A 48,948-nucleotide genomic window follows, 5' to 3' on the forward strand; every position below is an offset into this window, starting at 1 on the left:
GAGCCGGCCGGCACGGCGAGGCCGACGCCCTCCTGGCCGCCTTCGTCCGCGCCCGCACGCCCGCGGACGCGGCCCGGCTGGCACGCCACGCCCCGGACTGGTTCGCGCCCCGCCTGCTGGCCGCCGCCCGCGCGGTGTCCGACGTACGCCACCGCGAGCTCCGGCATGCGCTGCGCATGGTCAGGGCCTGACCGCAACCGACCACCGGAGGCGGGAACTTGATCGATTGGGCCAACCGTGCGCGGTGGTCTTGCCCCGCGGTGTGACGGGGCTTACGGTCACGTACCTACGCATTCCGTCTACGTGCGTAGAGGCCCGGCGTCCCGTCGCAAGGAGCAGCTCATGGCCCACATCGTCCGCGCCGCGCTGGTCCAGGCCACCTGGACCGGCGACACCGAATCGATGATCGCCAAACACGAGGAGCACGCCCGCAGAGCCGCTGCCCAGGGGGCGCAGATCATCGGGTTCCAGGAGGTGTTCAACGCCCCCTACTTCTGCCAGGTCCAGGAGCCCGAGCACTACCGCTGGGCCGAGCCCGTCCCCGACGGCCCGACCGTGCGCCGGATGCAGGACCTCGCCCGCGAGACCGGCATGGTGATCGTCGTACCGGTCTTCGAGATCGAGAGCCAGGGCTTCTACTACAACACCGCCGCCGTGATCGACGCCGACGGCAGCTACCTCGGCAAGTACCGCAAGCACCACATCCCCCAGGTCAAGGGCTTCTGGGAGAAGTACTACTTCCGCCCGGGCAACGCCGGCTGGCCCGTCTTCGACACCGCCGTCGGCAAGGTCGGCGTCTACATCTGCTACGACCGCCACTTCCCGGAGGGCTGGCGCCAGTTGGGCCTGGCCGGCGCCCAGCTCGTCTACAACCCCTCCGCCACCCACCGCGGCCTGTCCGCGCACCTGTGGCAGCTGGAGCAGCCCGCCGCCGCCGTCGCCAACGAGTACTTCGTCGCCGCCATCAACCGCGTCGGCCAGGAGGAGTACGGCGACAACGACTTCTACGGCACCAGCTACTTCGTGGACCCGCGCGGCCGGTTCGTCGGCGACGTCGCCAGCGACAAGGAGGAGGAGCTCCTCGTCCGCGACCTCGACCTCGACCTGATCGAAGAGGTCCGCACCCAGTGGGCCTTCTACCGCGACCGCCGCCCCGACGCCTACGGAGGACTCGTCCAGCCGTGACCGACCCCACCCCGCTGCTCAGCCGCCACCGCCAGGTCCTGCCCGACTGGCTGGCCCTGTACTACGCACACCCGATCGAGCTCACCCACGGCGAGGGCCGGCACGTCTGGGACGCCGACGGCAACCGCTACCTCGACTTCTTCGGCGGCATCCTCACCACCATGACCGCCCACGCCCTGCCCGAGGTCACCAAGGCCGTCGCCGAGCAGGCCGGGCGGCTCATCCACTCCTCCACGCTCTACCTCAACCGGCCGATGGTCGAACTGGCCGAGCGGATCACGGCCCTGTCCGGCATCCCCGACGCCCGGGTCTTCTTCACCACCTCCGGCACCGAGGCCAACGACACCGCGCTGCTGCTGGCGACCGCGTACCGCCGCTCCAACCAGATCCTGGCGATGCGCAACAGCTACCACGGCCGCTCCTTCTCCACCGTCGGCATCACCGGCAACCGCGCCTGGTCCGCGACCAGCCTGTCGCCGCTCCAGACGTACTACGTCCACGGCGCCGTCCGCAGCCGCGGCCCCTTCGCGCACCTGGACGACGCCGCGTTCACCGCGGCCGCCGTCGCCGACCTCGAGGACGTCCTCGGCCAGGCCCGCGGCGGCGCGGCCGCGCTCATCGCCGAACCGATCCAGGGCGTCGGCGGCTTCACCTCCCCGCCCGACGGCCTCTACGCCGCCTTCCGCGAGGTCCTCGACCGGCACGGCATCCTCTGGATCAGCGACGAGGTGCAGACCGGCTGGGGCCGTACCGGCGACCACTTCTGGGGCTGGCAGGCGCACGCCCGGAACGGCCCGCCCGACCTGCTCACCTTCGCCAAGGGCATCGGCAACGGCATGTCGGTGGGCGGCGTCGTGGCCCGCGCCGAGATCATGAACTGCATCGACACCAACTCCATCTCCACCTTCGGCGGCTCCCCGGTCACCATGGCCGCGGCCAACGCCAACCTCGCCCACCTCCTCGACCACGACCTCCAGGGCAACGCCCGCCGCGTCGGCGGCCTGCTGCTGGAACGGCTGCGCGCGGTCTGCGCCGGGGTGCCCGCCGTCCGCGAGGTCCGCGGACGCGGCCTGATGGCGGCGATCGAACTGACCCGGCCCGGCACGGACCGCGCCGACCCGGAAGCGGCCTCCGCCGTGCTGGAGGCGGCCCGCGCGGGCGGCCTGCTGATCGGCAAGGGCGGCGGCCACGACACCGCCGTGCTGCGCATCGCCCCGCCGCTGTCCCTCACCGTCGGCGAGGCGGAGGAGGGCGCCCGGATCCTGGCCGAGGCCCTGCGCACCATCACCTGACCCCAGGGGGAGCCGCACCATGACCTTCCGCACCCTGATCCGCGGCGGCCTCGTCGTCACCGCCGCCGACGAGCTGCACGCGGACGTCCTCGTCGAGGACGGCCGCGTCGCCGCCCTGGCGGCGCACGGCTCGGCCGCGGCCGAGTCCTGGACGGCCGACCGTACGCTCGACGCCACCGGGAAGTACGTGATCCCCGGCGGCGTCGACGCCCACACGCACATGGAGCTGCCGTTCGGCGGCACCTCCGCCTCCGACACCTTCGAGACCGGCACCCGGGCCGCGGCCTGGGGCGGCACCACCACCATCGTGGACTTCGCCGTCCAGAGCGTCGGCCGCACCCTGCGCGAGGGCCTGGACGCCTGGTACGCGAAGGCCGACGGGAAGTGCGCGATCGACTACGCCTTCCACATGATCGTGTCGGACGTGAACGAGCACACCCTGAAGGAGATGGACGCCCTCGTGGAGGAAGGCGTCAGCTCGTTCAAGTTGTTCATGGCGTATCCGGGCGTCTTCTACTCGGACGACGGCCGGATCCTGCGCGCCATGCAGCGGGCGTCCGGCAACGGCGGCCTGATCATGATGCACGCGGAGAACGGCATCGCGATCGACGTGCTCATCGAACAGGCCCTCGCCCGCGGCGAGACCGACCCGCGCCACCACGGCGAGGTGCGGCACGTCCTGCTGGAGGCGGAGGCCACCCACCGCGCCGTCCAGCTCGCCCGGGTCGCCGGCGCCCCGCTGTACGTCGTCCACGTCTCGGCCGAGGAGGCGGTCGCCGAGCTGGCCGCCGCCCGCGACAAGGGCCTGCCGGTCTTCGGCGAGACCTGCCCGCAGTACCTGTTCCTGTCCACCGACAACCTGGCGGAGCCGGACTTCCAGGGCGCCAAGTACGTCTGCTCCACCCCGCTGCGCCCGCGCGAGCACCAGGCGGCCCTGTGGCGTGGACTGCGGACCAACGACCTCCAGGTGGTCTCCACCGACCACTGCCCGTTCTGCTTCAAGGGCCAGAAGGAGCTCGGCCGCGGCGACTTCTCCAAGATCCCCAACGGGCTGCCGGGCGTGGAGAACCGTATGGACCTGCTCCACCAGGCCGTCGTGGACGGGCACATCAGCCGCCGCCGCTGGATCGAGATCGCCTGCGCGACCCCGGCCCGGATGTTCGGCCTCTACCCGCGCAAGGGGACCGTCGCGCCGGGTTCCGACGCCGACATCGTCCTCTACGACCCGCACGCGGAGCAGGTCCTGTCCGCCGCCACGCACCACATGAACGTCGACTACTCGGCGTACGAGGGCAAGCGGATCACCGGACGCGTCGACACCGTCCTCTCCCGCGGTGAACTCGTCCTCGACGCACGGCAGTACACCGGCCGGGCCGGACACGGTGCCTTCGTCCACCGCTCCACCTGCCAGTACCTGTAAGCGACCGCAAGGAGCAGCCAGCCATGGACTTCGGCCTCGTCCTGCAAACCGACCCGCCCGCCTCCCAGGTCGTCAGCCTGATGAAACGCGCGGAGCGCAACGGCTTCCGCTACGGCTGGACCTTCGACTCGGCCGTGCTGTGGCAGGAACCCTTCGTCATCTACAGCCAGATCCTCGCCCATACGCAGAAGCTCCACATCGGCCCGATGGTCACCAACCCGGGCACCCGGACCTGGGAGGTCACCGCCTCCACCTTCGCCACCCTCAACGACATGTTCGGCAACCGCACCGTCTGCGGCATCGGCCGCGGCGACTCGGCGATGCGGGTGGCCGGCCGGGCCCCCAACACGCTGGCCCGCCTCGGCGAGGCCATCGGCGTCATCCGCGACCTCGCGGAGGGCCGGGAGGCGCTCGTCGACGGCAATCCCGTCCGCATCCCGTGGATCAAGGACGGGAAGTTGCCGGTCTGGATGGCCGCGTACGGACCCAAGGCGCTGGCCTTGGCCGGGCAGAAGGCCGACGGGTTCATCCTCCAGCTCGCCGACCCGTTCCTCACCCAATGGATGGTCAAGGCGGTCCGGGACGCGGCCGCGGCGGCCGGCCGCGACCCGGACGCGATCACCATCTGCGTGGCCGCCCCCGCCTACGTGACGGCCGACGGCTCACCCGAAGCCCTCGCCCACGCCCGCGACCAGTGCCGCTGGTTCGGCGGGATGGTCGGCAACCACGTCGCCGACCTGGTCTCCCGGTACGGGGAGCACTCGGGCATGGTCCCGGACGAACTCACCGAGTACATCAAGGCCCGCCAGGGCTACGACTACAGCCACCACGGCCGTGCCGGGAACCCGTCCACCGACTTCGTCCCGGACGAGATCGTCGACCGCTTCTGCCTGCTGGGCCCGGTCGAGGCCCACGTCGAGAAGCTGCGCGCCCTGCGCGACCTCGGCGTCCACCAGTTCGCCGTCTACGACATGCACGACGCGCGGGAGGCAGTGATCGACGCCTACGGCCAGCACGTCGTCCCGGCACTCCGCGACTGACGCACGACGCCGCGGCGACGCCGGTCCAGTGGGCAGAGGGCCGCCTCCGGCCCGGTGGCCGGGTCACGGCGGAGGGCTTGCTCGTGCGACCCGGCGGCCCGGGCGGTTCCGTGCGGGGTCGGCTTCGTGATCACCGGCTCCGGGGCTGGCGGTCGACCTCCGGGTGCCACTCGCGGCGCAGGAGGCCGAAGACCCAGGAGTCGGAGACGTCGCCGTTGACGACGCAGTCCTCGCGGAGGGTGCCTTCGCGGACGAAGCCGAGCTTCTCCAGGACCCGGGCGGACGCCACGTTGCGCGTGTCGGTCTCGGCCTGGACGCGGTTCAGGTCCAGGGTGTCGAACGCCCACCGCAGGACGGCGTGCGCTGTCTCCGTGGCGTAGCCGTGGCCCCACGCGGCGGCGTCGAAGACGTAGCCCAGGGACGCGCTGCGGAAGTCCGGGTTCCAGCTGAACAGGCTGCACCAGCCGATGAACGCGCCGTCGGAGACGCGGTCGACGGCCACCCGCGCTCCCGTGCCTTCCTCCTCGATCGTCCGGCAGGTCGCGATGAAGCGCTGGGCGCGGGCCGGTTCGGTCCACGGCGGGGAGTCCCAATAGCGCAGCACGTGGGCGCTGCTGTGCAGCGCGTACAGCGATGCCGCGTCGGCGTCGGTGAACGGCCGCAGCCGCAGGCGGGCGGTGTGCAGCTCGGGGGTGCGCAAGGTCATGCGGAGCATCCTGCCGCGTCAGGCTCGCTCCCGACCATCCGTTTATCGGGACGGTTGGGGGCGCGTACGTCCGCGGTGACGCCGGACGCGGCGGATGGGCGAAACCCTGCAGCAGGGGCTCCAGCTGGGGGGATGGCCGGCACGGTACTGCGGACGGGTCAGAGCCGGTCGGTCAGGGGGAGCGGGGCGGCACCCGGTTCGTACGGCGCGACTGCGCCTGTCACGTCACCGCAGGCGATGCCCCGCGGTTCGCGGACGGTCCGGCCACCCTCGGCGGGCTGACCCGGGGGGTTGCTGGTCGAGGACGTTGCGGAGGTGGAAGAGGGCGGGCAGGTCCGCCTCCTGCACGAACGCCTTCAGAAGGTCGCTGATGTGCTGGTCGTTTCCGTCGCTGACGGCACGGGCGATGGCGTGGGCGAGGGCCTCGGCGTTGTGCGGCATACCGCCACCCTTACCGGCGGCCTGGTCGCTCACACCCGTGATCACCAGGCGGCGGTGCTCGCAGCACTGCCTTCGCTGCCGAGGGCCGGCCCTGGAGCCTTCGGCCGGTAGCGCGGGGTGGGAGATCAGGCGGTGGTGATGTGGGTGAGGGCGGTATGGAGGCGGCGGACGGCGTCCTCGGCGTCTTCCCGCGCCCATGTGCCGTCCCGTGCCCCGGTGCCGGCGTGCTCGCAGGGGGCCGTGTGCTGCCGACCACGGGCCCGTGCAAGGGCGCCGGACCGCCGGACCGCCGGACCCCGTGAGCGCCGGGTCAGGACGAGGCGTCCGGCCAGCGGAGCAGCCGTGCCCCGATGACCGCGGTCTGGAGGGTGTAGCGGTGCTGGGGGTCGCCCGGGTCGGTCCGGGTGAGGGAGCGGATGCGTTCCAGCCGGTACGTCAGCGCGCGCACGCTGAGCGAGAGGCGCCGGGCGGCTTCGACGGCCACGCAGCCGCTGTCGAAGTAGGCGGAGAGCGTGTCGATCAACGGTTGTGCTCCGCCGCGGGCTTCCCTCAGCGGGCCGAGGGTGGTTTCCACGAGATCGGCCATCGCCTGCCGGTCCCGTGCCAGGACCGGGTAGACGAGCAGGTCGGCGGCGTGCAGGACGGGCCCTTCCAGGTCCATCCGGTCGGCGAGGTCCAGCGCGTTGAGGGCCTCTTCGTAGGAGTGGACGACACCGCCGGGTCCGGGGTGGGTGCGGCCTACGGCGACCCGGCCGCCGTCGGTCGCCGCGTGCGCCCGCTCGGCGAAGAACGCCAGGACGTCGGGCTGGTCGCCCGGGGCGACGCAGATCAGGCGGCCGTCCTTGGTGGCCAGCAGGGTGTGCCGGTTGCCGAAGCGGGCGTGGACGGCCGCTTCGATGCCCCGGGCGACCGGATAGCCGTCCCCGTACGGCTCGGGGCCGATGGCGACGGCCACGGCGTGGGCCCCGGACAGGCGCAGGCCGAAGCGCTCGGCGCGCTCGGCGAGGCGGCCGAGATCGCTGCCCCCGTAGAGGAGGTCGTCGATGAACTCGCGCCGTGCAGCCTCCTCCTGGCGTACTGCCAGTTGGGGTGCCCGTTCGAAGCCCTCGGCGAAGGCGTCCACGGCCTGCTCGACAACGGCGAGCAGGCTGACGCGCTGGGGAGTGGCCAGCGCTTCCTGGACTCTGCGTGCCTCGGCCAGGTGGGCGCGTACGAGGGCGCGCAGACCCAGGCTCGCTTCAGCCGCCCGTTCGCCCTCGGCTCGGCGGGCATCCAGTTCCGCCCGGGTGAGGCGGCGGCCGGTGCCGCAGGCATCGAGCAGCATCTGCGCGTACCCCGCCAGATACTCGTCCGCCACGGTACCTTCCGCCATGATTCCTCCCCGATCCCGACGCGTCCCTGACACGTTCTTGACGCCGGACAAGGGTGGCATCCGGCAAGCACGCTGCCGGCACCGGCACCGGAGCGGCGTGGAGACTGCCTGCCACCGGCAGTGCCGAGACCGGCAGCCCGACTACCCCGAGGGCCCGTACCCACCCTCGCGCCTTGGGCACGTACCGGCCCCGTCCCTTGCCCGAGCGCCGTCACCGCACGTCACAGCCTCTCTGGCGGCATCCCGCGCCTCCCGATAGGGTGTAAAGAACGCGTCAACGCGCTCATCGCAGCACCGGGCGGACGCGGGGTGTGCCGGGAAGTCTGGTCGGCGTCCTTGGGGCCGTGTGCCCACTCGCAGCCGACGCCCCGGAGGTGTCCCTCGTGAACGCTGCCCCGCCCCCACAGCGCTCTCCCTTCCTCGGCCTGCTGCCCTGGCCCGAGCGCCGCGTCATCGCCGAGGCCCTGCGCACCGAGACCCTCGGCGGCCTCGTCCTCCTGGCCGCCGCCGTCGTCGCCCTCGTCTGGGCGAACAGCCCGATCAGCGACGCGTACGAACAGATACGCGACTTCCACTTCGGCATACCCGCCCTGGGGCTCGACCTCTCGGTCGGCCACTGGACGGCCGACGGCCTGCTCGCCGTCTTCTTCCTCGTCGCGGGCATCGAACTCAAACGGGAACTCGTCGTCGGCGAGCTCCGCACCCCGGCCACGGCCGCGCTGCCGGTCGTGGCCGCCCTGTGCGGCATGGCGGTCCCCGCCGCCCTGTACGCCCTGACCGCGGGCCTCGGCGGCGGCAGCCTCGACGGCTGGGCCGTGCCCATGGCCACCGACATCGCCTTCGCCCTCGCCGTCCTCGCCGTGATCAGCACCCACCTGCCGGCGGCGCTGCGCGCCTTCCTGCTCACCCTCGCCGTCGTCGACGACCTCGGCGCGATCCTGATCATCGCGATCTTCTTCACCGGCGACCTGAACTTCTGGGCCCTCGGCGGCGCTGCCGCCGGCCTCGCCGTCTTCTACGCCCTCCAGCGGTTCCGGGTGCGCGGTTGGTGGTGGTACGTCCCGCTCGGCCTCGCCGTCTGGGCCCTGATGTACAACAGCGGCGTCCACGCCACCGTCGCCGGAGTCGCCATGGGCCTGATCCTGCGCACCACCGCCGACAAGGGCGAGGACGCCTCCCCCGGAGCCCGCACCTCCCACCTCCTCCACCCCTTCTCCGCAGGCGTCGCCGTCCCCCTCTTCGCCCTCTTCGCCGCGGGCGTCTCCGTCTCCGGCGGCGCCCTGGCCGAGGTGTTCACCCGGCCCGAGCCCCTCGGCGTCGTCGTCGGACTGGTCGCCGGAAAGGTCCTCGGCGTGTTCGGGGGGACCTACCTCGCCGCCCGCTACACCCGTGCCCGCCTCAACCCCGATCTGGCCTGGGCCGACGTCTTCGGCCTCGCCGTCCTCGCCGGGATCGGCTTCACCGTCGCCCTCCTCATCGGCGAACTCGCCTTCCGCACTGCGGCAGCCGGTGAGCACGTCAAGGCCGCTGTCCTGGTCGGCTCCCTCCTCGCCGCGATGCTCGCCGCCGTTCTGCTCCGGCGCCGCAACGGGATCTACCGGCGCCTGTACGAGGAGGAGACGCTCGACGCCGACGCCGACGGCATCCCCGACATCTACCAGCGCACCGCCGAGCCCGGTGCCGGCCGATGAGACGGCGGGAAGGGAACAAGAGTGGGCGCGACGCTCCTGGTACTGGCGATCGTCATCGCAGCCCTGGTGATCAGGACGGCGGTCGCTGAACTGCGCGATCCCGGGGCCGGGCGCCGGCAATGGCGCTTCCTGCGAGATCCGCGCGCACTGGCGGCCGGTGCGGGCGTGACGCTCGTCCTCGCCCTGGCCGGCTGGCGATCCGGGGGTGCGCCGGCCTTGCCGTGGGCCGTACTGGCGGGGGTTCTGGTCGCCTTCACCCTCGGGGGACGCGTACCACCGGACTGACGTGCGCGCGGCCGCCGTTGCGGGGCGCAACCGACGGGCGGCGGCATCAAGAGGGCGTAAAGATTGCCGACGGCAGGCAATGTGCGCCTGCGCGCCCTCCTGGCAGCCTGGTGTTGTCCGGCGGGAACGGTGGTCAGGCGGGGGAGGTGCCCATGGGCTTGTTTCTGGGTCTCGGCATGGGAGGAATCGTGCTGCTCGCCGTCTCGCTGGTGTTCGACGGGGTGCTCGAAGGATTCTTCGACGGTGCCCTGGACGGACTGTTCGACGGGTGGCTGTCGCTTCCGGTGGTCGCGGGCTTCGTTTCGATGCTCGGTTTCACGGGGGCGATCGTGCTCGGGTCCACCGGACTCGGGCCGGGATCGGCAGCCGCCGCCGGGGCCGTGGCCGGAGCGGGCGCGGGCTGGGCGACGTACCGCTTCGGCCGCGCCCTGCTCCGGCAGGGCGCCGGGAGCGCCCCGCACCAGGCGGACCTCGTGGGTTCCTCGGGGCGGGTGGTCACGGCCATCCCGGTCGGTGGCTTCGGGGAAGTGCTGCTGTCGCTGGGCGGGCAGCCGGTGAAGTACGCCGCGACCGCCGACGCCCCGCTGGAGCGGGGTTGCGAGGTCTGGGTGACGGCCACGCCCTCCACGACGTCGGTCACCGTACGCGCCGTCGAACGCTGAGCAGTACCGGCGCGTCCTTGCGCCTCGTTCTCGTCCTTCATGTCCACCACTGATCTGCCCCGTTCCGGAGGCAGGGGGAGCCCTCATGAGTCCTGTCGTCATCGCGGTCGTGGGAGTCGTCGCGCTCCTCGTCCTGCTCGCCCTCGTCGTCGTCACCCGGTACAAAGTCGCAGGTCCCAGCGAGGCGTTCATCATCACCGGGCGGCGCGGGAAGCAGGCCACCGATCCGAACACCGGGCAGGTCTTCACCGACAACAGCGGCCAGAAGGTCGTGGTCGGCGGCGGTGTCTTCGTCGTGCCGTTCGTCCAGCAGCGGTACACGCTCGACCTGTCCAGTCGTCACATTCCCGTCGCCGTTCGCGGCGCGGTCACCCTGCGCGGCATCAAGGCCCACCTCGAAGGCGTCGCGATCGTCAAGGTCGGCGGGACCGAAGACGCCATCCGGGCCGCGGCCCAGCGGTTCCTCCAGCAGCAGGACGGGATCGTCGGCTTCACCCAGGAAGTCCTCTCCGGCGCGCTGCGCGCGATCGTGGGCCGGATGTCGGTGGAGGACGTCATCCGGGACCGGGCCGCGTTCGCCGGCCAGGTCGCCGAGGAGGCCGAGGCCAGCCTGTCCGGGCAGGGTCTGGTGCTGGACGCCTTCCAGATCCAGGACATCAGCACCGAGGGCTCGTACCTGGAGGACCTCGGCCGGCCGGAGGCCGCCCGCGCCAAGCAGGAAGCCGACATCGCCGAGGCCAACGCCCGGCAGGCCGCCGAGCAGGCGAGGCTGAAGGCCGAGGAGGAGATCGCTCTCGCACAGCGCACCCTCTACCTGCGGCAGGCCGAGATCAAGGCCGAGACCGATGCGGCCGCCGCGCAGGCGAACGCCGCCGGCCCGCTGGCCGAGGCCGACCGGCAGCAGCAGATCCTCACGGAGCAGGAGAAGGTCGCCGAACGCCAGGCGGCCCTGACCGACCGCCAGCTCGACACCCAGGTCCGCAAGCCCGCCGACGCCCGCCGCTACGAAGCCGAACAGCAGGCCGAAGCACAGCGGATCGCGCGCGTGAAGCAGGCGGAGGCCGAGAGGGCGGCCGCCATCGCGGCCGCCGAGGCGGAGGCGGAGCGGGCGCGCCTGACGGGTGAGGGCGAGAAGCAGCGCCGCTCCGCCCTCGCGGAGGCCGAGGCCGTCGAGGGCGCCAAGCGAGGCGAGGCCGAGCGCGCCCGCCGCGCTGCCATCGCCGACGCCGTCCGACTGGAAGGCGACGCGGAGGCAGCCGCGATCGCGGCGCGGGGCACCGCCGAGGCCGGGGCGATGCAGAAGAAGGCCGAGGCCTACGAGCGCTACGGTGACGCGGCGATGGTGCAGATGCTGGTCGAGGCCCTGCCGCAGGTCGTCGCGAAGGCGGCCGAGCCCCTGTCCGCCATCGACAAGTTGACGGTCGTCTCCACCGACGGCGCCTCCAAGCTGTCCCGCACGGTCGCCGACAACGTCGCCCAGGGCATGGAACTCCTCGGCTCCACCACCGGCGTCGACCTCGCCCAGCTCCTGAAGGGTCTGACCGCACCCGAGCCGGGTCCGAAGACCTCGGAGGCCGGGATCAACGGCAGGATCGCCGTCACGGAATAGCCGGGACTGGTGCCGGGTCCTTCCGGAGGGCGGCGTACGGGGCGAAGGCGCCGGGCCCGACCGGCGAGAGGGCGGGGCGGACCGGTCCGGTGAGGATCATCCCTGTGGTGAACGGCCGAGGCTCCCGGCGGCGGCCGGGGGCCGGGGTCGGGGCCGGGGGTCGGGGCCGGGGGCCGGGGGCCGGCGGGCCGGGACCGCCTCTTCATCCGCTGTCCACCGATACAGGTGGGCATTGTCGGACCGGCGTGATGTGATGGACGCATGATCGAAGAGTTCTTGACCCGTGACCTGTCCGCCGTCGAGGAAGCCGTCCGCAAGGCCGCCGCGGCCGAGATCGTGCCGAGGTTCCGTCAGCTCTCCGAGCACGAGGTCGGCGAGAAGAGCGGCCCCCACGACCTGGTGACCATCGCCGACCGCCGTGCCGAGGAGCACCTGACGGCCGAGCTGACCCGGCTGCTGCCCGGCTCCGTCGTGGTCGGCGAGGAGGCCGTGCACGCCGACCCGACCGTCTACGGCGCCCTGCGCGAGGACGCCCCCGTGTGGATCGTCGATCCCGTCGACGGCACCCGCCAGTTCGTCGCCGGCGAACCCGGGTTCTGCACCCTGGTCGCCCTCGCCCGGCGCGGCGAGATCCTCGCCTCGTGGACGTACGCGCCCGCCCTGGAGCTGCTGGCCACCGCCGTCCGCGGCCAGGGCGCGTACCTCAACGGCCAGGCTCTGCACTGCGGTTCGCCGGAGCCGGGCGCCGAGCTGCGGGTCGCCATGGCCCACCCGCTGTACACCAGCGACCACGACAAGGAGGTCCTGCGCCGGCTCGACGTGCCCGGCGTGAGCGCCCGCCCGTGCGGTTCGGCCGGACTGGAGTACCTCAAGGTGGCCCGCGGCGAGGTGGACGCGCTCGCCTTCACCTGGCCCTCCGCCTGGGACCACGCCGCCGGCCTGCTGCTGGTGGCGGAGGCGGGCGGCGCCCAGAGCACCGTCGCCGGCGAGCCGTTCCGCGTGGACCGGGACAACGCCCTGCCGTTCGCGGTCGGCCGCGACGAGCCCACCGCCCTGCGCATCCGCGACCTGCTGCGCGGTGACGCGTAACGGCGTACGCCGCCCGGTCGGTCCGGCCGGGCGTCCTATCCTGAGGGTCCGTGGCGGTGCGGGCGCCACCGCCGCCGGACCGGCAGACGAAGGAGTCGCAACGTGCCGTCGATTCTCGATGCGGTCGTGGTGGGGGCGGGGCCCAACGGGCTGACGGCCGCCGTCGAACTGGCCCGGCGCGGCCTCTCCGTCGCCGTGTTCGAGGCCGCCGACACCGTCGGCGGGGGAGCGCGGACCGAGGAGCTCACCCTCCCCGGCTTCCGGCACGACCCCTGCTCGGCGGTGCACCCGCTGGGCGCGGGCTCGCCCGTGTTCGCCACCATGCCGCTGGACCGGTACGGCCTGGAGTGGCTGCACGCCCCGCTGCCCATGGCCCACCCGTTCGACGACGGCACCGCCGCCGTCCTCGCCCGCTCCATCGGCGAGACCGCCGCCTCTCTCGGACCGCGCGACGCGGGCACCTACCGGCGGCTGGTCCAGCCGTTCCACGGCACCTGGGACACCCTGGTCCGCGACTTCATGTCGCTGCCGCGCACCGCGCTGCCCCGCGACCCCGTCACCCTCGCCCGGTTCGGCCTGACCGGACTGCCGCCCGCCACCTGGCTGATGCGGCGCTTCCAGGACGAGCGGGCGCGCGGGCTGTTCGCCGGGCTCGCCGCGCACGTCGTCGCCCCGCTCGGCGGGATCGCCACCTCGGCCGTCGGCCTCGTCTTCGCCCTCGCCGCGCACGCCGTCGGCTGGCCGCTGCCGCGCGGCGGCTCCCAGTCGATCTCCGACGCGCTCGCGGCGTACCTGCGCGACCTCGGCGGAGCCGTCCACACCGGATTCGAGGTCAAGCGGCTGGACGACCTGCCGCCGGCCCGCGCGTACGTCTTCGACACCTCGCCGCGGGCCCTGGCGCGGATCGCCCGGCTGGGACGGGCGTACGACGGCTACCGCTACGGCCCCGGCGTGTTCAAGATCGACTACGCGCTGTCCGGCCCCGTCCCGTGGACCGCGCCGGAGGCCCGCCGCGCGGGCACGGTCCAGATCGGTCCGCGCGCCCGGGACATCGACGCCGCCCTCCAGCTCGCCCACGGCGGCCGGGCGCCGCGCAGCCCGTTCCTGATCACCGCCCAGCCCAGCCTGGTCGACCCCACCCGCGCCCCCGAGGGACGCCACGTCTTCTGGGCGTACGGCCACGTGCCGGCCGGCTGGGACGGCGACCTGACCGAGGCCGTCGAGCGCCAGCTGGAGCGCTTCGCGCCGGGCTTCCGCGACCTCGTCCTGGCCCGCGCCACCGCCGGCCCGCCGCAGCTGGCCGCCCGCAACCCCAACTACGTCGGCGGGGACATCGCCTGCGGCGCCGCCTCCGGCCTGCAACTGCTGCTGCGCCCGAAACCGACCCTGTCCCCGTACACCACGGCGCACCCGGCCGTGTTCCTGTGCTCCTCGGCGACCCCGCCGGGCCCCGGGGTGCACGGCATGTCCGGGCACAACGCGGCCAAGGCCGTGTGGCGCCGCCTGCGAAAGGCCTCCTGATGGTCCGCGTCACACTCGTCCAGGGCGACATCACCGAGGTGTCCGTCGACGCCGTGGTCAACGCGGCGAACTCCTCCCTGCTCGGCGGAGGTGGTGTGGACGGAGCCATCCACCGCCGCGGCGGCCCGGAGATCCTGGCGGCCTGCCGCGCCCTGCGCGCCTCCCACTACGGCAAGGGCCTGCCCACCGGCCGCGCCGTCGCCACCCCGGCCGGCCGGCTCCCGGCGCGGTGGGTGATCCACACGGTGGGCCCGGTCTGGTCCCGCGAGGAGGACCGCTCGGACCTCCTGGCCTCCTGCTACCGCGAGTCGCTCCGCGTCGCCGACGAACTGGGCGCCCGCACGGTCGCCTTCCCCGCCATCTCCACCGGCATCTACGGCTGGCCCCTGGCCGACGGCGCCCGCATCGCGATCGAGACGGTCCGCGACACCCCGACCGGGGTGGAGGAGGTCCGCTTCGTGCTGTTCGACGAGCGGGCGCATGCGGCGTTCGAGGCTGCTCTGGGCTGACTCGGGCTGTGCTGCGGCCGACCGTGCCGCCGTAGGCGTGGCCTGGTGTGGCCTGGCTTGGCCTGAACCGGCCTGGCCGACCTGACCGGGCCGGGCCGGGCCTGGCCTGGCGGCGGCGGGGCGCGCAGCTGTGAACGCCCGGGGCCAGGTGCCGGTGGCGGGCGGGGCGGGTTTTCCACAGGGGGGAGTGGTGTGGGCTCCTGGTGTCGGCGGGGGTCGCTAGGCTTCAGGAATGACTCTCTCGGACGCACCTCTCGCACCTCACGCCCCCGCCGAGGCCTCCGCCCAGGCCTCCGCCGAGGCCTCCGGCAGCGACGCCGTGCGGGTGCTCCGCAGAGTCTTCGGCTACGACTCCTTCCGCGGCGAGCAGCAGCAGATCATCGAGCACGTCGTGCGCGGCGGGGACGCGCTGGTCCTCATGCCGACCGGTGGCGGCAAGTCGTTGTGCTACCAGATCCCGGCGCTCGTCCGGGACGGCACGGGCGTGGTGGTCTCGCCGCTGATCGCGCTGATGCAGGACCAGGTGGACGCGCTCACCGCGCTCGGGGTGCGGGCCGGCTTCCTGAACTCCACCCAGGACCCCTACCAGCGCCAGGCCGTCGAGCAGGCCTTCCTCGACGGGGCCCTGGACCTGCTCTACCTGGCCCCCGAGCGGCTGCGTACCGAGGGCACGCAGCGGCTGCTCGACCGGGGCACGGTCTCGCTGTTCGCCATCGACGAGGCGCACTGCGTGTCCCAGTGGGGCCACGACTTCCGGCCGGACTACCTGGCCCTGTCGATGCTGCACGAGCGCTGGCCCGACGTGCCGCGGATCGCCCTGACCGCCACCGCCACCGAGGCCACCCACGGCGAGATCGCGGCCCGGCTGGGGCTCCAGGACGCCCGGCACTTCGTCGCCAGCTTCGACCGGCCCAACATCCAGTACCGGATCGTCCCCAAGAACAACGCGCTCAAGCAGCTGCTGGAGCTGATCCGCACCGAGCACGACGGCGACGCCGGTGTCGTCTACTGCCTGTCCCGGTCCTCCGTGGAGAAGACGGCCGCCTTCCTGGTGGAGCAGGGCATCGACGCCGTGCCGTACCACGCGGGCATGGACGCCGCGTCGCGCGCCGCCAACCAGGCGCGGTTCCTGCGCGAGGACGGGGTCGTGGTGGTGGCCACCATCGCCTTCGGCATGGGCATCGACAAGCCGGACGTCCGCTTCGTCGCCCACCTCGACCTGCCCAAGTCGGTCGAGGGCTACTACCAGGAGACCGGCCGCGCCGGGCGCGACGGCGAACCGGCCACGGCCTGGCTGGCGTACGGCCTCCAGGACGTGGTGCAGCAGCGCAAGATGATCGAGGGCTCCGAGGGCGACGAGGCCTACCGCCGCTCGCTCTCCCAGCACCTGGACGCGATGCTCGCCCTGTGCGAGACGGTCGACTGCCGCCGGGTGCGGCTGCTGGCGTACTTCGGGCAGGCCGGCGAGCCGTGCGGCAACTGCGACACCTGTCTGGCCCCGGCCGAGTCCTGGGACGGCACGGTCGCCGCCCAGAAGCTGCTGTCCACGGTGTGGCGGCTGGCCCGCGAGCGGCGGCAGAAGTTCGGCGCGGGCCAGATCATCGACATCCTGCAGGGCAAGAAGACGGCCAAGGTCATCCAGTTCGACCACGACGCCCTGTCGGTGTTCGGGGTCGGGGCGGACCTGAGCACCGCCGAGTGGCGCGGCGTGGTCCGGCAGCTGCTGGCCCTGGGGCTGCTGGCGGTCGAGGGCGACTACGGCACGCTGGTGCTGACCGAGGCCAGCGGCGAGGTCCTCGGCGGCCGGCGGAGCGTCCCGATGCGCAAGGAGGCGGCTCCGGTGGCCGCGGCCGGCTCCGGCAAGCGCGCCGGGGGGCGGTCCGGCAAGGGCGCGCGGGTCCCGGTGGACCTGCCCGCCGAGGCGCTGCCGCTGTTCGAGGCGCTGCGCGCCTGGCGGGCGGCGACGGCGAAGGAGCAGGGCGTGCCGGCGTACGTCGTCTTCCACGACGCCACGCTCCGGGAGGTCGCGGTACGCCGGCCCGGCACCCTGGCGGAGCTGGGCACGATCAGCGGGGTCGGCGAGGGCAAGCTCGCCAAGTACGGCGAGGGCGTCCTGAAGGCCCTGGCCGAGTTCGGCCCGGCCGACCCCGGCCAGCACCCCGCCCCGGCCGGCCCCGCCGCCGCCCCGGCCTCCGCGCCCGCGCCCGCCGGCGTGCCGGCACAGCGCACGGAGGAGGCCCCGCCCGAGGACGAGGAACCCCCCTTCGACCTCGACGCCCCCGAGGACACCCCCTGGGACGACTGGCACTGAACCTCGCCCCGCCTTGTTGCCGGGGCGGGGGCCGGGGCTAGGGCCGGGGCCGGGGTCTGGGCTGGGGTCTGGGCCGGGGTCTGGGCTGGGCGGGGGCCTGGGCCGGGGCCGGGGGCTGGGCCGGGGACCACGCTTGCCTGCGGCGGCGGTTTCCAGGGCCCGGGCCTGGCTGTGGCTTCCGTCTGCCTGCTGCCTGCTGCCCGCTGCCCCGGCCCTGGGCTCCGGGGCTCCGGGGCTCCGGGGCTCCTGGCCCCCCGGCGTTCCGACCTCGGGCCCCTGCGATCCCGGTCTCCCGGGCCTCGCTGCATGCCTCGGTTTTGCGGGGCCCTGGGCCCGCCCTCGATCCGTCCCCGGGCCTCGGTCCGTTCCCGGGTCTTGGTTCGTTCCCGGACCTCGGTCCGTTCCCGGGCCGTTCCCTGGCCCCGGGCCGTTCCCTGGCCCGGCCCGTTCCCTGGCCCCGGGCCGTTCCCTGGCCCCGGGCCGTTCCCTGGCCCCGGCCCGTCTCCGGGCCTCGGCCCGTCCCCGGCCCCGGCCCGCCCCCGGCCCCCGGCCCGTCCCCGGGCCCCGGCCCCGACCCGCCCCCCGACGCCGGGGCGGGGCCCCTACCCCCGCCCCGGCGTCGGGCGTGGGTAGGTTCGGGACTGTTTGACGCTGCCGTACGCGAAGCTCGATTCGATCGAGGCGATGCCCGGGATGGCGTGGATCCGGTGGCGGACCAGGGCCTCGTACGCTGCGAGGTCCTCGATCACCACCCGCAGCAGGTAGTCGCTGCTGCCCGCCATCAGGTAGCAGTCCTGGATGTGCTCGATGACCGAGACGTGCTCCTCGAAGAGCCGGACCGCCTCCGCGGTGTGCCGCTCCAGGCGGATCCGTACGAACACCGTGATCGGCAGCCCGTAGGCGACCTGGTCGACCACCGCCGTGTAGCCGCGGATCAGGCCCGCCTCCTCCAGCCTGCGCACCCGGCGCAGACAGGGGGAGGGGGACAGCCGCACCCGGTCGGCGAGGTCCTGGTTCGACAGCCGTCCGTCGGCCTGCAACTCCCGGATGATCTGCAGATCCACTGCGTCCATGGGCCCTCCTCGGCAGATCTTTGGCAGATCCTGCCCCAAACGTATGTCCGAGAGGCAGAACTAGCAATCGGCTGCCCCGGCCGAAGCCCTACCGTTGCCGCGACGGCACCACGGGCGGGTCCGCATCGTCGCGGCGCGTCCCGCTCGTCGACTTCTGCGCCTACGCGCAGCCCCGCGCCCACGCGCATCCGCGCCCCACGCGCACCCGCGCCCCACGCGCACACACGGACACGACGGTCGGAAGGCGGGACCACCTCCTTGGTCGCGACGAACACCCCGCAGGCGGAAGCGCCTCCCCGGGCCCTCCCGGCGCGCGCCGCCGGCCTGCGCCGCCTGCTGCCCTCCCCGCACGCCCAGGGCATGCTCGCCCTGGTGGTCACCGTGACCATCTGGGCCGCCTTCGCGCTCAGCGCCCGCGCGCTGAGCGCCTCCTCCCTGCTCCCCGCCGACGCCGCCCTGCTCCGCTTCGGCGTCCCCGTCCTCGTCCTGCTGCCCGCCCTGTGGCGGCGCCGCCGCCGGCTGGCCGCCGTCCGCCCCGGGCCCGCCCTGAAGATCGTCTGCGGCGCAGGCGTGCCGTTCTTCCTCGCCGCGATGCACGGCGGCGCCCTGACCTCGGCGGCGTTCGTCGGTTCGATCGTCCCCGGGATGGTCCCGCTGTTCGTCGCCGCGCTCATGACCGCCCGCGGCCACCGCGCCCCGCGCGGCACCCAGGCGGCCGGACTCGCCCTCATCGCCGTCGGCGTCGTCGCGCTGGTCTGGCGCTACGTCGTCCCGGTCGACACCGGCGTGCTCGCCGGCGCCGGCACGCTCCTGGTGGCCAGCGGCCTGTGGGCGCTGTACACGGTGGGCCTGCGGGAGATCGACCTCGACCCCGTCGGCTCGATCGGCCTGCTGTGCCTGCCGTCGTTCGCCGTGGTCGCGCTGCTGGTCCTCACCGGGGTGCTCCCGACCGGCCTGGCCGGGGCCACCGGCGGCGACCTCGCGCTGTTCCTGGTGGTACAGGGCCTGGGGGTCGGCCTGTGCGCCGGTCTGCTCTACGCCTTCGCCATCCGCCGCCTCGGCCCCGAGCGCAGCGCCACCTTCGGCAGCCTCTCGCCCGTCGCCGTGGTCCTGCTCGCCGTGCCCCTGCTCCACGAGACGCCCACCCTCGCGGTGGCGGTCGGCGTCCCCCTCATCACCGCCGGCGTCGTCCTCGCCAACCGCCGCCCCGGCCGCCCGGACCGCCCCGGCCGCGCCGACCGCCGACCCGACCGCCCCGGCCGCCCGGACCGCGCCGACCGCCCCGACCGTTCCGGCCGCCGCCCCGACACCCGCCCCGACCGCCGCCCCCGACCGAAGGTTCCCGCAGATGCTTGAGCTGCTCCCGCCGCCCCCCACCGACCCGCTGTGGGACCTGACCGAGGCGTACGGCGCCGACGAGCGGCCCGAACGGCTCAACCTGGTCCTCGGCGTCTACCGTGACGACACCGGCCGCACGCCGGTCATGTCCGCCGTCCGGGAGGCCGAGATACGCCTCGCGCACCGCTCCGACTCCAAGGAGTACCGCGGCCTGTCGGGCAACACCGCCTTCAACCGGGCCATGCTGGAGCTGGTCCTGGGCCCGCAGGGCCCCGTCGAGCGGGCCGCCGCCGTGCAGACCGTCGCCGGCACCGGCGCCCTGCGGCTGCTGGCCGACCTGATCTGCCGCACCCGCCCCGGCACCACGGTCTGGATCAGCGACCCGGCCTACGTCAACCACCGGCCGATCCTGGAGGCCGCCGGCCTCACGGTGCGCACCTACGGCCGCCGCGACGCCGAACACGGCTTCGACACCGCCGCGATGCTGGAGGACCTGCGCGCCGCGGGCGCCGGTGACGTGGTCCTGCTCCAGGGCTGCGCCCACAACCCCACCGGCGTCGACCCCCTGCCCGCCCAGTGGCAGGAGCTGGCCGCGATGGCGGCCGCCGCCGGCTGGGTGCCGTTCGTGGACCTCGCCTACCACGGGCTCGGCGACGGACTGGAGGCCGACCTGTGGGCCACCCGGCTGCTCGCCGAACGCCTGCCCGAGGTGCTGATCGCCGTCAGCTGCTCCAAGAACTTCGGCCTCTACAGCGACCGTACGGGCTGCGTGATCGTCCTCGGCGCCGCCCGCGCCGCGGTCCGCCACGCCGAGACGGCCCTGCAGAACGCCGCCCGCACCCTGTACTCCATGCCGCCCGAGCACGGCGCCGCCCTGGTGACCACCGTCCTCCAGGACGCGGACCTGAGCCGGTCCTGGCGGGCCGAACTGGAGACGATGCGTGGCCGGATCGCGGCCAACCGCGCGGACCTGTGCGCGCATCTGGACGCCCTGGGCCACGGCGGTGCCGCCCGCGCGCTGGCCCGGCAGAAGGGCATGTTCTCCATGCTGCCCCTGTCCGCCGGCCAGATGCTCCGGCTGCGCCACGACCACGCCGTCTACGGCACCACCGCCGGACGGATCAACATCGCGGGCATCGCCGGGCACCAGGTGCCCCGCCTGGCACAGGCCGTCGCGGCGGTCCTCGGCACGTCCTGACGCGGGCCGGCGCCGGGCCGCGTACCACCCCCGGCGCCACTCCGGCCGGATTTCGCCCTAGCTCCCCGCGGGGGTGCGGTGATCGAATCGAGGGCATGCCGCACCCGGACCCGCACGTCACCGCCCGTCACCGCGGGACCGACCGTACGCCGGGCGGACCAGGCTCCTGTCAGGGGCACGTGCCACGGCCCCGCCCACCCGTGCGGTGGTCGGCTCAGATGCTCCTCCACTCCGGCGGCGCCGCAGGGGATGATGGTCACGTGGCCGGCTCCGGGGTCACCGGGGTCAAGAGCCGTGAGACGTAGGCGTGTCGGGGCGGTCGTCGGGGGCCGCCGGAGGACTGAGCATGAAGTTACCCGGCTCTGGGACACCGATGTCGGAGGCCAGGCGGCGCAGGCGCCGCCTGAAGGAGGTGCACCGCACCTGTCAGGCCCTGCTCGCGGAGTGGGGCATGGAGCACGGCTGCGGGATCGAAGACCTGCACCGCTACCTCAGTGAGCGGCGCGAGCGCCCGATCCACCTGATCCCGGCCGCCATCCCCGACCGTCACCTGTTCGGCCTCTGGCTCGACATGGACGAATGCGACCTCGTGGTGTTCGAGAAGTCGGCCACCGCGTCCCACAAGGAACACATCATCGCCCACGAACTCGCCCACATCGCCTTCCAGCACCGCGGCTCGGTCCGGCTGGACGACGCCGCGCCCGGCGGGTCGTTCGCCGACCTCGACCCGGCGGCCGCCCGCAGCGTGCTGCTGCGCTCCCGCTACAGCGACGAGGAGGAGCAGGAGGCCGAGACGCTCGCCTCGCTGATCCTCGCCCGCGCCGCGAAGCGGTGGACCGAACCGGCCTGGGGCGTCCCCGCCGAGGCCGCCGACATCGTCGCGCGCATCGAGTACGGCCTCGGCAGACCGGAGCACGAGTGAGCGTGGTCTACGCCGTCCTGGCCTGGGTGTGCACGTTCGTCGGCCTCGCCGCGTTCGCCTACCGGTTACCCGAGGCGCTGCGCCGCCGCGGGGACGTCGCCCTGTGGGCGCTGTGCACGTACTTCCTGTGCTCCGGGATCAGCTTCCTGGTCGACCTGGACCTGCTGCGGCTGCACATCTCCGCCTTCTTCGGGCTGCCCAACATCACCTCCCTGATCACCCAGGTCGCCGTCGTCGTGCTGACCGCCGCCCAGCAGGTGGTCCTCGTCTACTGGTCCGCCCCGCCGGCCGAGGCCCGCCGGATGGCCGTCCGGCGCGTCACGTTCTTCACCGCAGCCCTCGCCGTGCTCGTCGCGGCCTCGTTCGTCGTCGGCCCGGTGTCCAAGGCCGAGACCGCGACCTCGACCATCCTGCTCAGCATCCAGGACGGCCACTACGCCCTCTACATGTCCTTCTACCTGCTGATCTGCGCGGTGGGGCAGTTCGAGACGGTCCGGCTGTCGCTGCGTTTCACCCGCGTGGCCAACCGCCAGTGGCTGGCCGTCGGCATGCGCACCGTCACCGTCGGCGCGAGCCTGATCCTCGTCTACTGCGTCACCCGGGGCATCCAGATCGCCGGTACCCGGCTGGGCTTCGACGGCGCCGGCCTCGACCCGGTGCAGTGGACCTGCGGCAGCGTCGGCGCGCTGCTCCAGGTCACCGGCTGGACCATCCCCGCCTGGGGCATCCGCATCACCCGTGCCCGCGGCTGGCTCCACAGCTACCGGGCCTGCCTGCGGCTGCGCCCGCTGTGGCGGGCGCTGCACCGGGCGACCCCGGACATCGCGCTGGACCCGCCCCGGTCCTGGCCGCGCGAGCTGCTGCCGCCGCGGGACCCGCACTACCGGCTGTACCGGCGCGTCATCGAGATCCGCGACGGCCAGCTGATGCTGCGCAGCTGCCTGTCCCTGGAGGACTTCGTCCGCGTGGCCCGCTCCCTCGGCCTGCCCGAGGACCCGACCACACCGCTCGGCGAGGCCCTCCAGGTCCGCGCCGCCCTCGACCGTGATCCGGACGGGGACGAACGCACCGACGCCGACGCCGACGCCGACCACCCGGCCGATGCCGATGCCGATGTCCGTGCCGGTGCCGGGGGCGCCTCCTCCGGTCTCCCCGCGCGCCCGCCGCACGAGGACTTCCGCCAGGAGGTGGCCTGGCTGACCGCCGTGGCCGCGGCGTTCACCGCCCTGGAGCGCACCCGGCGCCGAACTCCGCAACGGGACCCGGAACCGGACCCCGCCCCGACCCTCCGCGAGGCGGGCCGGTGAACGGTACGGACGCCAAGACGGACGGCGGCGGTACGCACGGCGGCGGTACGCACGGCGGCGGCACCGACCCGCGTACGGACGTCGGTGCCGACTGTGCTGCGGACCCCGCTGCGGACCCCGCTGCGGACCCCGCTGCGGCGCCAGACGCGAGCGCGGTGCTGCGGACCACGCGGCGGCTGCTGGAGGTCGACGCCGCGCAGGGCGCACGGGCGGCCGTGCCGCTGGTGCGGCGGGCGCTGCGGCGCGTCCCCGGCCGGGCCGCCGACCCCGTCGCCGCGCCGGCCCCGCCCGCTCCGGGCCGCGGCACCGCGGTGTCCGACCACCTGGCCGCCCTCGCCGAGCTGTGCGAGGTCATCGGCTGGATCCTCTTCGACGCCGGCCACTACGCCGCCGCGCACCGCATGAACGCCCGGGCGCTGACCCTGGCCGAGCGGTGCGGCGACCGCTGGACGGCCCGGCTGGTGCTGCTCAACCACAGCATGCTCCAGTCGCGCACCGGGCGGCCCCGGGCCGCCTTCCGCACCGCCGCCCGGGTGGCCGGGCCGCGCCCGCTGCCCGCCCGCGTCGACAGCCTGGTCCTGGTCCGCCAGGCGCACGCGGCCGCCCAGCTCGGCGGCCGGGACGCGGCCCTGGAGCTGATCTCCCGCGCGGGCAGCCGGTTCCTGGACGGGCTCTCCCGCCACGACCCGCCCTGGGCCTGGTGGATCGACCGCACCGAACTCACCGGCCACCAGGGCTGGGTGATGTCCCGGCTGAGCCTGTGGGACCGCGCCGTACCGCTGCTGCACGAGGCGGCCACCGCGCGGGGGCCCTCGTACCGGCACCTGTTCACCGCCGAGCTCCTCGCCGCGCTGGCGCGGGCCGGGGATTGGCGCGAGACGGAGGCGCTGATCGCCGACGTCGCCCCGCGCGCGGCCGGCATCGGCTCGGCCCGGACCACCGAGGCCCTCGCCGGTACGGCCGCGGCCCTGCTCCGCGACCCGCACGCGCCGGTCCCCGTACGGGACGCGGCCGTGCACCTGCTGGCGTCGCTGCCCGGACCGGCCGCCCCGGACCGGCCGGACGAGGGACCGGAGCCGGGCGGCGGCCGGAGCCATCCGCGCTGACACGTGCCGTCCCCGACGGCCCACGCGGTCCCGCGGCCCGTCCGCTCGCCCCTTCCCCGAGGCTCGCCCCTTCCCCGATCCCCGGCCCGGACCCGACGTCCGGGCCGGCACCCCGACCCGACAGAAGAGGACCCCATGCCCCAGATCAAGATCAGCACGCCGGCGGCCGCCTTCCTCGCACTGGCCGCCTTCCTGCTGGCCTTCGGCAGACCCGTCGCCGACGCCACCCTCGCCGGCCCGGACGCCGCCCCGGCGACCCGGCAGGTCGCCACCCAGGAGGACACCGCCGACCGGCACGGCAGCGCGTACGTCTCCACGCACCTGTACTTCGGCACCGGCCGCCACGGCGGCCAGCCGCCCATCCCCGAGGAGGAGTTCCTGCGGTTCGTCGCGGAGGTGATCACCCCCCGCTTCCCCGCCGGTCTGACCCTGCAGGAGGCCCGCGGTCAGTGGCGCGACAAGGAGGGCGACATCAACCGTGAGCGCTCGTACGAGCTCACCGTGCTGTACCCCGTGACCGAGGCCCACCGCCGTGACACCGACATCGAGTACATCCGCCGCGCCTACTGCCTGCGCTACGGCCTGGAGTCCGTCGGCCGCGCCGACGTCAAGGCACGCGCCGACTTCTGATCCCCCGACCCGGCCGCCGCCCGCCGGGTCCGTCGACACGGCCCGGCGGGACCGGCGTCACAGGACGTCGGCCGCGATGTTCGCCGCCACCCGCTCCAGCAGGGGACCGGCGTTCGCGATGCACTTCGCCGGGTCCGGCTCCAGCTCCGTCAGCGGGTAGGCCCGGCGGATGCCGGCCGCCTGGAGGGTCTGCTGCTCCAGCAGGAGGCGGCCGCAGACCGCGACGACCTCCTTGCCCGCCGCCCGCGCCGCCGCGGCCACGCCCGCCGGGGCCTTGCCGTGCAGGGTCTGCTCGTCCAGCGAGCCCTCGCCGGTGATCACCAGCGTGGCCCGCTCCAGGGCCGGGGCGAAGCCCAGGACCTCCAGCATCAGCTCGATACCGGGCCGGAAGCTCGCGCCCAGCAGCAGCGCGCCGTAGCCGATGCCGCCCGCGCCGCCGGCGCCCGGCGAGGCCGCCAGCTCCGCGGCCTTCGGGCCGATCGCCTTCTCCAGGACCCGGGCGTAGTGCGCCAGGGCCGCGTCGAGTGCCGCCACGTCCTGGGGCGAGGCGCCCTTCTGCGGCCCGTAGACCGCCGCGCAGCCCTTCGGGCCGGTCAGCGGGTTGTCCACGTCGCTGGCCAGTACGAAGTCCACCTCGGCGAACCGCGGGTCCACCCCGGACAGGTCGGCCGACGCCAGCTCCGCCAGGGCGCCGCCGCCCGGGCCGACCGGCTCGCCCGCCGCGTCCAGGAACACCGCGCCCAGCGCGGCCAGCATGCCGGCGCCGCCGTCGGTGGTGGCGCTGCCGCCCACGCCGAAGACGATCGTCCGCGCGCCCGCGTCCAGCGCGGCCTTGAGGACCTCGCCGGAGCCGTACGTGGTCGCCGTCAGCGGGGCGAAGACACCCGCCGGGAGCAGCTGCAGGCCCGAGGCCTCCGCCATCTCGACCACCGCGGTGCCGTCGCGCAGGGCGAAGGCAGCCGTCACCGGCTCGCCGAGCGGTCCGGTGACCCGTACCTCCCGGCGTTCGAACCCGGCCGCCACCGCGGCCGCGACCGTGCCGTCGCCGCCGTCCGCGACGGGGAGGGTCTCGACCTCCACGCCCGGTACGGCCGTGCGAAGACCCGCCGTCACCCGCTCGGCGACCTGTACGGCCGTGAGCGAGCCCTTGAACTTGTCCGCGGCGATGAGCACGCGCGCGGCCTCAGATACTGCTCCGTCCGTCACCTTGCTATCCCTTGCTTTCGAACAGTGCAGTCGCGCCACCCCGAGCCTATCCGGAGGATCCTCCTATGCCCATGGGTGGCCTGGGCCACACCCGGCGTGCCATGACCATAAAGGATGATTTGCACCCCCATAGTGGGGCCGCATGAGCATGGATTCACCGCCCCCGGCCCTCCAGGGCGAGCGCGCCGGCACCCCGGGCGCCGCGGACGGCCCCGAGGGGTCGCCCGACCGCGCCGTCGTCACCGTCGGGGTGCTCGCCGTCCTGGCGGTGGTCGGCTGGGCGGCGCTCGGCGAGGACTCCTTCGACGCGGCGTCGGGCAGCGCCCTGGGGTGGGTCCTGAGCAATTTCGCCTGGCTCTTCGTGATCGCCGCCGACGCCTTCCTCGTCCTGTGCGTGGTCCTGGCGATCAGCCGCTTCGGCCGGATCCGGCTCGGCGCCGACGACTCCGAGCCGGAGTTCAGCAACCTCGCGTGGATCGCCATGATGTTCAGCGCCGGCATGGGCATCGGCCTGATGTTCTACGGGGTGGGGGAGCCCCTCACCCACTACCTGGCGCCGCCCCCGGCCAGCGGCGCCGCGCCCCGCACCGGCGGGGCCGCCCTCGCGGCGATGGAGTACTCCTTCTTCCACTGGACCCTCACCCCCTGGGCGATCTACGGCATCGCCGGCCTGGCCCTGGCCTACGCCACCTTCCGCAAGCGCCGCGGCAACCGCCTGTCCGCCGCCTTCGTCCCGCTCATCGGCCTGCGCCGGGCCGGGGCCTGGCCCGGCAGGGCCATCGACCTGCTCGCCGTCTTCGCCACCGTCTTCGGCACCGCGACCAGCCTGGGCCTGGGCGCGCTCCAGGTCGCCGAGGGCCTGAACCTGACCGCCGGGGTCGAGGACTCCACCGGCCTGGAACTGATCATCATCGGTTCGCTGTCCGCGGCCTTCGTGCTCTCGGCCTTCTCCGGCCTGCACAAGGGCGTCAAATGGCTCAGCACGCTCAACATCGTGCTCGCCGCCGCCCTGATGCTGTTCGTCTTCCTGCTCGGCCCCACCGTCTACATCCTCGACGCGATCCCGGCCGGCGTCGGCGGCTACCTGGAGGAACTGCTGCCCATGGCCACCCGCACCGGTGCCTTCACCGACAGCGCGTGGCTGGGCGCCTGGACCGTCTTCTACTGGGCGTGGTGGCTGTCCTGGGCCCCGTTCGTCGGCACCTTCATCGCCCGGATCTCCCGCGGCCGCACCATCCGCGAGTTCCTGATCGGCGTCCTGCTGGTGCCGTCCGGCGCGACCGTCGTCTGGTTCTGCGTGATGGGCGGCACCGCGATCCGCCTGGACTCCACCGGCGCCGCCGACCTGGCCGCCGCCGTCGAGGACGGCGCGGAGGCCTCGCTGTTCGCGATGCTCGACGCGCTCCCGCTGGGCACCCTCACCTCGTACGTGGCCATGGCCCTGGTCATGACGTACTTCGTCACCAGCGCCGATTCCGCCTCCCTCGTCATGGGCTCGCTGACCAGCCGCGGCTCGCTGCACCCGCCGACCTGGCTGGTGGTCACGTGGGGCGTGCTGATGGCCGCCGTGGCCGCCGTCCTGCTGGTCGCGGGCGGGCTGAAGTCCTTGCAGACCGCGACGATCCTCGTCGCCCTGCCGTTCGCCGTCGTGATGCTCCTGCTGTGCTGGGCGCTGCTGAAGGAGCTGCGCGAGGACCCGGGCGCCGGGACGGCCCGCCACCCCGCCCTGCACGGGCTGCGCGACGCCGTCAAGGCGATGGTCGGCGACGCCGTCACCGAGCGGGCCCCCGTACGCCACCCCAGGCTCCACCGAGCCGCCGGGGCCCGGGCCCGCGACCGCGAGGAGCCCTTCGGCCCCGACGCGGGCCCGGGCCCCGGGGCATGATCGCGGAGCACCCCCGGGGCTGGGTAGGGTTGCGGCTGTGACCTCCTCCACTGACTACGCCCGCTACATCGCAGGCCTGCCACGGGTGCTCGCGGGAGCGGCCGCCCTCTTCCGTGACGCCGCCGGGCGCGTGCTGCTGGTCGAGCCCAACTACCGCGAGGGCTGGGCGCTGCCCGGCGGGACCATCGAGTCGGACCAGGGCGAGTCGCCGCGTACGGCCGCCCGCCGGGAGAGCGCCGAGGAGATCGGCCTCGACGTTCCGCTGGGCCGGCTCCTCGCCGTGGACTGGGTGCTCGGCACCGGACGCCCGCCCCTGGTCGCGTACGTCTACGACGGCGGGGTGCTCGACGAGGAGCAGCTGGCGGCCGTCACGCTCCAGGAGGCGGAACTGCTGTCCTGGAAGCTCGTCGAACCCGCCGAACTCGCCGCGCACCTGCCCGGACCGCTGGGCCTGCGGGTCCAAGAGGCCTACCGCGTCCTGGAGTCGGGCGAAGGCACCGCCGAACTGGAGAACGGACGACGCCCCGCATGACCATGCACACCCTGGAGATGTACGCCTGGCCCAGCACCAGCGACGAGGGCCCGGACGCCCTGCCGATGGTGCACTTCACCACCGAGCAGCTGGTCGGCGACGAGGTCACCCCCGAAGGGGTGCCGGTCTGGCTGTTCGACACCGCGATACGGGACGGCGGTTGGGTCCACTTCACCGACTACGAGGGCTGGGCGAGCACCGCCCCCGGCTGGAACGCCGTCTACCGCCAGGAGGACGACGCCCTGTTCGTCACCGGTCCCGGCGCCTGCGAGGGCTGGTACCAGGGCTACCTGGGCGCCCCGGAGGACTGGCGCGCGGCGGCCGACGCGCAGCGGAAGCTGGTCCTGCTGACGGCCCCCGTCCAGCACCCGTCGTACTACGCCCACGCCGTCGAGCAGGGCGCGGCCTTCGCCCTGCTCGTGCCGCTGGACGTGATCTGACGGTCCGGCGGCAGAGCGGGCGGCGATAGGCTCCGCACCCGTGGACGACATACGACGTACGACCGTGGGCTTCACCGGGACCCTGACACGGGACGAGTTCGACGAGGCGGTGCGCGCCTGGGGCACCCTGCGGCGCCTGCGGCTGCTCGTCGTCGTGGCCGCGGTCCTGATCGCGCTGCTGAACGTGCGGCTCACCGCCGACGGCGGCTCGGTGCACCTCCCCGGGCTCGCCGCCGCCCTCGCCTACCTCGTGTTCGGGCTCCTGACGCCCCGGCTCGTCGCCGGCCGGATGTTCCGCGTCGACCGGGCCAGGGGCCCCAAGCGGTGCGTGATCGACGGCACCGGCATCACCGTCTCGCACGGCGACGAGGAGATCCTGCGGGCGCCCTGGCGCAGCCTGACCCGCTTCCACGAGACCGAACGGGCGTACGTGGTGACGGGCCGGGTCGGCTGGAAGAGCTGCATGGCGGTCCTGCCCAAGCGGCTGCTCTCCGGTCCCGGCGAGGTCGAGCTCGTGGGGGCCCTGCTCGACACCCACCTCGGGCGCCGACGCTGACCCGCCGTCACCGCGGCCGGCCCGAGCGGAGCTGGGCGATGACCTCCTCCAGCTCCTCGCAGGCCTCCTCCACCTTCAGCCGGATGTTGTTCTGCTCGGTGACCAGGGCCGACAGCAGCAGGCCCGTCAGGGCGGCGGCGCCGTTGAGGGCCTGGAGGTTGACCATCACCTCGAACCAGGTGTGACCGGCGAACGGGCCGTCGCGTTCGGTGGCCGCCCCGATCGCCACCACCGAGACGATCAGCACACAGGGCGCGGCGCCGGGCAGCTGGAACCGTACCGCCGCCCAGATGATCACCGGGAACACCAGGAACAGCAGGGAAAGATCGCTGTGCACGGCCGCCAGCGTGACCAGCGCCGTCGCGGCCAGCATCACCGCCGCCTCCAGCGCCCGCAGGAGCTCGACGGGCAGCTCGGGCCGGCGCACGCACAGCAGCACCGGCGTGAGCACCAGCACCCCCATCGCGTCACCGGCCCACCACGCCGACCACACCGTCCAGGCCCCGCTCTCCGGCACGCTGCCGGTGGCGAGCAGCACCACCGTGCCGGTCGTGGAGCTGATCAGCATCGGCAGCAGCCCGCCCAGGAAGACCAGCGCCAGCCCGTCGCGCAGCCGGTCCAGCTCGGTACGGAACCCCGCCCGGCGCAGCAGTGCCCAGGCGCACAACGGCGCGAGGGTGTTCCCGATCAGGATGGCGACCGAGGTGTGGTCGAACGGGCTGATCGAGGTGATCACGAGGTACGTGCCGAGCACGATCCCGGGCCAGATCCGCGGCCCCAGCCGCAGCAGGGCGGCCAGTGCGATGCCCGTGGGCAGCCACAGCGGGGTGACGTGCGCGCCGTCGACCACGATGCGCCGGAGCAGGCCGATCCGGCCGCCCGCGTAGTAGGCGGCCGTGACGAGCAGGATCCACCCCACGGTGGTGGCGGGTCCCCGCCATCGCTCGATGCGCACCACCGTATGAGACAACGGCCCCTGCCGCAGACGGAGCGTGACACGCGCGCGGCGCCCCGCCCGGCCCGCTCCGGAGCCCGCCCGGCCCTACCCGGTGTGCCCTGCCCGGCCCTCCCCGGGCCGGCCCTCCGGCAGCGGCACCGGCCCCGGTGCCGCCGCGTCGTGCCGCAGTACCAGGACGGCCGCGTCGTCGAGGTGACCGGTGGAGTCGGCCACCTTCATCACCTCGGCGGCCAGGTCCTCGGGGTCGGCGCCCGCCCCCTCCCGCACCACCCGGGACACCGCGGCCAGCCCCGCCTCCAGCGGGAAGCCGGGCCCCTCCAGGATGCCGTCGGTCACCAGCACCCAGGCCCCGGCCCGGGTCAGCCGGTGCCGGGTCACCGGATAGCCGGCCCCCGGCAGCATGCCCAGGGGCAGGGCGCCCTGGTCCTCGGCGATGCCGTGGTCGCCGTCCACGGTGGCCCACACCGCCGGCACATGGCCGGCCCGGGCGCTCTGCAGCTCCCAGCTGTCCGGATCGAACAGGAAGAAGCTGCAGGTGGCGAAGAGCCCCCGGTTGACGGACAGGAGCAGGTCGTTGACCCGGCTCAGCACCTCGCCGGGGTCGTCCACGGCCGTCGCCACGGCCCGCAGCGCGATCCGGACCTGGCCCATGAACGCCGCCGCCTCCACGTCGTGGCCCTGGACGTCGCCTATGGAGAACGCGAGTGCGCCCTGCGGCAGCCGGAAGCCGTCGTACCAGTCGCCCCCGATGTCCAGCCCGCGCCGGGCGGGCTGGTAGCGGGCGGCGATCCGCAGCCCCGGCAGGGCGGGCAGCGAGGCGGGCAGCATCTCCCGCTGGAGGGCCTCGGCCAGCTCCACCCGGGCGCGGTGGAACTCCGCGCCCTCGCGGGCCTGGGCCGTGAGCCGCCCCAAGGTGGTCAGGAGATCGTCGGCACTCGCCGACCGCGGGTGACGACGCGGGGTCATGGGCTGCTCCGATGAGACGTCCGCCCCCATCCTAGGCCCGGCCCCCGTTCTCCGCTCGGCCGCCGCCGCACCCCTTGCGACCAGCGCAAAGGCCCTAGAAGAGGGCCTGCGGCCCCGCCGTGCGCCCGCCCGACTCGAAGGCCAGCAGACGCTCCTTGCGGTCCAGGCCGCCGCCGTAGCCCGTCATGGCGCCCGAGGCCCCGATCACCCGGTGGCAGGGGACGATGATTCCGATCGGGTTCTTGCCGTTGGCCAGGCCCACCGCGCGCGAGGCGCCCGGCTTGCCCAGCTCGGTCGCGAGCCTGCCGTAGGACCAGGTCTCGCCGTACGGGATGCGGACCAGCTGGGCCCACACGCTGCGCTGGAAGTCGGTGCCCTCCAGGCGCAGCGGCAGGTCGAACGTGGTCAGCTCGCCCGCGAAGTAGGCCGCCAGCTGCCGCGCGACTTCGGGGAACGGCTCCTCCTCGGGACCCACCCGCTCGCCGAAGGACTCCTCCGGCGGCCGGTGCCGCTGCCCGGTCATGTACAGGCCGGACAGGACCGAGTCGGTGGCGACCAGGGTGAGCGGGCCGTAGGGGCTGTCGACGACGGTGTGCTGCCGGGTGCCCGTGGTGCGGGAGGCCGTGGTGCGGGTGCCCGCGGTGCGGCGGGGGTTCGTGGTGCCGGTGGGGGCGGTGCTCATGCTGCTGTCCTCACGTCGTCAAGCGGGCAGGTGGTTGATGGGGTGGGAGTCGGTCGCCCACAGGTACTGCACGGCGTACGCCCGCCAGGGCCGCCAGGCCGCCGCGTGGGCGGTCAGCGCGGCCGGGGTGGCGGGCAGCCCGAGACCCCGCGCGGCCCGCCGGACCCCGAGGTCCGACGGCAGGAACGCGTCCGGGTCGCCGAGCGCCCGCATCGCGATCACCTCGACCGTCCACGGCCCGAACCCGGGCAGCGCGGCCAGCCGGGCCCGGGACGCCTCCCAGTCGCTGTCGATGCCGAGCGGCAGCGAGCCGTCGGCCAGGGCGCCCACCAGGGTGGTCAGCGTGGTCCGGCGGGTGCGCGGCAGCGCCAGCGCCTCCGGGTCGAGGCCGGCCAGGGCCTCGGCGGACGGAAACAGGTGGGTCAGCCCGCCGTCCGGGTCCGGGTCGGCGACAGGCTCCCCGTGCGCGGCAACCAGCCGGCCGGCGTGCGTCCGGGCCGCCGCCGTGGAGACCTGCTGCCCGAGGACCGCCCGTACGGCGAACTCGGCGGCGTCGACGGTCCGCGGCACCCGGCGCCCGGGCGCCTTGTCCACGACGGGCGCGAGCAGCGGATCGCGGCGCAGCTGCTCGTCGACGGCCTCGGGGTCGGCGTCCAGGTCCAGCATCCAGCGGCAGCGGCTGATCGCGAGGGTCAGGTCCCGCAGGTCCGTCAGGGCCAGCTGGCAGCCGATGTGGTCCGGCTGCGGGGTCAGCGCCACCACGCCGGTGCCGTAGGGCAGCCGCAGGGTGCGCCGGTAGGCGCCGGCCCGCCACTCCTCGACGCCGGGGACGGCGGTCGCGGCGAGGTGGCCGAACAGGTTCTCGGGGTTGAGCGGGGCCCGGAACGGCAGTCGCAGGGACAGCACGCCCGGCAGCCGGGGCTCCCCGGCCCGCCGGCCGCAGCGGCTGCGGGAGCGCAGCTCGCTGGGGGAGAGGGCGAAGACCTCCCGGACGGTGTCGTTGAAGGTGCGGATCGAGGAGAAGCCCGCCGCGAACGCCACGTCGGCCATCGGCAGCTCGGAGGTCTCGATCAGCAGCCGCGCGGTCTGCGCGCGCTGCGCCCGGGCCAGCGCGAGGGGACCCGCGCCGAGCTCGGCGCGCAGCTGCCGCTCCACCTGCCGGGTGGAGTAGCCCAGGCGCGCGGCCAGACCCGGGACGCCTTCCCGGTCGACCACGCCGTCCCGGATCAGCCGCATGGCCCGGGCCACGGCGTCGGCCCGGGCGTTCCACTCCGGGGAGCCGGGGCTGGTGTCGGGGCGGCACCGCTTGCAGGCCCGGTAGCCGGCCTGCTGGCAGGCGGCGGCACTGGGCAGGAAGGTCATGTTCTCGACCTTGGGCGGAACGGCCGGGCAGCTCGGGCGGCAGTAGATCCCGGTGGTCCGGACGGCGGTGAAGAACCAGCCGTCGAACCGGGCGTCCTTGGACTGGACCGCCCGTACGCAGCGCTCGGTGTCGGTGTGCATGGCTCCAGCATCCGGGGTGCGGAGGGTCGGGGCTGGCGGTTTTCCGACATCAAGACGAGGCCGGAAACGCCGCGGGCCCCGGTCGCCGTAGGGGCGGCCGGGGCCTGCGTACGCACGGTGCGGCGGGCTAGTGGACCTGGCTGGCCCGGGCCTCGCGGCGGTTGTGGCGGAAGGTGTTGACCCGCCGGGTGGTGGCGAACAGCGGAATGGTCGCCGCCAGCACGATCTGCAGGGCGCAGCCGGTCTGGAGCAGCAGCTGACCGCCGGGGGCGTCGAAGGCCCAGGCCGCCAGCAGGCCCATGGCGCCCACGATCCAGCTGAGCATCGCCACCGCGAGGACACCGCGCGGCTTGGGGTACTCGACCCGGCTCACCATCAGCCAGGCCACGCCGACGATCGCCAGCAGGGTCGGGACGAACGGCAGCTCCAGCAGCACGATGGAGACCACCGTCAGCGCGCCGAAGGGGCTCGGCATGCCCTGGAACATGCCGTCCTTCATGGTCACGCAGCTGAATCTCGCGAGGCGCAGGACCACCGCGAGCAGCACCACGATCGCAGCGAGCGCCGACACCCGCTGGTGCGCGTCGTCGGCGACCATGCCGTAGACGAGCACGAAGTAGGCGGGCGCCAGACCGAAGCTGATCAGGTCCGACAGGTTGTCCAGCTCGGCACCCATCGGGGAGCTGCGCAGCTTGCGCGCCACCAGCCCGTCGCAGAGGTCGAAGACCGCGGCGAGGAGCATCAGTATGACGGCGGTCGCGGCGCTGTGGCGCGCCATGCCCGTCTCGTCACTGCCGGTGAGGTGCGGGATGAGGATTCCGGTGGTGGTGAAGTACACCGCCATGAATCCGCACGTGGCGTTGCCGAGGGTGAGGGTGTCCGCTATCGACAGCCGCAGCGAGAGGGGCATCTCCTCGCCGTCGGCCTCCTCCTCCGCGGCCTGGGGAACCCAGTCGGTGCGTGATTCGGGATCAGTCACGGTCAATTCGAGTCACCCCCGCGGTGGTGGCCTGACCGACTTCGACCGCGACCTCGACACCCTCCGGGAGGTAGATGTCGACGCGCGAGCCGAACCGGATCAGGCCGATGCGCTCGCCCTGCTCGACCTTCGTGCCGGCCGGCACGTAGGGGACGATGCGACGGGCGACCGCGCCGGCGATCTGCACCATCTCGATGTCGCCGAGCTCGGTGTCGAAGTGCCAGACAACGCGCTCGTTGTTCTCGCTCTCCTTGTTGAACGCCGGCACGAAGCCGCCGGGGACGTGCTCCACGGACGTCACCGTGCCCGCCAGGGGCGCGCGGTTGACGTGGACGTTCAGCGGGCTCATGAAGATCGCGACCCGGGTCCGGCCGTCCTTCCACGGCATGATGCTCTGCACCACACCGTCGGCGGGCGAGATGACCCGGCCCTGAGCGATCTCGCGCTCGGGGTCGCGGAAGAACCACAGCATGCCCGCCGCCAGAGCGGTGGCGGGCACGGCCGCCGCGGCCCAGCGTCCGGACTTGCGGGCCCGGGCGAGGCTGAGCGCCGCGGTGGCGACGGTCGGCAGAAGCCACGGCGATGCTCCGCGCGCGAGGCGGACGCTGCCGCGAGGTGCAGAGGTTTGGCTGTGGGGCATGGATGACCTTCGTAGCGGGTGATTGCCGCGCCGCAAACAGGGGGACGGGACGGCGGCTTTACTGGAATGCTATCGGTTGCGCGCAACAACTGGGCAAGCCAGAAGCCGAGTCGATGGCCGGAACCTCGTGACTGGATGTGACCCTTTTCGCGGACAAGGTGGTACGAAAAGGACTTTCAGCCCTGGATCCGGTACTCCTCGAGCAGCCGTCGCCCAATGATCATTTTCTGGATCTCGGCGGTACCTTCACCGATCAGCAGCATCGGCGCCTCGCGGTAGAGCCGCTCGATCTCGTACTCCTTCGAGAACCCGTACCCGCCGTGGATGCGGAAGGCGTCCTCCACCACCTCCTTGCAGTACTCGGAGGCGAGGTACTTCGCCATCCCTGCTTCGAGGTCGTTTCGTTCCCCTGAGTCCTTTTTGCGTGCTGCGTTGACCATCATGGCATGAGCCGCCTCGACCTTGGTAGCCATCTCGGCCAGCTTGAACTGGATGGCCTGGTGCTGAGCGATCGGCTTGCCGAAAGTGTGACGTTGCTGGGCATAGGAGACACCCAGTTCGAACGCACGCTGCGCGACGCCGCAGCCACGGGCCGCCACGTTGACGCGGCCGACCTCGACGCCGTCCATCATTTGGTAAAACCCTCGGCCGGTGACCCCTCCGAGCACACGATTGGCCGGAATGCGCAGTCCGTCCATGATCAGCTCGGTGGTGTCGACCCCCTTGTAGCCCATCTTGTCGATCTTGCCCGGGATGGTGAGGCCGGGGCGGACCTCTCCGAAGCCGGGCTCCTTCTCGACCAGGAAGGTCGTCATCGACTTGTGGGGGGCGGTGCCCTCGGGGTGTCCTTCGTCACTTCGGACCAGGACGGCGACCAGCGTGGACGAGCCGCCGTTCGTCAGCCACATCTTCTGACCGTTCAGGACGTACTCGTCGCCGTCCTTGACCGCCTTCGACGTGATCGCCGACACGTCGGAGCCGAGGGCCGGCTCCGACATCGAGAAGGCGCCGCGGACCTCGCCCAGCGCCATGCGCGGCAGGAAGTGGTCCTTCTGCTCCTGGGTGCCGTGCTGCTTGAGCATGTACGCCACGATGAAGTGCGTGTTGATGATGCCCGAGACGGACATCCAGCCGCGGGCTATCTCCTCCACGCACAGGGCGTAGGTGAGCAGCGACTCACCGAGACCGCCGTACTCCTCGGGGATCATCAGACCGAACAGGCCGAGCTCCTTGAGCCCGTCCACGATCGCCTGGGGGTACTCGTCGCGGTGCTCCAGCTCGGTCGCGACCGGGATGATCTCCTTGTCCACGAACTCGCGGACGGTCTTGAGGATCTCCTGCTGGACGTCGGTCAGCCCGGCGGTCTGGGCGAGTCGTGCCATGGCTACTTCCCCTGTTCCTTCAGCTCGGGCCGGCCGGGCTGCTCGCCGCCGCGCTCCTTGATGTACGTCTCGGTCGGGACCATCACCTTGCGCCGGAAGACGCAGACGAGGGTGCCGTCCTGCTTGTAGCCCTTGGTCTCCACGTACACGATGCCGCGGTCGCTCTTGGACTTCGACGGGGTCTTGTCCAGGACCGTGGTCTCGCCGTAGATCGTGTCGCCGTGGAAGGTCGGTGCCACGTGCCGCAGCGACTCGATCTCCAGGTTGGCGATGGCCTTGCCCGAGACGTCCGGCACGGACATGCCGAGCAGCAGCGAGTAGATGTAGTTGCCCACGACCACGTTCTTGCCGAAGTCCGTCGTCTTCTCGGCGTAGTTCGTGTCCATGTGGAGCGGGTGGTGGTTCATGGTGAGGAGGCAGAAGAGGTGGTCGTCGTACTCCGTGACCGTCTTCCCGGGCCAGTGCTTGTAGACCGCCCCGACCTCGAACTCCTCGTACGTGCGTCCGAACTGCATGGGATCAGGGCCCTTCTAGTTGCCGGGGATCTCGAACTTCGACGTGCGGCGCATGCCGGCGGCCCGGCCCTTGCCCGCGATGACCAGGGCCATCTTGCGGCTGGCCTCGTCGATCATCTCGTCGCCGAGCATCGCCGAGCCCTTCTTGCCGCCCGCCTCGGACGTGCACCACTCGTACGCGTCCAGGATCAGCTCCGCGTGGTCGTAGTCCGCCTGGGAGGGCGAGAAGACCTCGTTCGCCGCCTCGACCTGGCCCGGGTGCAGCACCCACTTGCCGTCGAAGCCCAGCGCCGCGGCGCGGCCGGCGACCTCGCGGTAGCCGTCGACGTTCTTGATCTGCAGGTAGGGGCCGTCGATCGCCTGCAGGTCGTTGGCCCGGGCCGCCATGAGGATCTTCATGAGGATGTAGTGGTAGGCATCCGCCGGGTAGCCGGGCGGCTGCTCGCCGACGACCAGCGACTTCATGTTGATCGAGGCCATGAAGTCGGCCGGGCCGAAGATGATCGTCTCCAGGCGCGGCGAGGCCTGGGCGATCGCGTTGACGTTGTTCAGGCCCTGGGCGTTCTCGATCTGCGCCTCGATGCCGATCTTGCCGACCTCGAAGCCCATGGTCTTCTCGATCTGCGTCAGCAGCAGGTCCAGCGCCACGACCTGCTCGGCGTTCTGCACCTTCGGCAGCATGATGCAGTCCAGGTTCTGGCCCGCGCCCTCGACCACGGTGACCACGTCCCGGTAGGTCCAGTGGGTGGTCCAGTCGTTCACCCGCACGACCCGGGTCTTGCCGGTCCAGTCGCCCTCGTTGAGGAACTTCACGATGGTGTGCCGGGCCTCGGGCTTGGCCAGCGGGGCGCAGGCGTCCTCCAGGTCCAGGAAGACCTGGTCGGCGGGCAGCCCCTGCGCCTTCTCCAGGAAGCGCGGGTTCGAACCCGGGACCGCGAGGCAGGAGCGGCGCGGCCGCAGGCGGTTCACGGGGCTGGCGGGGGTGGTCATGCGGGGACCTCCGTGCTGATGAGGGGGCTGAGCTTGTTCGCTTTGCGGATCTCGTCGACGATACGGCCGATGATCTCCGTGATACCGAAGTCCTTCGGGGTGAAGACGGCGGCCACACCGGCGGCCTTGAGTTCCTCGGCGTCGGCATTCGGAATGATGCCGCCGACGATGACGGGCAGGTCACCCGCCCCCGCCGTGCGCAGGCGTTCGAGCACGTCCGGCACGAGCGCGCTGTGCGAACCGGACAGGATGGACAGTCCCACGCAGTGCACGTCCTCGGCCAGGGCCGCGGACGCGATCTGCTCCGGGGTCAGCCGGATGCCCTGGTAGACCACCTCGAACCCGGCGTCGCGGGCCCGTACGGCGATCTGCTCGGCGCCGTTGGAGTGCCCGTCCAGACCGGGCTTGCCCACCAGCAGCCGCAGCCGGCCGGTGCCCAGCTCCTGCGCGGTCCGGGTGACCTTCGCACGGACCTCGGCCAGCGGGGTCCCGGGCTCGGCGGCGACCGCCACCGGGGCCGAGGAGACCCCGGTCGGGGCCCGGAACTCGCCGAAGACCTCGCGCAGGGCGCTCGCCCATTCGCCGGTGGTGACACCGGCGCGGGCGCACTCCAAGGTGGCCTCCATCAGGTTCTCCGTGCCGGCCGCGGCCTCCTTCAGCCGGTCCAGGGCCTGCTGGACGGTGGGGAAGACGAACGGGTCGCCCTCGCCCTGCCGGTCGCTCGACTCCTGGCGCTCGGCCCGCCAGCGGGCGATCCGCTCCACGATGGTGGCCTCCACCGCGCCGTCCACCGTCATGATCGCGGTGTCCAGGTCGGCGGTGAGCGGGTTGGGCTCGGTCTGCTGGAAGCAGTTCACGCCCACGATCTTGTCCTCGCCGGCCTCGATCCGCGCCCGCCGCTCGGCGTGCGAGGCGACCAGCCGGGACTTCAGGTAGCCGGACTCGACGGCCGCCATCGCGCCGCCCATCTCCTGGATCCGCTCGATCTCCGCCAGGCACTCCGCCACCAGGGCGTCCACCTTGGCCTCGATCACGTGCGAGCCGGTGAAGATGTCGTCGTACTCCAGCAGGTCGCTCTCGTGGGCCAGGACCTGCTGGATGCGCAGGCTCCACTGCTGGTCCCAGGGGCGGGGCAGGCCCAGCGCCTCGTTCCAGGCGGGCAGCTGGACGGCGCGGGCGCGGGCGTCCTTGGAGAGGGTGACGGCCAGCATCTCCAGCACGATGCGCTGGACGTTGTTCTCCGGCTGCGCCTCGGTCAGGCCGAGGGAGTTGACCTGCACGCCGTAGCGGAACCGGCGCTGCTTGGGGTCCTCGATGCCGTAGCGCTCGTGGGTGATCCGGTCCCAGATGCGGCCGAAGGCACGCATCTTGCACATCTCCTCGATGAAGCGGACTCCCGCGTTCACGAAGAAGGAGATCCGGGCGACGACCTCGCCGAACCGCTCCTCGGGGACCTGACCGGAGTCGCGGACCGAGTCCAGCACGGCGATCGCCGTCGACATCGCGTACGAGATCTCCTGGACGGGGGTCGCCCCCGCCTCCTGGAGGTGGTACGAGCAGATGTTGATCGGGTTCCACTTGGGGATGTTGTTGACCGTGTACGCGATCATGTCCGTCGTCAGGCGCAGGCTCGGCCCGGGCGGGAAGACGTGCGTCCCGCGGGAGAGGTACTCCTTGACGATGTCGTTCTGCGTCGTGCCCTGGAGCTTGGAGATGTCCGCGCCCTGCTCCTCGGCGGCCACCTGGTAGAGCGCCAGCAGCCACATGGCGGTGGCGTTGATCGTCATCGAGGTGTTCATCTGCTCCAGGGGGATGTCCTGGAACAGCCTCCGCATGTCGCCCAGGTGGGAGACCGGGACCCCGACCCGGCCCACCTCGCCGCGGGCGAGGATGTGGTCGGGGTCGTAGCCGGTCTGCGTCGGCAGGTCGAACGCGACCGACAGGCCGGTCTGGCCCTTGGCGAGGTTGCGGCGGTACAGCTCGTTGGACGCCTCGGCCGTGGAGTGGCCGGCGTACGTCCGCATGAGCCACGGACGGTCCTTCTGGCGCTCTGTCATCTCAGGCGGTCCTTATGGCCTTTGGAGCGGACTCAGATGTTGCGGAAGCGGTTGATGGCGTCGAGGTGCTGGGCGCGCATCTCGGGGTCGCGGACGCCCAGGCCCTCCTCGGGGGCCAGGCACAGGACGCCGACCTTGCCCTGGTGGAGGTTGCGGTGGACGTCGTAGGCGGCCTGGCCGGTCTCCTCCAGGGAGTAGACCTTGGAGAGGGTGGGGTGGATCTTGCCCTTGGCGATGAGGCGGTTGGCCTCCCAGGCCTCGCGGTAGTTCGCGAAGTGCGAGCCGATGATCCGCTTGAGGGACATCCACAGGTAGCGGTTGTCGTACTCGTGCATGTAGCCGGAGGTCGAGGCGCAGGTGGTGATGGTGCCGCCCTTGCGGGTGACGTAGACCGAGGCGCCGAAGGTCTCCCGGCCGGGGTGCTCGAAGACGATGTCGATGTCCTCGCCGCCGGTCAGCTCGCGGATCTTGGAGCCGAAGCGCTTCCACTCCCGCGGGTCCTGGGTCTGCTCGTCCTTCCAGAACTTGTAGCCCTCGGCGTTGCGGTCGATCACGGCCTCGGCGCCCATCGAGCGGCAGATGTCGGCCTTCTCGGGGGAGGAGACGACGCAGATCGGGTTGGCGCCGCCGGCCAGGGCGAACTGGGTGGCGTAGGAGCCGAGGCCGCCGCTGGCGCCCCAGATGAGGACGTTGTCGCCCTGCTTCATGCCGGCGCCGTTGCGGGAGACCAGCTGGCGGTAGGCGGTGGAGTTGACCAGGCCGGGGGCGGCGGCCTCCTCCCAGCTGAGGTGGCCCGGCTTGGGCATCAGCTGGTTGGACTTGACCAGGGCGATCTCGGCCAGGCCGCCGAAGTTGGTCTCGAAGCCCCAGATGCGCTGCTCGGGGTCGAGCATGGTGTCGTTGTGGCCGTCGGAGGACTCCAGCTCCACCGAGAGGCAGTGCGCGACGACCTCGTCGCCGGGCTTCCAGGCGTTGACGCCGGGGCCGGTGCGCAGGACGACGCCGGCCAGGTCGGAGCCGATGATGTGGTACGGCAGGTCGTGGCGCTTGGTGAGCTCCGACAGCCGGCCGTAGCGCTCCAGGAAGGAGAAGGTCGACAGCGGCTCGAAGATCGAGGTCCACACCGAGTTGTAGTTGACCGAGGAAGCCATCACGGCCACCAGCGCCTCGCCCGGGCCCAGTTCGGGCAGCGGGACCTGGTCCAGGTGCAGGGACTTGCGCGGGTCCTTGTCGCGGGTGGCGAGCCCGGCGAACATCTCCGTCTCGTCCTTGTGCACGGTGACCGCGCGGTACGAGTCGGGCAGCGGCAGGGCCGCGAAGTCTTCGGTGGTGGCGGCCTGCGACTGGATCGCGTCGAGGATGTGCTTCACGGTGATGCCTCCGGCGAGCGCTGAATGAGGGTGCGCTGGGTGAAGTGCTGAGCTGAGGGTCTGGGTGCCGTCGGTTCGGCGGTGCGTGGTGCGGTGGCGACGCCTGTGGTGGGGCGCGGGAGGTGCCTGTGACGCAGGCGTCCGGGGCGCGTTCCCTCGTCTGTGCCGACGTGGACCGCGGGGACATCCGGACGGCTTCAACGTATGGCACCCCGTGTCACTCGGCAAGGCACTGCGTGCCAAAAATTTCTCTCATTTGCCGATTGACCTGCGCAGATGAGCGATGATCGATCAGAGTTACCCGGGAGTAGGGGCAACTCGGGCAAACGAAAGTGGCCGCCCCCACAACGGGAGCGGCCACTGTGACGAGCGCTACGTGCGAGCGCTCCTTCCCGAGCCTTGTCGTCTCGGCGCCACCTCCGCCGAGCCTTGCCGTCCGAGCCTTGCCGTCCGAGCCGCCCTACTTCCGGCGCAGGGCCTCCTCGATCGTCCGCATGACCTCGTCGAGCGGGGCGTCGGTCCGGGCGACGGCCACCAGCACCTCGCCCTCGGTCCGCACCTGGGCCTCGGCCCGCGCCGCCGGGTCCGGCGTAGCGCCCTCCGGGGAGCGGCGGCCGGCCCCGATCCCGGTGCCGAAGGTCTTGCGCACGATCGCGAAGGCGTGGTCCAGCTGGGCCTCCACGTCGCCCTGGCCGCCGGCCCGCAGCCAGCGCCGCAGCACGTGGTTGTGGGCCGTGACCACCGCCGACGCGGCCACCTCGGCGAGCAGCGGGTCGTCGTTGCCGTCGTGGTGGTCGTGCTCGTCGAAGTGGGCCAGCAGGTAGCGGGTGAACAGCCGCTCGTAGCGGGCCACCGAGGCGATCTCCCGCTCCCGCAGCGTCGGCACCTCGCGCGTCAGCCGGTAGCGCTCCACGGACACCGCCGGGGAGGCGGCGTACATCTTCATGACCTCCTTGATCCCGCGGCACACGGTGTCGAGCGGGTGCTCGTGCGCCGGGGCCGCGTCCAGCACGGCCTCGGCCCGGATCAGGGTGTCGTCGTGGTCGGGGAAGATCGCCTCTTCCTTGGAGCGGAAGTGGCGGAAGAAGGTCCGCCGGGCGACGCCGGCCGCCGCGGCGATCTCGTCGACCGTCGTCGCCTCGTACCCCTTGGTCGCGAACAGCTCCATCGCCGCCGAGGCGAGCTCGCGGCGCATCTTGAGCCGCTGGGCGGCCGCCCGTGAGCCGGCGGAGCTCTCCGGGACGTCGGAGGGAGCCGTGGCGGCGCGGGCCTGGGTCTTGGCGGACTGGGACATAGTGCGAACGTACTGCATGGACGCACGGGCGTGCGCCGGAGGGCTCGCCGGGTCCGAGGGGTGGGACGGATGCGGGGGAGGGCCCGCACTGGGCTCGGGAGGGTATGTCCGCCGTGAGGGTCCGGCGGACCCGAGCAGCCCTCCCCACGCATCCGGCTCGTGGGCCCGCGCGTCAGCGGCGGGCGTACTCACGGAATCCGCGGCCGGTCTTCCGGCCCAGGCAGCCCGCCGCCACCAGGTGCTCCAGCAGCGGGGAAGGGGCCAGGCCCGGGTCGCGGAACTCCTTGTGGAGCACCTTCTCGATGGCCAGCGAGACATCGAGGCCGACCACGTCCAGCAGCTCGAACGGGCCCATCGGGTAGCCGCCGCCCAGCTTCATCGCGGCGTCGATGTCGTCCAGCGAGGCGTAGTGCTGCTCCACCATCTTGATCGCGTTGTTCAGGTACGGGAACAGCAGCGCGTTCACGATGAAGCCGGCCCGGTCCCCGCAGTCCACCGGGTGCTTGCGGATCCGGGCGCAGACCTCGCGGACCGTGGCGTGGACGTCGTCGGCGGTGAGGACCGTGCGGACCACCTCGACCAGCTTCATGGCCGGCGCCGGGTTGAAGAAGTGCATGCCGATCACGTCCTGCGGGCGCGAGGTGGCCCGCGCGCACGCCACGACCGGCAGCGAGCTGGTCGTGGTGGCCAGCACCGCGCCCGGCTTGCAGACCTTGTCCAGGGTCTGGAACAGCTCCTGCTTGACCGCCAGGTCCTCCGCGACCGCCTCCACGGCCAGGTCCACCTCGGCGAAGGCCTCCAGCGAGTCGGCCGGGGTGATCCGGGCCAGCGTCGCGGCCGCGGCCTCCTCGGTCAGCCGGCCCTTGGCCACGGCCCGGTTCAGCGACGAGCCGATCGCGGCCTTCGCCGCGTCGGCCTTCTCCTGGCTGCGGGCGGCCAGGACGACGTCGAACCCGGCCTGCGCGAAGACCTGCGCGATCCCGCCGGCCATGGTGCCCGAGCCGGCCACGCCGACCGAGCTCACCGGCCGGCCGGCCCCGAGGCGGGCGTCGTCCAGCGGGGTCTGGGCGTCACGCACCACCGCCGCGCTGCCGGGGGCCTCGTACGTGTAGAAGCCGCGCCCCGCCTTGCGGCCGGTCAGCCCCGCCTCCGCGAGGTGGCCCAGGATCGGCGCCGGCGCGTGCAGCCGGTCGCCCGAGGCGGCGTACATGGCCTCCAGGACGGTCCGGGCGGTGTCCACGCCGATCAGGTCGAGCAGGGCGAGCGGGCCCATGGGCAGGCCGCAGCCGAGCTTCATGGCCGCGTCGATGTCCTCGCGGGAGGCGTACTTCGACTCGTACATGGCGGCGGCCTGGTTGAGGTAGCCGAACAGCAGCCCGTCGGCGACGAAGCCGGGGCGGTCGCCGACGGCGACCGGCTCCTTGCCCAGCTCCCGGGCCAGGGCGGTGACCGCCTCGACGGCGGTCGGCGCGGTCAGCACCGAGGAGACCACCTCGACCAGCTTCATGGCCGGCGCCGGGTTGAAGAAGTGCAGGCCGAGCACCCGCTCCGGGTGCCGCGACTCGGCGGCGAGCCGGGTCACCGACAGCGCGTTGGTCCCCGTGGCCAGGATCGTTTCCGGCCGCACGATGGCGTCGAGCGCGGCGAACACCTGGCTCTTGAGGGCGTAGTCCTCCGGCACGACCTCGATCACCAGGTCGGCGTGGACCGCGGCCTGGAGGTCGGTGAAGGTGCGCAGGCGCGCCAGCACGTCGGCGCGCTCCTGCTCGGTCAGCCGCTCCTTGGCCAGGGCGCGGGCGGTGGAGGCCTCCAGCGCGGCCGTGCAGGCGCGGGTGGCGGTCTCGCTGATGTCGATGCCGATGACCTCGCGGCCGGCGCGGGTGAGGACCTCGGCGATGCCGGTGCCCATCGTGCCGAGGCCGACGACGGCGATGGTCTGGAGGGTGGGCTGGGTGGACTGACGGTCCATCGCGGGACTCCGGTGGAATGAGGGTGACGACTGAAGGCGTGGGCCGCGCGCGGGGCGCGGGGAGCCGGGGCCGGCGCACGGCTGCACAGGCCGTGCGGCGCGCCCGGGGCGGCGTACGCGCCAGGGCGTACGGAGATACGTCAGGTACGAGATGAGGAGCACGGGCACGCGGTGCACCGCTGACGCGCCGGGGTAGGGCGCGTACGGAAGGGTGCGGGGCGTGCGGTCGTACGGGCATGCGTGCGGGGAACCGGCGCGCCCTGTCCCGGGGCGTACGCCGTGCAGCTGTGCCGAACCGATCGAACCCGAGAGCGGCTGCGTCACCAGGCCGCGCTCGTAGGGCGAGATTAACCGGTCGGTAACTCCTTGGCCAGAGCACAGGAGATGTGAGTTGCGCCGCTATCGTGTCCGCGTGGATGTGCTGGAGCGGCTCCGGACCGAGGCGGCGGGCTCACCCGACTACGAGGCCCTGCTCGCGGCCGGGCCCGACGGGCTCGCCGCGGCCCTGGCCGCCGCCGGGCGGCCCCTGTGGGCGCGGGAACTGGCGGCGTACCGGCTGGGACTGGCCGGGGACCCGCGCGCCTTCGAACCGCTGGTCCTGCTGCTGAACCACCGCGACCCGCCGCGCTGCGCGGCCGCCGCCCGGGCGCTGGCCGCGCTCGGCGACCCGCGCACCGGGCGGGCCGCCGCGGCCCTGGCCACCAACGAACTGCGGGTGGCCTACGCGCTGGAGCCCGTGCGGCTGCTGGTGTCCCTGCGCGTGCCGGAGGCCGTGCCCGCGCTGGTCGCCGTCCTCACCCGGCGGCTGGCCCCCCACGACCCCTACACCAAGGTGGCCCTGGCCTGCGTCGAGGGCCTGGGCGCCCTCGGCGACGAACGGGCCCGAGCGGTCCTGACCCGGGCCCAGGGGCACCCGCGGCTGGCGCTCGCGGCGACCCGGGCCCTGAAGTCCTTGGTCAGCGCGCCGCCGGCGGGATGACGGCGAAGGCCTCCACCTCCATCAGCAGCTCGGGGTCGACCAGCGCCGCGACCTGCACCGCCGAGGCGGCGGGCAGCCGGTCGGCGGGGATGTGGGCGTCGCGGGCCGTGCGCAGGGCGGCCATGTGGCGCACGTCGGTCACGTAGTACGTCATCTTCACGACGTCCTCGAACGTCGCGCCGGCCGCGGCGAGGCAGCGCCGCAGGTTCTCGAAGACCTGACGCGCCTGCGCCTCGGGGTCGCCGGCGCCCACGATCCGGCCCTGCTCGTCGAAGGCGCACTGCCCGGAGACCGCGACGAACGTGCCGGTGCCGAGGACGACATGGGTGTAGCCGGTGCCGGGGTGGACGCCCTCCGGTGCCGCCGTGCGGATGATGTGATCACTGGTCATGTGCCGATCATGCACGCGACCCGGCCCGGGACGGCCCCCGGGGCGGGAGCCGGGGGCCGGGGTCGGGGTGCGGGTGGTCAGCCGCGGTGGCCGAGGAGGCCGTGGAGGGCGGCGCCGCCCGCGGTGGCCGGGACCGCGCGGGTGGCGGTGGTGGGCTTCGGCTCCGCCTGGGCCGCGCAGGTCGCGTCCGTCGCCGTGCCCGAGGTCAGGTAGGCGGCCACCTTCTCGTCCAGGCACTTGTTCCCGCTGAGCGCGATCCCGTGGTTGCCGCCGCCCTGCTCGACCACCAGCGCGGACCCGGCCAGCTTCGCCCGCATGCTGAGCGCGCCCTCGTACGGGGTCGCGGCGTCGTCCGTCGCCTGCAGCAGCAGCGCCGGCGGCAGCTCGGTGTTGGTCACGTCCGGGGCCTGCAGCGCCTCGGTCGGCCAGAACGCGCACGGCGCGTTGTACCAGGCGTTGTTCCAGGTCATGAACGGCGCCTTGGCGTGGGTGCGCCACATGTCCGCGCGCCAGGTGTTCCAGTCCTTCGGCCAGGCCGAGTCCCGGCACTGCACGGCGGTGTAGGCGCTGTAGCTGTTGCCGGCCGAGGGCTCGACCGCCCCGAACCGCTCGTACGCGGCGACCAGCGGCTTGGCGTCGCCCTTGACCTCGTACGCGGCGAAGGCCTCGGCCAGGCTCGGCCAGTAGCCGTTGTAGTAGCCGCCGGGCAGGAAGGTGTCCTCCAGCTCGGCCGGGCCGACCTTGCCGCCCGCCGGGGTCTGCCGCAGGGCGTCGCGCATGGTGTACCAGCGGGACTCGACCTGGGCCGGGTCGTCGCCCAGGCCGTACGCGGCGTCGTGCCGGGCGACCCAGGCCAGGAACGCCTTGTGCCGGGCGTCGAAGGCCACGTCCTGGGCCAGGTTGTCCTCGTACCAGACCCCGCTCGGGTCCACGACCGAGTCCAGCACCAGGCGGTGCACCCGCGCCGGGTGCAGCTTGGCGTAGACCGCGCCCAGGTACGTACCGTACGAGTAGCCGAAGTAGCTGATCTTCGCCGCGCCGAGGGCCTGGCGGATCAGCTCGATGTCGCGGGCGGCCGAGACCGTGCCGACGTGCGGCAGCAGGTCGGGGTGCCGGGTGGCGCAGGCCTGGGCGAAGGTGCGGACCCGCTCCAGGTTGGCCCGCTCGTCGGCGGCCGAGCGCGGGACGGAGTCCGGCCGCACCGGGGTGAAGTGCGCGGTGCCGCAGTCGAGTGCCGGCTCGCTCTTGCCGACCCCGCGCGGGTCGAAGCCGATGACGTCGTACTGCGCCGCCACCGCCTTGGGCAGCGCGGCGGCCACGTACCCGGCCAGGTTGCGGCCGCTGCCGCCGGGGCCGCCGGGGTTGACCAGCAGCGGGCCCTGGGACCTGGCGGCGGTGTGCGGGACGCGGGTCAGGGCGAGGGTGATGGTCCGGCCGGCCGGCTGCGCGTGGTCGAGCGGGACCTTCAAGGAGGCGCACTGCAGCGTCGGGTAGCGCGGCGTCGCGCACTTGGTCCAGCGCAGCGCGGCGGCGCCGCCGCCGTCCGGTGCCGCGGCCGGGGCGGACTGCGCGGGCGGGCTCGCCAGGGCGGTGGCGACGGTGGCGATCGAGAGCAGGACAGCGGCGCGTTTCTTCACAGGGGCCTCCCAGCCGAGGGTTCTGGGCGAATCGTCCCGGAAGGCTCGCCCGGAGGGCGCCGATTGTGCCGCCTTTTGGCCCGATGTGATGATGTTTCAGCGGCCGGTCACAGCAGCGTCAGCTGCGTCGGACCGGAGGCGTCGTCGTCCCCCGCCTCCTGCGGCCGGGTGATCCGGCGGGCGGCGCCGCGCCGGGCGGGCCCGATCCCGTACGCGTCGGCCAGCTCGTGGACCTGACGGGTGATCCGGCGCTGGTACCAGGTGGGCGCGTAGGACCCGCCCGCGTACATCCGCTCGTACCGCTCAACCAGGTGCGGGTGGTGCGCCGCGAGCCAGGCCATGAACCACTCCCGGGCGCCCGGGCGCAGGTGCAGCACCAGCGGGGTCACCGACGTGGCACCCGACTTCGCGATGGCCCGCACGGTGCCGCGCAGCTGCTCCGGGGAGTCGCTGAGGAAGGGGACGACGGGTGCCATCAGGACCCCGCAGCCGATGCCGACGTCGGTCAGGGTGCGCACGACGTCCAGCCGGCGGGCGGGGGAGGGGGTGCCGGGCTCCAGCGTGCGCCACAGTCCGGCGTCGGTGAAGCCGACCGAGACCGAGATCCCGACCTCGGTGACCGCGGCGGCCCGGCGCAGCAGGTCCAGGTCGCGCAGGATCAGCGTGCCCTTGGTGAGGATCGAGAACGGGTTGGCGCGGTCGGTGAGCGCCTCGATGATCCCGGGCATGAGGCGGTAGCGGCCCTCGGCGCGCTGGTAGCAGTCCACGTTGGTGCCCATGGCGATGTGCGCGCCGGTCCAGCGCGGGGCGGCGAGCTCGGTGCGCAGCAGCTCCGGGGCGTTGGTCTTGACGACGATCTGGGAGTCGAAGCCCAGGCCGGTGTCGAGGTCGAGGTAGCTGTGGGTCTTGCGGGCGAAGCAGTAGACGCAGGCGTGCGTGCAGCCGCGGTAGGGGTTGACCGTCCATTCGAACGGCATCCGCGAGGCCCCCGGCACGCGGTTGACGATCGACCGGGCCCGGACCTCGTGGAAGGTGATGCCGCGGAACTCCGGGGTGTCGAAGGTACGCGTGACCACGGCCCCGGCCCCGAACAGCGCGGCCGGCCCCGAGGGGCCGTCGGTCAGGTTGTCCCAGCGCATGGTGCCCTCCTCGGTGGTTCTACGGCCGAGAATAGAACAAACGTTCCCATGATCGTGCGCGGAGGAAAACCCGCTGGTCGCCGGCCTGCCGCCCCGGGCGGACCGCGCGCCGCACCAGGTGCTGCCGGGCCACGAGCGGGCGGGACGCCGGATCGTCCGCGACCGGCCCTG

Annotated in this window: 44 protein-coding genes and 1 pseudogene; 24 read left to right on the forward strand and 21 right to left on the reverse strand. The window is 73.2% G+C overall.

Going from position 1 to position 48,948, the window contains the following annotated elements:
* The 5 genes and pseudogenes from LG632_RS11945 to LG632_RS11965 form a co-directional block, all read left to right on the forward strand.
* Window positions 1–191 (forward strand): annotated as a pseudogene (locus LG632_RS11945) (hypothetical protein); the annotation flags it as partial.
* Window positions 192–342: 151 nt separating this feature from the next.
* On the forward strand, window positions 343–1,185 hold the full coding sequence (locus tag LG632_RS11950) for a nitrilase-related carbon-nitrogen hydrolase (RefSeq protein WP_226726975.1): 843 nt from the start codon (window positions 343–345) through the stop codon (window positions 1,183–1,185).
* Window positions 1,182–2,477 carry an aspartate aminotransferase family protein gene (locus LG632_RS11955; protein WP_226726976.1) on the forward strand — a complete coding sequence of 432 codons (1,296 nt, stop codon included), beginning with the start codon at window positions 1,182–1,184 and terminating at the stop codon, window positions 2,475–2,477. Before LG632_RS11950 ends, LG632_RS11955 begins: the two co-directional genes overlap by 4 nt.
* A gap of 19 nt (window positions 2,478–2,496) precedes the next feature.
* Complete coding sequence (gene hydA / locus LG632_RS11960; RefSeq protein WP_226726977.1) at window positions 2,497–3,897, forward strand: dihydropyrimidinase; 1,401 nt, start codon at window positions 2,497–2,499, stop codon at window positions 3,895–3,897.
* Between the two features lie 23 nt (window positions 3,898–3,920).
* Entirely contained in the window at window positions 3,921–4,937 is a 1,017-nt protein-coding gene (locus LG632_RS11965) for a TIGR03842 family LLM class F420-dependent oxidoreductase (RefSeq protein WP_226726978.1), read from the forward strand.
* A 130-nt stretch (window positions 4,938–5,067) separates the two neighbouring features.
* On the opposite strand, the gene LG632_RS11970 is transcribed toward LG632_RS11965, so the two are convergent.
* The 3 genes from LG632_RS11970 to LG632_RS11980 form a co-directional block, all read right to left on the reverse strand.
* On the reverse strand, window positions 5,068–5,643 hold the full coding sequence (locus LG632_RS11970) for a GNAT family N-acetyltransferase (protein ID WP_226726979.1): 576 nt from the start codon (window positions 5,641–5,643) through the stop codon (window positions 5,068–5,070).
* Between the two features lie 225 nt (window positions 5,644–5,868).
* Window positions 5,869–6,084: a hypothetical protein gene (locus LG632_RS11975; protein ID WP_226726980.1), complete on the reverse strand. Its 216-nt coding sequence runs from the start codon at window positions 6,082–6,084 to the stop codon at window positions 5,869–5,871.
* 310 nt (window positions 6,085–6,394) lie between these two features.
* Window positions 6,395–7,456, reverse strand: a complete 1,062-nt coding sequence (locus LG632_RS11980) for a PucR family transcriptional regulator (protein WP_226726981.1) — start codon at window positions 7,454–7,456, stop codon at window positions 6,395–6,397.
* 383 nt (window positions 7,457–7,839) lie between these two features.
* On the opposite strand from LG632_RS11980, the gene nhaA reads away from it, so the two are divergent.
* From nhaA to recQ, 8 genes are all read left to right on the forward strand, one after another.
* Window positions 7,840–9,147: a Na+/H+ antiporter NhaA gene (gene nhaA, locus LG632_RS11985; RefSeq protein WP_226726982.1), complete on the forward strand. Its 1,308-nt coding sequence runs from the start codon at window positions 7,840–7,842 to the stop codon at window positions 9,145–9,147.
* Window positions 9,148–9,168: 21 nt separating this feature from the next.
* The gene (locus LG632_RS11990; RefSeq protein WP_226726983.1) at window positions 9,169–9,432 is read left to right on the forward strand and encodes a hypothetical protein; all 264 of its coding nucleotides are present in this window, start codon (window positions 9,169–9,171) and stop codon (window positions 9,430–9,432) included.
* 152 nt (window positions 9,433–9,584) lie between these two features.
* A complete protein-coding gene (locus LG632_RS11995; RefSeq protein WP_226726984.1) occupies window positions 9,585–10,094 on the forward strand; it encodes an NfeD C-terminal domain-containing protein in 510 nt (169 codons plus the stop codon).
* Window positions 10,095–10,179: 85 nt separating this feature from the next.
* Window positions 10,180–11,703 (forward strand): flotillin family protein, encoded by a 1,524-nt coding sequence (locus tag LG632_RS12000; protein ID WP_226726985.1) that lies wholly within the window; start codon window positions 10,180–10,182, stop codon window positions 11,701–11,703.
* Window positions 11,704–11,964: 261 nt separating this feature from the next.
* The gene (locus LG632_RS12005; protein ID WP_226726986.1) at window positions 11,965–12,792 is read left to right on the forward strand and encodes an inositol monophosphatase family protein; all 828 of its coding nucleotides are present in this window, start codon (window positions 11,965–11,967) and stop codon (window positions 12,790–12,792) included.
* 102 nt (window positions 12,793–12,894) lie between these two features.
* Window positions 12,895–14,313, forward strand: a complete 1,419-nt coding sequence (locus LG632_RS12010; protein ID WP_226726987.1) for a phytoene desaturase family protein — start codon at window positions 12,895–12,897, stop codon at window positions 14,311–14,313.
* Window positions 14,313–14,822, forward strand: a complete 510-nt coding sequence (locus LG632_RS12015; RefSeq protein ID WP_226726988.1) for an O-acetyl-ADP-ribose deacetylase — start codon at window positions 14,313–14,315, stop codon at window positions 14,820–14,822. The genes LG632_RS12010 and LG632_RS12015 overlap by 1 nt, the downstream gene beginning before the upstream one ends.
* 232 nt (window positions 14,823–15,054) lie before the next feature.
* Window positions 15,055–17,133 carry a DNA helicase RecQ gene (gene recQ / locus LG632_RS12020; RefSeq protein ID WP_226726989.1) on the forward strand — a complete coding sequence of 693 codons (2,079 nt, stop codon included), beginning with the start codon at window positions 15,055–15,057 and terminating at the stop codon, window positions 17,131–17,133.
* A gap of 602 nt (window positions 17,134–17,735) precedes the next feature.
* Here the strand turns inward: recQ and LG632_RS12025 are convergent.
* Window positions 17,736–18,206 carry an Lrp/AsnC family transcriptional regulator gene (locus tag LG632_RS12025; RefSeq protein WP_226726990.1) on the reverse strand — a complete coding sequence of 157 codons (471 nt, stop codon included), beginning with the start codon at window positions 18,204–18,206 and terminating at the stop codon, window positions 17,736–17,738.
* Window positions 18,207–18,464: 258 nt separating this feature from the next.
* Between LG632_RS12025 and LG632_RS12030 the strand changes: the two genes are divergently transcribed.
* The 6 genes from LG632_RS12030 to LG632_RS12055 all read left to right on the forward strand — a co-directional run bounded on the left by LG632_RS12030 (window position 18,465) and on the right by LG632_RS12055 (window position 24,707).
* Window positions 18,465–19,562 carry a DMT family transporter gene (locus LG632_RS12030; RefSeq protein WP_226726991.1) on the forward strand — a complete coding sequence of 366 codons (1,098 nt, stop codon included), beginning with the start codon at window positions 18,465–18,467 and terminating at the stop codon, window positions 19,560–19,562.
* Entirely contained in the window at window positions 19,555–20,742 is a 1,188-nt protein-coding gene (locus LG632_RS12035) for an amino acid aminotransferase (RefSeq protein WP_226726992.1), read from the forward strand. Before LG632_RS12030 ends, LG632_RS12035 begins: the two co-directional genes overlap by 8 nt.
* A 412-nt stretch (window positions 20,743–21,154) precedes the next feature.
* Window positions 21,155–21,664 (forward strand): M48 family metalloprotease, encoded by a 510-nt coding sequence (locus LG632_RS12040; protein ID WP_226726993.1) that lies wholly within the window; start codon window positions 21,155–21,157, stop codon window positions 21,662–21,664.
* Window positions 21,661–22,971, forward strand: coding sequence for an MAB_1171c family putative transporter (locus LG632_RS12045; protein ID WP_226726994.1), 1,311 nt, complete (start codon window positions 21,661–21,663; stop codon window positions 22,969–22,971). The genes LG632_RS12040 and LG632_RS12045 overlap by 4 nt, the downstream gene beginning before the upstream one ends.
* Window positions 22,968–24,077 carry an NsdA family TPR-like regulatory protein gene (locus LG632_RS12050; protein WP_226727018.1) on the forward strand — a complete coding sequence of 370 codons (1,110 nt, stop codon included), beginning with the start codon at window positions 22,968–22,970 and terminating at the stop codon, window positions 24,075–24,077. The genes LG632_RS12045 and LG632_RS12050 overlap by 4 nt, the downstream gene beginning before the upstream one ends.
* A 135-nt stretch (window positions 24,078–24,212) precedes the next feature.
* Window positions 24,213–24,707 carry a DUF3574 domain-containing protein gene (locus LG632_RS12055; RefSeq protein WP_226726995.1) on the forward strand — a complete coding sequence of 165 codons (495 nt, stop codon included), beginning with the start codon at window positions 24,213–24,215 and terminating at the stop codon, window positions 24,705–24,707.
* A gap of 57 nt (window positions 24,708–24,764) precedes the next feature.
* On the opposite strand, the gene LG632_RS12060 is transcribed toward LG632_RS12055, so the two are convergent.
* Window positions 24,765–25,913 (reverse strand): glycerate kinase, encoded by a 1,149-nt coding sequence (locus LG632_RS12060; protein ID WP_226726996.1) that lies wholly within the window; start codon window positions 25,911–25,913, stop codon window positions 24,765–24,767.
* A 142-nt stretch (window positions 25,914–26,055) separates the two neighbouring features.
* Here LG632_RS12060 and LG632_RS12065 point away from each other — a divergent pair, with 142 nt between their 5' ends.
* Genes LG632_RS12065 through LG632_RS12080 form a run of 4 tightly spaced genes read left to right on the forward strand, consistent with a single transcriptional unit; the run spans window position 26,056 to window position 29,326 of the window.
* Window positions 26,056–27,798: a BCCT family transporter gene (locus tag LG632_RS12065; RefSeq protein ID WP_374203461.1), complete on the forward strand. Its 1,743-nt coding sequence runs from the start codon at window positions 26,056–26,058 to the stop codon at window positions 27,796–27,798.
* 37 nt (window positions 27,799–27,835) lie between these two features.
* The gene (locus LG632_RS12070) at window positions 27,836–28,330 is read left to right on the forward strand and encodes an NUDIX domain-containing protein (protein ID WP_226726997.1); all 495 of its coding nucleotides are present in this window, start codon (window positions 27,836–27,838) and stop codon (window positions 28,328–28,330) included.
* Window positions 28,327–28,770 (forward strand): hypothetical protein, encoded by a 444-nt coding sequence (locus LG632_RS12075; RefSeq protein ID WP_226726998.1) that lies wholly within the window; start codon window positions 28,327–28,329, stop codon window positions 28,768–28,770. Before LG632_RS12070 ends, LG632_RS12075 begins: the two co-directional genes overlap by 4 nt.
* Before the next feature lie 40 nt (window positions 28,771–28,810).
* The gene (locus LG632_RS12080; protein ID WP_226726999.1) at window positions 28,811–29,326 is read left to right on the forward strand and encodes a hypothetical protein; all 516 of its coding nucleotides are present in this window, start codon (window positions 28,811–28,813) and stop codon (window positions 29,324–29,326) included.
* A 7-nt stretch (window positions 29,327–29,333) separates the two neighbouring features.
* On the opposite strand, the gene LG632_RS12085 is transcribed toward LG632_RS12080, so the two are convergent.
* The 13 genes from LG632_RS12085 to LG632_RS12145 all read right to left on the reverse strand — a co-directional run bounded on the left by LG632_RS12085 (window position 29,334) and on the right by LG632_RS12145 (window position 44,631).
* Window positions 29,334–30,281, reverse strand: a complete 948-nt coding sequence (locus LG632_RS12085) for an MASE1 domain-containing protein (RefSeq protein WP_226727000.1) — start codon at window positions 30,279–30,281, stop codon at window positions 29,334–29,336.
* Between the two features lie 87 nt (window positions 30,282–30,368).
* On the reverse strand, window positions 30,369–31,250 hold the full coding sequence (locus tag LG632_RS12090; protein ID WP_226727001.1) for a PP2C family protein-serine/threonine phosphatase: 882 nt from the start codon (window positions 31,248–31,250) through the stop codon (window positions 30,369–30,371).
* Between the two features lie 94 nt (window positions 31,251–31,344).
* On the reverse strand, window positions 31,345–31,932 hold the full coding sequence (locus tag LG632_RS12095; RefSeq protein ID WP_226727002.1) for a methylated-DNA--[protein]-cysteine S-methyltransferase: 588 nt from the start codon (window positions 31,930–31,932) through the stop codon (window positions 31,345–31,347).
* 18 nt (window positions 31,933–31,950) lie between these two features.
* Window positions 31,951–33,435, reverse strand: a complete 1,485-nt coding sequence (locus LG632_RS12100) for an AlkA N-terminal domain-containing protein (RefSeq protein ID WP_226727003.1) — start codon at window positions 33,433–33,435, stop codon at window positions 31,951–31,953.
* A 127-nt stretch (window positions 33,436–33,562) separates the two neighbouring features.
* Window positions 33,563–34,345: a CDP-diacylglycerol--serine O-phosphatidyltransferase gene (gene pssA, locus LG632_RS12105; protein ID WP_226727017.1), complete on the reverse strand. Its 783-nt coding sequence runs from the start codon at window positions 34,343–34,345 to the stop codon at window positions 33,563–33,565.
* A 61-nt stretch (window positions 34,346–34,406) separates the two neighbouring features.
* Window positions 34,407–35,054: a phosphatidylserine decarboxylase gene (locus tag LG632_RS12110; protein WP_226727004.1), complete on the reverse strand. Its 648-nt coding sequence runs from the start codon at window positions 35,052–35,054 to the stop codon at window positions 34,407–34,409.
* A gap of 176 nt (window positions 35,055–35,230) precedes the next feature.
* Window positions 35,231–36,436 (reverse strand): acyl-CoA dehydrogenase family protein, encoded by a 1,206-nt coding sequence (locus LG632_RS12115; protein WP_226727005.1) that lies wholly within the window; start codon window positions 36,434–36,436, stop codon window positions 35,231–35,233.
* A 2-nt stretch (window positions 36,437–36,438) separates the two neighbouring features.
* A complete protein-coding gene (locus LG632_RS12120) occupies window positions 36,439–36,951 on the reverse strand; it encodes a MaoC family dehydratase (protein ID WP_226727006.1) in 513 nt (170 codons plus the stop codon).
* Between the two features lie 15 nt (window positions 36,952–36,966).
* A complete protein-coding gene (locus LG632_RS12125; RefSeq protein ID WP_226727007.1) occupies window positions 36,967–37,941 on the reverse strand; it encodes an HpcH/HpaI aldolase/citrate lyase family protein in 975 nt (324 codons plus the stop codon).
* Window positions 37,938–39,998, reverse strand: a complete 2,061-nt coding sequence (locus tag LG632_RS12130) for an ethylmalonyl-CoA mutase (protein ID WP_226727008.1) — start codon at window positions 39,996–39,998, stop codon at window positions 37,938–37,940. Before LG632_RS12130 ends, LG632_RS12125 begins: the two co-directional genes overlap by 4 nt.
* A 32-nt stretch (window positions 39,999–40,030) precedes the next feature.
* Window positions 40,031–41,368, reverse strand: a complete 1,338-nt coding sequence (gene ccrA, locus LG632_RS12135) for a crotonyl-CoA carboxylase/reductase (protein ID WP_226727009.1) — start codon at window positions 41,366–41,368, stop codon at window positions 40,031–40,033.
* A 460-nt stretch (window positions 41,369–41,828) separates the two neighbouring features.
* A complete protein-coding gene (locus LG632_RS12140; RefSeq protein WP_226727010.1) occupies window positions 41,829–42,662 on the reverse strand; it encodes a TetR family transcriptional regulator in 834 nt (277 codons plus the stop codon).
* A 172-nt stretch (window positions 42,663–42,834) separates the two neighbouring features.
* Entirely contained in the window at window positions 42,835–44,631 is a 1,797-nt protein-coding gene (locus LG632_RS12145) for a 3-hydroxyacyl-CoA dehydrogenase family protein (protein ID WP_226727011.1), read from the reverse strand.
* Between the two features lie 412 nt (window positions 44,632–45,043).
* On the opposite strand from LG632_RS12145, the gene LG632_RS12150 reads away from it, so the two are divergent.
* A complete protein-coding gene (locus LG632_RS12150; RefSeq protein WP_226727012.1) occupies window positions 45,044–45,610 on the forward strand; it encodes a HEAT repeat domain-containing protein in 567 nt (188 codons plus the stop codon).
* Here the strand turns inward: LG632_RS12150 and LG632_RS12155 are convergent.
* The 3 genes from LG632_RS12155 to LG632_RS12165 form a co-directional block, all read right to left on the reverse strand.
* Window positions 45,588–46,001 (reverse strand): RidA family protein, encoded by a 414-nt coding sequence (locus LG632_RS12155; RefSeq protein ID WP_226727013.1) that lies wholly within the window; start codon window positions 45,999–46,001, stop codon window positions 45,588–45,590. The two genes, LG632_RS12150 and LG632_RS12155, sit on opposite strands and share 23 nt — an antisense overlap.
* A 77-nt stretch (window positions 46,002–46,078) precedes the next feature.
* A complete protein-coding gene (locus tag LG632_RS12160; RefSeq protein WP_226727014.1) occupies window positions 46,079–47,638 on the reverse strand; it encodes an alpha/beta hydrolase in 1,560 nt (519 codons plus the stop codon).
* A 107-nt stretch (window positions 47,639–47,745) separates the two neighbouring features.
* Window positions 47,746–48,777 carry an Rv2578c family radical SAM protein gene (locus LG632_RS12165; protein WP_226727015.1) on the reverse strand — a complete coding sequence of 344 codons (1,032 nt, stop codon included), beginning with the start codon at window positions 48,775–48,777 and terminating at the stop codon, window positions 47,746–47,748.
* Window positions 48,778–48,948: the final 171 nt, after the last annotated feature.

It is taken from the genome of Streptomyces antimicrobicus, assembly GCF_020532625.1.
Taxonomy (GTDB): domain Bacteria; phylum Actinomycetota; class Actinomycetes; order Streptomycetales; family Streptomycetaceae; genus Streptomyces; species Streptomyces antimicrobicus.

Bases quoted from the DNA above. Each gene is read 5' to 3' on its own strand.
- LG632_RS11950 (WP_226726975.1), top strand. From the start codon at position 343: ATGGCCCACATCGTCCGCGCCGCGCTGGTCCAGGCCACCTGGACCGGC.
- LG632_RS12015 (WP_226726988.1), top strand. From the start codon at position 14,313: ATGGTCCGCGTCACACTCGTCCAGGGCGACATCACCGAGGTGTCCGTC.
- LG632_RS12000 (WP_226726985.1), top strand. From the start codon at position 10,180: ATGAGTCCTGTCGTCATCGCGGTCGTGGGAGTCGTCGCGCTCCTCGTC.
- hydA (WP_226726977.1), top strand. From the start codon at position 2,497: ATGACCTTCCGCACCCTGATCCGCGGCGGCCTCGTCGTCACCGCCGCC.
- recQ (WP_226726989.1), top strand. From the start codon at position 15,055: ATGACTCTCTCGGACGCACCTCTCGCACCTCACGCCCCCGCCGAGGCC.
- LG632_RS12100 (WP_226727003.1), bottom strand. From the start codon at position 33,435: ATGCACACCGACACCGAGCGCTGCGTACGGGCGGTCCAGTCCAAGGAC.
- LG632_RS12145 (WP_226727011.1), bottom strand. From the start codon at position 44,631: ATGGACCGTCAGTCCACCCAGCCCACCCTCCAGACCATCGCCGTCGTC.
- LG632_RS12095 (WP_226727002.1), bottom strand. From the start codon at position 31,932: ATGAGCACCGCCCCCACCGGCACCACGAACCCCCGCCGCACCGCGGGC.
- LG632_RS12005 (WP_226726986.1), top strand. From the start codon at position 11,965: ATGATCGAAGAGTTCTTGACCCGTGACCTGTCCGCCGTCGAGGAAGCC.
- LG632_RS11980 (WP_226726981.1), bottom strand. From the start codon at position 7,456: ATGGCGGAAGGTACCGTGGCGGACGAGTATCTGGCGGGGTACGCGCAG.
- LG632_RS11965 (WP_226726978.1), top strand. From the start codon at position 3,921: ATGGACTTCGGCCTCGTCCTGCAAACCGACCCGCCCGCCTCCCAGGTC.
- LG632_RS12120 (WP_226727006.1), bottom strand. From the start codon at position 36,951: ATGCAGTTCGGACGCACGTACGAGGAGTTCGAGGTCGGGGCGGTCTAC.
- LG632_RS11970 (WP_226726979.1), bottom strand. From the start codon at position 5,643: ATGACCTTGCGCACCCCCGAGCTGCACACCGCCCGCCTGCGGCTGCGG.
- pssA (WP_226727017.1), bottom strand. From the start codon at position 34,345: ATGCCCCTCTCGCTGCGGCTGTCGATAGCGGACACCCTCACCCTCGGC.
- LG632_RS12065 (WP_374203461.1), top strand. From the start codon at position 26,056: ATGAGCATGGATTCACCGCCCCCGGCCCTCCAGGGCGAGCGCGCCGGC.
- LG632_RS12130 (WP_226727008.1), bottom strand. From the start codon at position 39,998: ATGACAGAGCGCCAGAAGGACCGTCCGTGGCTCATGCGGACGTACGCC.
- LG632_RS12155 (WP_226727013.1), bottom strand. From the start codon at position 46,001: ATGACCAGTGATCACATCATCCGCACGGCGGCACCGGAGGGCGTCCAC.
- LG632_RS12125 (WP_226727007.1), bottom strand. From the start codon at position 37,941: ATGACCACCCCCGCCAGCCCCGTGAACCGCCTGCGGCCGCGCCGCTCC.
- LG632_RS12090 (WP_226727001.1), bottom strand. From the start codon at position 31,250: ATGACCCCGCGTCGTCACCCGCGGTCGGCGAGTGCCGACGATCTCCTG.
- LG632_RS12140 (WP_226727010.1), bottom strand. From the start codon at position 42,662: ATGTCCCAGTCCGCCAAGACCCAGGCCCGCGCCGCCACGGCTCCCTCC.
- LG632_RS11975 (WP_226726980.1), bottom strand. From the start codon at position 6,084: ATGCCGCACAACGCCGAGGCCCTCGCCCACGCCATCGCCCGTGCCGTC.
- LG632_RS12165 (WP_226727015.1), bottom strand. From the start codon at position 48,777: ATGCGCTGGGACAACCTGACCGACGGCCCCTCGGGGCCGGCCGCGCTG.
- LG632_RS12035 (WP_226726992.1), top strand. From the start codon at position 19,555: ATGCTTGAGCTGCTCCCGCCGCCCCCCACCGACCCGCTGTGGGACCTG.
- LG632_RS12055 (WP_226726995.1), top strand. From the start codon at position 24,213: ATGCCCCAGATCAAGATCAGCACGCCGGCGGCCGCCTTCCTCGCACTG.
- LG632_RS12115 (WP_226727005.1), bottom strand. From the start codon at position 36,436: ATGGCACGACTCGCCCAGACCGCCGGGCTGACCGACGTCCAGCAGGAG.
- LG632_RS12110 (WP_226727004.1), bottom strand. From the start codon at position 35,054: ATGCCCCACAGCCAAACCTCTGCACCTCGCGGCAGCGTCCGCCTCGCG.
- LG632_RS12075 (WP_226726998.1), top strand. From the start codon at position 28,327: ATGACCATGCACACCCTGGAGATGTACGCCTGGCCCAGCACCAGCGAC.
- LG632_RS12025 (WP_226726990.1), bottom strand. From the start codon at position 18,206: ATGGACGCAGTGGATCTGCAGATCATCCGGGAGTTGCAGGCCGACGGA.
- LG632_RS11995 (WP_226726984.1), top strand. From the start codon at position 9,585: ATGGGCTTGTTTCTGGGTCTCGGCATGGGAGGAATCGTGCTGCTCGCC.